The following is a 57671-nucleotide window of genomic DNA, read 5'->3' as shown; positions in this document are numbered from 1 at the left end:
CAGGTCGACCTCGGCGGCGCCCAGCCGCTGTGCCGGGTCGCGCTGCGGTGGGAGGCCGCCTACGCCCGCACGTTCACGCTGCAGGGCTCGCCGGACGGCACGTCGTGGTTCGACCTCGTGCCGGCGGCCACCAGTACCGGCGGGACGCAGACGCTGTCCGTCGCCGCCACGGCGGCCGCCCGGTACGTCCGCCTGACCGGCCTCACCCGCGCCACCCGCTACGGCTACTCGTTGTTCGAGGTCGAGGTGTACCCGGCGGTGGTGCCCCCGGCCGCTTCGGCGGCGTGGCCCACGTGGGGCGGCGGCGCCGGGCACGCGGGCGTCAACGTGGGGGAGCGGACACTCGGCGCCGCCAACGTGGGGACCCTGCACCGGCTGCGGCTGACCGGCGCCGACATCGAGGCGCCGGTCGTCGCCAACGGCATCGCCTACGGTCAGGCGAACACCTTGCAGTTCGCCGCCACCGATGTGGCGTCCGGCGCGGTGCGCTGGACCACGCCGCCGGCCACCGAGCCCGCGCTGCGCTACACCACCGGCGGGACCGTCGGCAACGGCCTCGTCTACGCCGGGACGCAGATCGGCTTCATCCACGCGTTCGACGCCATGACCGGGGTCGAGCGGTGGAACTTCCGCATCGACGGCAACCAGCTCTTCAACGCGCCGATCCTGGTCGGTGGCACCCTCTACGCCAAGGGTGACGCGCCGGGCGACAACACGCTCGTGTACGCCTTCGACGCCGCGACCGGCGCGGTGCGCTGGACCCGTGAGCTCACCGGCTACACGACGGCGACGGTGGCGTACGACAGCGGCCGGCTCTACGTCGCCGGCGGCAACGTCCAGACGCTGACCGCCATCGAGGCGACCACGGGCGCGGTGCTGTGGTCGGTGCCCGCCAGCCAGTCGATGCTGACGCCGGTGGCCGCCTGGGGCCGGGTCTATCTCGGCTTCAACGGGCTGGTCGCCTACGACGGAGCCACCGGACGGATGCTGTGGACCCGCCCGGGCACCTTCGGTTTCCCCGCCGTGCAGGACACGACCCTCTACAGCGTCGACCTGGCCACCCCGCCGGTCCTGCACGCGATCGACCCGGCGACCGGCGCGGACCGCTGGACCTTCACCCAGGCCGGGCCGGCCCAGGTCAACTCGGTCGCCTCGTCGTTCCCCGTCGTGGCCAACGGCGTCCTGTACGTCAACCTCGGCCAGGTCCTGGCGCTGAACCTCGCCAGCAGGGCCGTGCTGTGGACCGGCCCCTCGGGCGCCACCGCGGGGCCGATCGTGGCCGACGGCCGCCTGCTGGTCCACACCAGCGAAGGGCTGAGGGTCTACGGCACCTGACGGGGCTGGGGGTCTACGGCACCTGGCGGTTGGCTCCCGGCACCCACTTCACGTCGCCGTCCGGGTTCGCGATGCGGCCGAGGATGAACAGCAGGTCCGACAGCCGGTTCAGGTACTTCACCGCCAGCTCGTTCGTGTGCTCCGGGTCGAGCTCCACCAGCGCCCACGCGCTGCGCTCGGCCCGGCGCGTCACCGTCCTCGCCACGTTGAGCAGCGCCGCGCCGGGCGTGCCGCCGGGGAGGATGAACGAGTCGAGCTTCGGCAGGCGCTCGTTGAACTCGTCGCACCACGTCTCCAGCCGGGTCAGGTACTCCTCGGTGACCCGCAGCGGCGGATACTCGGGATCCGCCGTGATCGGGTTGCACAGGTCGGCACCCACGTCGAAGAGATCGTTCTGCACGACGGTCAGCACCGCCCGCAGCTCCTCGGTCAGCGCACCCATCGCGACCGCGACCCCGAGAGCGGCGTTGGCCTCGTCGACGTCGGCATACGCGCCGATGCGTGGATGGGTCTTCGGCACCCGGGAGAAGTCGCCCAATCCGGTCGTGCCGGTGTCACCGGTCTTCGTGTAGATGCGGGTGAGATGAATGGCCATGGGCTTCACCGTACGGAATGCCCCTACGATGGCGGTCGTGGACGTGATCCGTGTGAAGGGCGGCGCCAGGCTCGCCGGTGACGTGTCGGTGGTCGGCGCCAAGAACTCCGCCTTGAAGCTCATGGCCGCCGCGCTGCTGGCGACAGGGCGTTCGGTGCTCACCAACGTGCCCCGTATCACCGACATCGCCATCATGGCGGAGGTGCTGCGCCGCCTGGGCTGCGAGGTCGAGCAGGACGAGGACCGCGTCACCATCGACGTGCCCGAGCGGCTCGGCACCGAGGCCGACTACGACCTCGTGCGCCGGCTGCGCGCCTCGATCTGCGTCCTCGGCCCGCTGCTGGCCCGCTGCGGCCACGTCCGCGTCGCGCACCCCGGCGGCGACGCGATCGGCTCGCGCGGCCTCGACATGCACGTCGAGGGCCTGCGCCGGATGGGCGCGGACATCTCCGGCGAGCACGGCTTCGTCATCGCCACCGCCCCCAAGCTGCACGGCGCCACCATCTGGCTCGACTTCCCGAGCGTCGGCGCCACCGAGAACCTGCTCATGGCCGCGGTACTGGCGAACGGCCGCACCGAGATCGACAACGCGGCCCGCGAGCCGGAGATCGTCGACATCTGCCGCATGCTCACCGACATGGGCGCCGACATCTCCGGCGCCGGCTCCTCCCGCCTCGTCATCGAAGGCGTCCCCGAGCTGCGCCCCGTCTCGCACCGCACCGTCGGCGACCGCATCGTCGCTGGCACCTGGGCCTTCGCCGCCGCCATGACCCGCGGCGACGTGACCGTGCACGGCATCGACCCGAGCTTCCTGGAGATCGCGCTGGACAAGGTCGCCACCGCGGGCGGCCAGGTCGACACCACCCCGGACTCCTTCCGCGTCCGCATGGCCGACCGCCCCCGCGCCGTCGACGTGGTCACCCTGCCGTTCCCCGGCTTCGCCACCGACCTGCTGCCCATGGCGGTCGGCCTGTCCTCCGTCAGTGAGGGCTCGTCCCTCATCACGGAGAACATCTTCGACGGCCGCTTCATGTTCATCAACGAGATGTCCCGCCTCGGCGCCGACATCCGCACCGACGGCCACCACGCGGTGGTCCGCGGCGTCGAACGCCTTTCCGGCGCCCCGGTCACCGCCACCGACATCCGCGCCGGCGCGGGCCTGGCCATCGCCGGCCTCTGCGCCGACGGCGTCACCGAGATCCGCCACGTGCACCACATCGACCGCGGCTACCCGAGCTTCGAGTCGGACCTCCGCGGCCTGGGCGTCGAGGTCGAACGCGCCGTCGCACCCCCCGACCAGTTCGACTTCTGAGCTGCTGTAATTCCCCCCACCGCTGCCGCGGCTGCGCCGCTTCCGGATGCCGCGGAAGCCCCATGATCCCGTGCGGTTCCGGTAGCCAGAGCCACCACAACCATTCGGGATCACGGCGGGGCCGCCAGTTTCCGTGATCCGGAAGACTTTGTGCTGCTATGACGACACAAACTCTTCCGGATCATGAGATTTGTGCGTGCCAGGGTGGGTGGGCCGCGGGCGCCTCATGATCCGGTGTGGTTCTGGTAGCCAGAACTACCGCAACCGTTCGGGATCACGGTGGGGCGCTGGGTTCCGTGATCCGGAAGAGTTTGGGCTGCTGTGGCGGCACGGAGTCTTCCGGATCATGAGGAGTGGGTGGGCCTGGGGCGGGAGGGCGGCGGGGGTTACTGGGCCAGGAGTAGGCGGGCGCGGTCGTACTCGTCGGCGAAGACGAGGACGCGGACCATGCCGTCGGGGCCGGTGGCGAGGGTGGCGCGGAGGCCGTTGCGGCGGAGGCGGTCGCGGACGTCGCGGGCGAAGGCCAGGTCGCCGATGAGCGAGACCGAGCGGAGCAGGCCGTAGTCGGGGGCGCTGCCGGGGTCTGGCATGCGGACGCCGGACGGGCCCGGGCGCCGTTCGCCGAGGCGGAGGAGCCGGATGATCAGGATCAGGGTGGCGAGTGCGCCGGCGGAGGCCGCCCATCCTGCGAGGTACATGAGGGGCACACTGACAGTCTGCCACTAGATGATCACCCTTCGGAGCCGGTTAAGGTCAGCAGGGTCAACGACGATGCGAGAGGGAGTCACATGGCGGGTCGACTGGCGGTCATCGGGGCGGGGCTGATGGGGTCTGGCATCGCCCAGGTCGCAGCGCAGGCCGGATGGGAGGTGACGCTGCGGGACCTGACCGATGAGGCGACCCGGCGCGGTGTGGACGGCATCGAGAAGTCTCTGACGAAGTTCGCGAGCAAGGGCGTGATCGCCGAGGGCGACGTGCAGCAGGCGCTCGCCAGGATCACCACCACCACCGACCTGGACGCGGCGGCGGAGGCGGACATCGTGGTGGAGGCGGTGTTCGAGCGGCTGGACGTGAAGCAGGAGCTGTTCGGCACGCTGGACAAGATCTGCCGGGCGGACGCGGTGCTGGCGACGAACACGTCCGCGATCCCGGTGACGCAGATCGCGACCGCGACGCAGCGGCCCGAGCAGGTCGTCGGGACGCACTTCTTCAGCCCGGTGCCGGTCATGAAGCTGTGCGAGCTGGTGCGCGGCTACAAGACCAGCGACGAGACGCTGGCGACGGCGCGGGCGTTCGCCGAGGAGATCGGCAAGACGTGCATCGTGGTCAACCGGGACGTCGCCGGGTTCGTCACCACGCGGCTGATCGCCGCGCTGGTGGTCGAGGCGGTGCAGCTGGTCGAGAGCGGCGTGGTGAGCGCCGAGGACCTCGACCTGGCGTGCAAGCTCGGCTTCGGCCACGCGATGGGGCCGCTGGCGACGACCGACCTGACCGGCGTCGACGTGCTGTACCACGCGGCGAAGAACATCCACACCGACACCGCCGACCCGAAGTTCTTCCCGCCGGAGCTGCTGGCGCGGATGGTCGTCGCCGGGGACCTGGGGCGCAAGACCGGGCAGGGCTTCTACAAGTACGCCTGAGCGAGCTCCGCCGGGGCTTCCAGCGCCACGGGAGCCCCCGGCAGGGTGAAGCTGAAGCGGCTGCCGCCGCCGGGGTTGTCCACCACGGTGATCGAGCCGCCGTGCCGGTCGACCACGCGGCGGCAGATGGCCAGTCCGAGGCCGGTGCCGCCGTACGACTGGCCGGTGTGCGCCCGGTGGAAGGACTCGAAGACGTGGGGCTTGTCGGCGTCGGGCACGCCGATGCCCCGGTCCGCGACCTCGACCCTGACCCAGCCCGGTCCGGCCGGGGCCGCGCTGACGTCGACCTTCGGGATGCGGCCGGGTTGGACGTACTTGAGCGCGTTGCCGATCAGGTTGTCCAGCACCTGCCGCAGCATCGCCGGGTCGGCCTCGACCCACGGCAGCGGGCCGACGTAGATGTCCGGGCGGACGGCGAGGTGGTTGACCCGTTCGGCGACGACCTCGCCGACGAGCCCGCCCAGGTCGAGCGGCCGCGGTTTCAGGGCCGCGTCACGGGCCGTCGTGTAGGCGAGCAGGTCGTCGATCAGCCGCCGCATCCGCACCACCCCGGCGCTGACCCGTTCGACACTCGCGCTGGCGTCGCGAAGACCCGCGACAACCGCGTCCCGCGCGCCGGCGTCACGAAGACCCGCGACAAGCGTGTCGCCGGCGTCGCGAGAACCCGCGACCAGCGCGTCGCCGGCGTCGCGAGAACCCGCGACCAGCGCGTCCCGGGCGCCGTTGCCGAGCAGGGCCGAGGACGAGGACAGCAGCGCGTCGTGCGCCATCTCGGCGTGGGCGGCGATGACCGTCAACGGGTTCTTCAGGTCGTGGGCGACGATGCCCGCGAAGGCGGTCAGGTCGCCCTCGCGCTCCCGTACCTCCGTGATGTCGTGGAAGACGGCGATGGCGCCGCGCCGCCCGTCCACGTCGAGGGGCCGCCCGCTGACGGACAGCAGCGTGCCCTCCGGCCGGCCGGGGTTGCGGATGACCATTTCGATGCCGTCGGTCGACTCGCCGTCCAGGGCCCGCACCAGCGGCAGGTCCGCGGTCGGGAACTCGGTCCGGCCGTCGGGCCGGAAGATGCCGTAGTGCGACTGCCAGGAGTCCATCCCGGCGGCGTCCGCGTCCATGCCGAGGATCGCCTTGGCGGCCGGGTTGTGGACCAGGAAGGTGCCGTGCTCGTCGACCACGCCGACGCCGTCGCTGATCCGGTCGAGGATGCCGTTGAGCAGCGCGACCTGCCGGCGGGCGGTGCGTTCGGCCTCGCGCAGCCCGGCGGTGGCGGACACGACCCGGGCCTCGGCGCGGGCCCGGCCGCCGGCGAGGGCCCACAGCATGACCACGACCAGCAGGGTCAGCATCGTGCCGCCGGCACCGATCGCGAGCGGCGCGGTGTTGGCCGGGCCGGACAGCCCGGCGAGCCGGCCGGAGTCGGCGGCCAGGACGAGCCGCCAGTGCCGGTTCCCGACCGGGATCGCCACCTCGCGGCGCAGGTCGGTGCCGGGGATGCGGTGCAGGAACGCGACCCGGGTGTCCTGGCCGACGCCGTTGGCGGCCCACAGGTCCGCGTCGACCTTGCCCTGCGTGGCGGCGTCCAGCACGCCGCCGACGAAGTCCTGCCCGCGCAGGCCGAACACGACCCAGCCCTTGAACGTCTTCGTGCCGGCGGGCGTCGGGTTGCCGTACACGGGCGCGGCGATCGCGAACGAGCGCTGCTGCTGCGCGACGGGCAGGGAGCGGTCGCGCAGCAGGATGTACGTGTCGGACACGGCGGGCACGCCGGAGCGGCGGGACTCGTTGAGGGCGGCGGTCGGCTCGGCGGACTGCGACAGGTCGGTGCCGGGGATTGTCGCGGGCGCCCCGTCCAGCGGCCGGGAGAAGACGACGAACAGGTGCTCCCGTCCGCTGCCCTTGGCGGTCAGGTCGAGTCTCGTGACGCCGCGCTCCCGCCAGTACGCCTGGACCTCCTCCAACTGGGAGTCCTCGGCGGCCACGACGAAGACCAGCGAGGTGGCGCCGGGCAGCCCGGCGTCGCGCAGTGGGGCGGTGGTGGTGGCGAAGTCGTCGAAGGTCAGCGTCTCGTGCGACCCGACGGCCGCGGCGACGGTGCGCAGCGTGTCGAGGTACCGGTGGACCTCGGTGCGCACGGCCGCCTCGGCGAGCGACGTGTCTCGGTCCATGACGGCGTTGGCCCGGGCCTGCTGGTTGCTTCGCAGGGAGGCGGCCGCGTTCCAGGACGCCGCCAGCCCGAGGGCGAGGACGAGCAGGATCGCCAGGATGCCGACCGTGCCGGCATGCCGGACCGCCGTGCCCAGCCGACCCATCACCCCGCACTGATCGGCGACCGGGTTGCGACCCTGAGTGAAACTATCCCCGGTCGGTCCAACGGAACGTGAAGATGCACAGCGCCAGCCCGATCACGACCCAGGCGCCGAGCGCCACGGCCACGTGCCCGAGTGCCCAGGACCCGCCGACCTCCCGCGCCGCGAACGAGTCCGGCAGGAAGACCGAGCGCATGCCCTGGGTCATCCACTTCAGCGGGAACAGGGACGCGATGGTGCGCATCCAGTCGGGGAGGCTCGTGTACTGGAAGAACACGCCGGAGATGAACTGCAGCACCAACGCGACGGGGGTCACGATCGCCGGCGCGCCGCGTCCGGAGCGGGCGAGCGAGGAGAACGCGATCCCGCACAGCGTGCACGCGCTGATCCCGAGCACCGCGACCCACGCGAACGTCGCCCACTTCGCCGCCGTCGAAGGCAGCGGCAGGTCGTAGAAGGCCGCGGCGGTCACGAGCAGCACCACGGTCTCCGCCGCGCCGATCGCCAGGACCATGACGACCTTGCCGATGAAGTACGCGGTCCGCGGCATCGGCGTGCCCCGCAGCCGCTTGAGGATGCCCTTCTCGCGCTCCATCGGGATCTGGATGGCGAGGGACTGGAACCCGGTGGTCAGCAGCCCGGCGGCGATCATGCCGGCGGCGAAGTACTGCGTGAACGACACGCCCGGGGCGATCTCGGCGTCGAAGACCGAGCCGAAGATGACGAGGAGCAGCAGCGGGAAGAAGAGCGTGAAGATCACCGACTCCCGGCTGCGCAGGAACTGCTTGATCTCCAGCCCGCCGCGGGCCAGTCCGAGCCGCAACGTGGTCATTCGCCGGCGCCGATCATCCGCAGGTACACGTCCTCGAGGCTGGGTCTGGTCACGGTCAGGCCGGGGACCTCGCCGCCGAACCGCTCGGCGAGCCGGGCCACGACCGCGGTCGGGGTGTCGGTCTGCTCCTGGCGGGAGCCGTCCGGCTCGTCCCAGGCGACGGTCGTGGCGGAGTTGCCGCGGTTGCCGAGCCGGGCGGGGGTGTCGACGGCGATGAGCTTGCCGCCGACGAGCACGCCGACCCGGTCGGCGAGGTTCTCGGCCTCGTCCAGGTAGTGGGTGGTGAGCAGGATCGTGGTGCCGGCCGCGGCGAGCGCCCGGATCAGCCCCCAGAACTCGCGCCGCGCCTCGGGGTCGAAGCCGGTGGTCGGCTCGTCGAGGAACAGCAGCTCGGGCCGGCCGATGATGCCGAGCGCCACGTCGAGGCGGCGCTTCTGCCCGCCGGACAGGACCCGCGTCCGGGCGCCGCGTTTGTCGGCGAGCCCGACCCGCTCGATGACGGCGTCCGGGTCGTCGGCGTTGCGGTAGTACAGCGCGAAGTGGTGCACGACCTCGCGGACGGTCAGGTCGTCGAACTCGCCCGTGCTCTGCAGCACGATGCCCACCCGCTGCCGCCACGCCGCGTCGCCGTCGTGCGGGTCGACGCCCAGCACGGTCGCCTCGCCGCTCGTACGCCGGCGGAACCCCTCGAGAATCTCGACCGTCGTCGTCTTGCCCGCGCCGTTGGGCCCCAGCAGCGCGAAGACCTCGCCGCTGTGCACGTCGAGGTCGACGCCGTCGACGGCGACATGTCCCCGGTACCGCTTGTGTAGCCCGCGCACGGTGATCGCTTCCGTCACGGCGTTCACTATAGGCACGAGGGGTCCGGTGAGGATTTTCACCAGCCTCACCAAATTACCGTTCAGTAAGGTGCTCGTATGGCGAAGCTCCCCGAGCGCGACCGCCCGTGGGTCATGCGCACCTATGCCGGCCACTCGTCTGCGGCCGCGTCCAACGCGCTGTTCCGGCGCAACCTCGGCAAGGGTCAGACGGGCCTGTCGGTCGCGTTCGACCTGCCCACCCAGACCGGCTACGACCCCGACGCCGAGCTGGCGCGCGGCGAGGTCGGCCGGGTCGGCGTGCCGGTCGCGCACCTCGGCGACATGCGCACGCTCTTCGACGGCATCGACCTCGGTCTCGCGAACACCTCGATGACCATCAACGCCACCGCGATGTGGCTGCTCAGCCTGTACGTGACGGTGGCGCGCGAGCAGGGGGCGCCGCTCGCCTCGCTCGCGGGCACGACCCAGAACGACATCGTCAAGGAGTACCTGTCCCGCGGCACGCACATCTTCCCGCCGGGACCGTCGCTGCGCCTGACCACCGACACCATCGCGTGGACCGTGGCGAACTGCCCGAAGTGGAACCCGGTCAACATCTGCTCGTACCACCTGCAGGAGGCCGGCGCGACGCCCGTGCAGGAGGTCGCGTTCGCCCTCGCCACCGCGATCGCCGTGCTCGACGCGGTCCGCGACTCGGGCCAGGTGGCCGACTTCGCCGCCGTCGCGGCCCGGATCTCCTTCTTCGTCAACGCCTCCGTCCGCTTCGTCGAGGAGACCGCGAAGATGCGGGCCTTCGGCCTGCTGTGGGACCGGATCCTGACCGACAGGTATGAGATTTCCGACAAGTCGGCGAAGCGGTTCCGGTACGGCGTGCAGGTCAACAGCCTGGGCCTCACCGAGTCGCAGCCCGAGAACAACGTGCAGCGCATCGTGCTGGAGATGCTCGGCGTGACGCTGTCACGCGACGCCCGGGCCCGTGCCGTGCAGCTGCCCGCGTGGAACGAGGCGCTCGGCCTGCCCCGCCCGTGGGACCAGCAGTGGTCGCTGCGCATGCAGCAGGTCCTCGCGTTCGAGTCGGACCTGCTGGAGTACCCAGACCTGTTCGAGGGCTCGCACGTCATGACCGCCCTCGTCGAGGACCTGGTCGCCGGCGCGACCGCGGAGCTCGACCGGGTCCTGGAGATGGGCGGGGTCGTCGCCGCCGTCGAGTCCGGCTATCTCAAGAGCGCCCTCGTCGCGTCGCTCGCCGAGCGGCGGGGCCGGATGGAGCGCGGCGAGGATGTCGTGGTCGGCGTCAACCGCTTCCCCGAGACCGAGCCGTCGCCGCTGGTCGCCGCCGGTGCCGCCGCGATCGAGCAGATCGACCCCGCGGTGGAGAGCGCCGCGGTGGAGTCGCTGCTCGCCTGGCGCGCCGCCCGTACACCCGCCGACGTCGACAACGCGCTCGAGCGGCTGCGGCAGGTCGCGGGCGGCACCGGGAACCTCATGGAGGCCACCCTGGACTGCGTCCGCGCCGGCGTCACCACCGGCGAGTGGGCGTCGGTGCTGCGGGACGTGTTCGGTGAGTACCGCGCCCCCACCGGGCTGACCGGCGCCGTCTCCGCCGCGCCCGGCTCCGCGCTGGTGGCGGTCCGCGAGCGGGTCCGGCGCACCGCCGAGGAGCTCGGCGCGGGCCGGCTGCGGATGCTGGTCGGCAAGCCTGGCCTCGACGGGCACTCCAACGGGGCCGAGCAGATCGCCGTCCGCGCCCGCGACGCCGGCTTCGAGGTGGTCTACCAGGGCATCCGCCTCACGCCGGCGCAGATCGTCGCCGCGGCCGTCGAGGAGGACGTCGACCTCGTCGGCCTCTCGGTCCTGTCAGGTTCACATCTGGCGGCGGTCGCGTCGGTACTGGAGGGCCTGCGCGCCGAAGGTCTGGACGACCTCCCGGTCGTGGTGGGCGGCATCATCCCGCCGTCCGATGCCGCCACGCTGCTCGCCTCCGGGGTGGCCAGGGTCTTCACCCCGAAGGACTTCGCGATCACCGACGTGGTCGACGAGCTGGTCACCGTCGTCCGGGAGGCGCACAAGCTCCCCATCGGGTGATCCAGGCGCAGTGACGCGGCTCGCGGTCAGGTCGGCCGGTACCCCTGGGACTGGGCCCACCTGGCCGCGGCCTTCTCCTCCTTGCGCCGCTTGCGGCGTCGCATCAGCCACCAGAACGCCACGAACAGCAGCACGATGAAGACCAGCACCAGCACCGGCAGGATGATCGCGACGAGTGACATCGCCACGCTCGCGATGTCCTCGATCGTGCTCACCACCGGCGCGCCGAAGCCCGCCGTGCTGGCGTTGATCACCGGTCTGGACGCGGCCTTCATGCCGTGCACGCCGAGCGAGATCGCCCCGCCCACCACGAGCGGCACCCACTGATGGCTGCTGAAGAACGAGCCGGGATCGGTCACCGTCACCGTCTCGGAGCTCGACGCCGCACCGAACGCGAGCCCGCCGGCGGTCGGCCGCACGAACGTCTGCAGCACGTCGTTGACATGGTCCACCACCGGCACCTTGTCGGCGACGAACTCGATCGCCAGCAGCGCCGCGACGATCGCGAGGGTCCAGCCGTTCTCCATCCACGCCCAGTTGTCGGGCAGCGTGATGAGATCGGTGTATCTCGCGAGCACGCCGATGGCGAGCAACGGGATGTAGGCGTTGAGCCCGGCCGACGTGGCCAGGCCGAGCCCCGTCAATGACTCAAGCACGCCACTAGCATGACATCGACCCGCCACTTCGGCGCTGTCGTCCGGGCCGGGCTAGGCTGTCGCGCGTGCGTCTCGTCATCGCCAAGTGCTCGGTCGACTACATCGGCCGGCTCACGGCCCACCTGCCGCCCGCCATCCGCCTCATCATGGTCAAGTCCGACGGCTCGGTCCTGGTGCACTCCGACACCGGTGGCTACAAGCCACTGATGTGGATGACGCCGCCCTGCCGCCTTTCGCAGACCGACGGCCTGTGGAGCGTGGTGAACAAGGGCGGCGAGGAGCTGCAGATCACCGTCGAGGAGATCCTGCACGACACCGATCACACCCTCGGCATCGATCCCGGCCTGGTCAAGGACGGCGTCGAGGCGCACCTGCAGGTGCTGCTCGCGGCCGCCCCGCACACCCTCGGCGAGGGCTACACGCTGGTGCGCCGCGAGTACATGACCGCGATCGGCCCCGTCGACCTGCTGTGCAAGGACGCCGAGGGCGCCTCCGTCGCCGTCGAGATCAAGCGCCGCGGCGAGATCGACGGGGTGGAGCAGCTGACCCGCTACCTGGAGCTTCTCGGCCGCGACCCGTTGCTGGCCCCCGTCCGCGGCATCTTCGCCGCCCAGGAGATCAAGCCCCAGGCCCGGGTCCTCGCCGAGGACCGCGGCATCCGCTGCGTCGTGCTCGACTACAACGCCCTCCGCGGCGTGGTGAAGGACGAGCTGACGCTGTTCTGACCGGCGCGTTCAGGCTTTTGATGATCGAATGACGGATCTGGCTGTGATGACGACCAGATCCGTCATTCGATCACGGTGTGCCGGCTACTTGGTGCGGCCGTGGATGAACTTGACGAGCTTCAGGGCCTGCAGCATCGACTTCTGGGTGCGGTCGAACGTCGTCAGGGGCAGCAGGGTCGGGCCGCGGCGCTTCACGATCGCCTTCGGCCGGGTGAACTCGCGCAGGCCGTCCTCGCCGTGGATGCGGCCGAAGCCCGAGCCGCCCACGCCGCCGAACGGCAGCGACGGCATGCCGGCGAAGGTCAGGGCCGAGTTGACCGACGTCATGCCGGAGCGGATGCCGCGGGCCAGCTCCAGGCCGCGGGACTTGGAGAAGATCGCGCCACCCAGGCCGTAGCCGGTGCCGTTGGCGCGCTCGACGGCCTCCTCGGCGTTCGCGACGCGGGCGATCGTGAGCGTCGGGCCGAAGGTCTCCTCCTGCACGGCGGCCGCGTCCTCCGGCACGTCGACCAGGATCGTCGGGCTGACGAACGGCGGCCGGACCGCCTCGGCGCCGCCCAGGACCGCGCGGCCGCCGCGGGTCAGCGCGTCCTCGATGTGCCGGCGGATGATGTCGATCTGCGAGGGCATCGTGATCGGGCCGATGTCGGCCGTGCCTTCCTCGCCGACCGTGAGCTTCGCCGCGCGGGCCACCACGCGGCCGAGGAACTCGTCGTAGACGCGGTCCGCCACGTACACCCGCTCGATGCCGACGCAGGTCTGACCCGCGTTGGTGAGGCCGCCCCAGACGCAGGCCTCGGCGGCGGCGTCCAGGTCGGCGTCGGCGGCGACGATCATGGCGTCCTTGCCGCCGCACTCCAGCAGCACCGGGGTCAGCGACTCGGCGGCGGCCGCCATGACCTTCTTGCCCGTCGCGGTCGAACCGGTGAACGCGATCTTGTCCACCCCGGAGCGGCACAGCGCGCCGCCGACGTCGCCCATGCCGTGCACGATCTGCAGCACCGGGTGCTCGGGCACCACCTCGGCGAACCGGTCGACCACCCACTGGCCCACGGCAGGCGTGTACTCGCTGGGCTTGAACACCACGGCGTTGCCGGCGGCCAGCGCGTACGCGATGGAGCCCATCGGCGTGAGCACCGGGTAGTTCCAGGGTCCGATGACCCCGATGACGCCGAACGGCAGATACTCCAGGTAGGAGCTGTGCTCCGTGAGCAGGATGGAGGAGCCGACCCGGCGCCGCCCGAGCACCTTGCGGGCGTGGTTCGCGGCCCAGGCGATGTGGTCGACCGCGGCGATCGCCTCGACGAGCGCGTCCGCGGTGGGCTTGCCGCCCTCGCGGTGCATCAGCTCGGCGAGCTCCTCCAGGCGGTTGGCGATCAGGCTGCGGAACGTCAGCAGCCGCTTGCGGCGGCCGGCGAAGCCGAGTCCGGCCCACCAACCCGCCGCGTCCCGGGCCCGCCGGACCGACTCGGTGACATGATCGGGGGAGGCCACGGGGAAGCGGCCGACCTCTTCGCCGCTGGCCGGGCTGGTCGAGATCAGCGAGCCCTCGTCGATGGCGGGGACGCCGGGAGTTCGCGTGGCGGTCATGGCGCCGAGTGTAAACCCGGAAATTACTCACGAGTAGCCCTGAAAACCGTGTCGAGCGCGCCACGCCCGCAACGACCGACGGTCGAAACCACCGAGGAGGAGTCATGAAGGTCGAAACGCTCGATGTGCCCGGGGCGACGTTGCGCTACGAGATCCGTGGCAGCGGGCCCGTCCTGCTGCTGATCTGCGGCGGCGTGTACGACGCGGAAGGCTTCGACGGCCTCGCCGAGGCGCTCGCCGGCGAGCGGACCGTCGTCACCTACGACCGCCGGGGCAACTCGCGCAGCCCGCTGGACGGCCCGCCGGCCGTGCAGTCGATCGAGGAGCACGGCGACGACGCGTACCGGCTGCTCGGCGCGGTCGGCGTGACCGAGGACGACCCGGCGGACGTGTTCGGCAACAGCTCGGGCGCGGAGATCGCGCTGGAGCTCGCCGCCCGGCACCCGGAGCTGGTCCGCACGGTGGTGGCGCACGAGCCGCCCGCGTTCGAGCTGCTCAGCGATGCCACGCACTGGCGCGACCTGATGCGCGAGGTCGAGACGACCTTCCACCGCGACGGCTGGGGCGCGGCGATGCGCGTCTTCGGCGAGGGCCTGAAGATGGCCGACGAGAAGGGCGCCGCGGCGTCCCCGGACTTCATGGCGCGCATGCAGGGCAACCTGCCGTTCTTCATCGGCTACGAGGTGCCCGCCTTCGGCGTCTGGGTGCCGGACCTCGACTCGCTGCGCGCGGGGACCGCCCGGATCGTGCCGGCGGTCGGCGCGGCGAGCGTGGGGGAGGCGCCGCACCGGGTGGGGGTGGAGCTCGCCGACCGTCTGGGCGTCGACGTCGCCGAGTTCCCCGGCGGCCACGGCGGCCACGGCGATCCGGCCGCTTTCGCCCCGCGCCTGCGCGAAGTGCTGCTCTGACGCGGCGGGGGTTCTGCCGGTCGTGATCGAAGTCGCGTGGTGGTCGCCCGGACGGCCACGGTTGTCCTTCGATCATGGCCGATTGCGCGGGTCGCGCTCTTCGCTCGACCGGCAGCCCGGTCAGTGGTTGCTGTGACCTGGCCGGCGCCCCTCATCGGACGCCCTCGACGAGCCGACTGTGCCGCACCACTCCGGATAAGTGCCGCACCACCCCGGATAAGTACGGCGCAAGCGCCGCACTTATCCGACATTTCGTAATTGTCCGGTGGGCGCTCCGAGGCGCCCTTGCCAGATCGCCCGCGCCGCCGGCCTCGCCCGCGCCGCCGGGATCGCGCTCCAGCCCTCTTCGCCGGACAAAGTCGCCAGTCCATGGCGGCGCCGAGCTTCAGCCCTTCCACCGGACTAATCGCCCAGCTTGGTCCCATGGCGGCGGCACCGAGCGCCGTCACGTCCATCGGGCAAAGCGAGCTTCAACCCAGCCCGTCGGAAGTCGACCTTCAACCCGGCCCGTCGGGAATCGAGCTTCAGCCTCTCCCCGTTGGGCAAACCGAGTTTCGAACCCTCGGACGAACTGAGTTCCGACCCTCTCCTTCGGACAAATACGAAATGTCGGATAAGTCCGGCGCTTGCGCCGGACTTATCCGGGGTGGGGGTCGGAGTGGTGGACCGTCCGCCGCGGGGCGGTCAGGGGTACCGAGTTAGGGGGCGTGCTCCTTGATGATGCGCTCGGCGACGGTGAGGGGGTCGGCGAGACGGCCCTCGGCGTGCGCATCGAGCCAGCGCTGCTGGCCGGGGAAGTAGGTGCCGGAGGCGGCCGCGCGGCGGATGGCGTCCTGCATGCCGGTGTCCATCTGGCCGGGGTCGACGCTGGCGACGGTGACCCGCTCGTCGTCGGCGACCTGTGACGCGACCGCCTCGAAGAACGTCTCGCCGCCGGCCTTCGTGGTGCAGTACAGCGACCAGCCGTCGATGATCCGGTGCGCGGCGCCCGAGGAGATGAACAGCACCCGCAGCCGGGCCTCGCGTGGCGCCGCGCGCAGGAAGCTGTTGGTGAGCACCACGGGCGCGGTCAGGTTGACCGCGATCGCGCGCGTGATCGCCTCGGTGCTGAGCTTGCCGACGGCGCCGATCGGGTCGACGACGGCGGCGTTGTGCAGCAGCACGGCCTCGTCCGCGTCGCGCAGGAACGGTCGCAGCGTGTCGTGGTCGGGCAGCCAGTGCGCGTCGGCGACGTCGGTCGAGAAGAGCGTGATGTCGCCGGGCCTGTCGTCGCGACTCTGGTGCTGCTCGGGGGTGAAGTGCCGACCGACCGCGAGGATCCGGTCACCGCGCGCGTTGCACACGTCGAAGAGGGCGGCGCCCAGGCCGCGGGACACTCCGGTGATCACGACGGCACGCATGCGGTCACTCTATTCCTGTCGGACCACGCGCCGACAGGCTCTGTGGTCCCGATGCGGTGACGGCTTTCCGGCTGACCCGCACAGGCCCTCGATGTCGCGTCTGCGGCAGGTGTACGACGGAGGCCACGTACCGGCGAAGAGCAGCGAAACGGGAGTCAGGCGCGGGCCTTCGGCACGGGTGGACCCTTGGGCGCGCCGGGGCAGCTGGAGCCGAGGCGGTCGGCGACGGCACCGAGCGCGTCGGCGAGGGCCGCGGTCTGGGCGTCGTCGAGGTGGTCGAAGATGAGCCGCCGGACGTCGGCGACGTGGGCGGGGGAGACCTGCTCGGCGAAGCGCCGCCCGGCCTCGGTGACCTTGGCGATGCTGACCCGCCCGTCGCACGCGTCGCCGGACACCTCCACGTAGCCGAGGTCGACCAGCTTGCGCATGCGGTGGCTGAGGCGGCTCTGCGACATGTTCATCTGCGCCGCGAGCTCCGACAGGCGCAGCCCTTCGTCCTCGCCGCTGAGGGCCGCGAGGAGCCCGTACTCCACGTGCACCAGACCGTACGGGCGGAACGTGCGCTCCAGCTCCGGGAAGCCGACGAGCACGACGGCCAGCAGCGACAGCCAAGCGCGCTGCTCGGTGTCGTCCAGCCATCGTGTCTCGTCGTTCATGTCATCCATGGTGCCTCGTCCGGTGCCGCTTGCGGTGTCCACCTGCCGTCCCCCGCGGCCGGTGCGACGTCCGATTCGCGTCAGAACCGGCCGATCGCGATCACCAGCGCGAGCGCGCCGAGCACCAGGTTGACCGGGATGACGGAGTACTCCTTGGCGCGGACGTGGTCGACGATCGCGAGCAGCATGATGACGAGCAGGCCCACGGCGGCGAGCGGGGTCAGCACGGGCGCGATGTCGGTCGCCCACGGCAGGATCAGGCCGAGGCCGCCGAGCACCTCCGTCACGCCGATGAACTTGATGGTCCCGGCGCTGCGCCGCTGGGTCCACGTCATGGCGGCGGGCAGCTTCTCCTTCGGCTGGGTCGCCTTCATCAGGCCGGCACCGATGAAGGTGGCGCCGAGCAGGCCCTGCAGGACCCAGAGAACGACGTTCATGGCGATGTCTCCCTAAGTGGTTCAAGCTTCAAGTAGATGGTGCGGCACGTGTACTTGAAGCGTCAAGTTCTCGCCGTCGTGCATCCGGCGCGGGTGAGCCTGGTTCACCTCTGGGCGGCCCACGGTGGGCCGCATGAGTACGACATCGACAACGGACCGCCAATCCGGCTGGGTCACCGGCTTCGCCGTCTTCGGCGGCAGCATGATGGTCGTCATCGGCATCTTCCAGATCGTGGTCGGCCTGACGGCGATCTTCGAAGACACCTTCTACGTGCTCACCGACAACTATCTGTTCGGCTTCGACGTGGAGACCTGGGGCTGGATCCACCTGGCTCTCGGCGTGGTGGTCGCCGCGGGAGGCGTGGGGGTGCTCGCCGGCCAGGTCTGGGCGCGGGTGCTCGGCATCATCCTGGCCGCGATCAGCGCGATCGCCAACTTCCTGTTCCTGCCGTACTACCCGCTGTGGTCGATGCTCATCATCGCGGCCGACGTCGCAGTCATCTGGGCCCTCACGAAAAACGACCGGAACATGTGGGCCGGCACCATGTGAGGTGGTCGGCCGGGGTGTCACGATGCGGTGATGCACGTCACCACTCGCGGTCCGGTCGACGGCCCTCCGGTCCTGCTCATCCACGGCAACTGCTCGTCATCCGGATACTGGGAGCCCCTGCTGCGCCACCTGCCGCAGGACTGGCGCATCGTCGCGCCAGACCTGCGCGGGTACGGCGCCAGCCCCGCCCTCCCCGTCGACGCCACGCGGGGGGTGCGCGACTTCGCCGACGATCTCGCCCCGCTGCTGCTGGGGTTCGACCGGCCGCCGGTGGTCGTCGGGCACTCGCTCGGCGGTGGTGTCGCGCTGCAGCTGCTGCTCGACCACCCTGACGCCGTCGCGGCGCTGGTACTGGAGGCGCCCGTCTCGCCGTACGGGTTCGGCGGCACCCGGGACCTGTCCGGCACCCCGACCACGCCCGACTTCGCCGGCACCGGCGGTGGATCGGCCAACCCCGACTTCGTGCGGCTCCTCGGTGCCGCCGACCGTGGCACCGAGGAGCAGGCCTCCCCGCGCAACGTCATGCGCGCCTTCTACGTCGCCTCGCCGGACTCGTTCGGCGACGACGAGGAGCTGCTGCTGGACACCATGCTCAGCACGTTCGTCGGCGACGACAACTACCCCGGCACCGGATCGGCCAGCGACAACTGGCCCGGCGTCGGCCCCGGCGACCGCGGGGTGCTCAACACGCTGTCGCCGCGCTGGCTCAACCTCTCGGGCATCGTCGACCTGCCGGTCAAGCCCCCGATCACGTGGATCCGCGGCGACCAGGACGCGATCGTGTCCGACGCGTCGTTCTTCGACCTCGCGCAGCTCGGCAAGCTCGGCCTCGTCCCCGGCTGGCCCGGCGAGGAGGCGTGCCCGCCCCAGCCGATGATCGGGCAGACCCGGGCGGTGCTGACCGCGTACGGCCCGTACACCGAGATCGTCTACGAAGGGTGCGGCCACTCCCCGCACGTGGAGCGCGCCGCGGACTTCGCCGCCGCACTGGCGGGTGTCGTCGGCTCCGCTTAGCCTGATCGGCGTGGATGTGACCGACAGCTCCGGCCTCGTGGCCTTCATCTCGGGTGCCGCGGTGCTGATCGGGACCATCGGCGTCGTCATTCCCATGCTCCCCGGCCTGGTCCTGTGCTGGGCCGGGGTCATGGTGTGGGCGGTCTTCGGCGGTCACGGCGCCGTCGGCTGGACCGTCGCGGTCGCGGCCACGATCGTGCTCGGCCTCGGCCTCGCCGCCAAGTACCTCGTCCCCGGCCGTAACCTCAAGCGCGCCGGCGTGCCCAACCTGACCCTCTTCCTCGGCGGCCTGCTGGGCATCGTCGGCTTCTTCCTCATCCCGGTCGTCGGCCTCGTCATCGGCTTCGTCCTGGGCGTCTTCATCGTCGAGCGCATCCGCCAGAAGGACACCAGCCTCGCCTGGCAGTCCACCAAGCACGCCCTCAAGGCCGCCGGCGTGTCGATGCTCATCGAGCTCGCCACCGCCCTGATCATCGCCGGCATCTGGGTGGGCGGCCTGCTGGCCGCCTGAGCCTCGGTGTGACGTTTCGCCGGCGGTTTTTTGTCGGGGGGTCGGCTTAGCATGACGGCATGGAAATCGGGCAGCACATCGATGCGTTGGAGCGCGCCGGGCTCGACTTCGTCGACGCCGCCGAGAAGGCGGGCCTCGACGCCCCCGTGCCGACCTGCCCCGACTGGACGGTCCGCGACCTCGTCCAGCACGTGGGTTATGTGCACCGCTGGGCGACGGCCTATGTCCGCGACGCCCGCGCCGCCGTCCTCACCGACGACGAGGAGGAGCAGGCGGTCGGGCCGATGCCGGCCGACGCCGACCTCGTCCCGTGGTTCCAGGCCGGCCACCTCGCCCTCGTCGACCGGCTCCGTGCCGCCCCCAGCGACCTGACCTGCTGGCACTTCCTCCCCGCCGACTCACCCCTCGCCTTCTGGGCGCGCCGCCAGGCCCACGAGACGATCATCCATCGCGCCGACCTCCACGCCGCCTCCGGCCAGTCCGACGGCGTGGCCCGCGACCTCGGCGTGGACGGCATCGACGAGCTGCTCATGACCTTCTATGCCGCCCGCGGCAGCCGCCTGCGCTGCGACGCCCCGGCCACCCTCGCCGTCGAGGCCTCCGACGCCCCCAACTCCTGGACCGTCCGCATGGGCCCCACGGGCGCCGACATCACCCGCGGCACCGACACCGCCGCCGACTGCACCCTCCGCGGTCCCGCCAGCGATCTGTACTTAGCCCTGTGGAACCGTCGGACCACCGCCGACCTCCACGTCAACGGTGACCCCGCCGTCCTGTCGCTCTGGCGCTCCAGCGCCACCATCCGCTGGACCTGACCGGCTGGTGCTGTGGCGATCCGCGCCCGGGGGGAGTGACCAATTCCGCAATTCGATCGGGTGGCGGTGCGGTCGGCTTCGGGGGAAGCTGCCGCGCATCGGCGCTGGCCGTGCCGCTGCCGGCGGTGGGGCGGGAGTGCGGCGCAGCAAGATATCCCACAGGGCGCGGGAGCCGGGTGGCGTGGGAGACTCGCCAGTAACCTGATCGGTCGTTAGGGAGGTCGTGCGATGGCGCGCGAGTTTGGTTCCGTGGGCGTGGTCGGGCTGGGCACCATGGGCGCCGGCATCGTGGAGGTGTTCGCGCGGAGCGGGCTCTCGGTGACCGCGGTCGAGATCAGCGACGCGGCGCTGCACCGCGGCGAGTCGACGATGCGCGGGTCGCTGGACCGGGCGGTCGCCAAGGGCAAGCTGTCCGCGGAGGCCCGCGACGCGCTGCTGGAGCGGGTCACGTTCGCGGTCGGGCTGGACGCTCTGGGGGACGTGGACCTGGTCATCGAGGCCGTGCCCGAGCACCTGGACCTCAAGCAGCGGATCTTCGCCGAGCTCGACAAGGTGTGCAAGCCCGAGGCCATCCTCGCCACCAACACGTCCAGCCTGTCGGTCACCGAGATCTCGGTGGCGACCGGCCGGCCGAACCAGGTCATCGGCATGCACTTCTTCAACCCCGCGCCGATCATGAAGCTGGTCGAGGTGGTGCGGACGGTGGTCACGTCGCAGGACGTGGTCACGGACATCGAGACACTGTGCGAGCGGCTCGGCAAGGTCGACGTGACGATCACGGACCGGGCCGGCTTCATCGCCAACGCGCTGCTGTTCGGGTATCTCAACCAGGCCGTGTCCATGGTCGAGGCGAAGTATGCGACCCGCGAGGACATCGACGCGGCGATGAAGCTCGGGTGCGGGCTGCCGATGGGGCCGCTGGCACTGATGGACCTGATCGGGCTCGACACCGCGTACGAGATCCTCGACACGATGTACCGCCGGGGCGGTCGCGACCGGCGGCACGCGCCGGTGCCGCTGATCAAGCAGATGGTGACGGCCGGGCTGCTCGGGCGGAAGTCCGGGCGGGGGTTCTACACGTACGAGAAGCCCGGGTCGCCGGTCGTCGTCGCCGACGAGCTGACGCCGTCCAGCACTGCCGAGCACGGCAGGCCGACGAACATCGCGAAGGTGGGCGTCGTCGGGTCGGGGACGATGGCGACGGGCATCATCGAGGTGTTCGCGAAGGCCGGGTTCGAGGTCGTGTCGGTGACGCGCGGCGCCGAGAAGTCGGCCAAGGTCTGCGAGCGGCTGAAGACGTCGCTCAACAAGGGGGTCGTGCGCGGCAAGCTGACCGAGCAGGACCGCGACGCCGCGATCGGGCGGGTCACGTGGTCGGCGAGCCTCGACCACCTGTCCGACGTCGACCTGGTGGTCGAGGCGGTGGTCGAGGAGCTGTCGGTGAAGAAGGCGCTGTTCGCGTCGCTCGACGAGATCTGCAAGCCGGGGGTCGTGCTCGCCACGACGACGTCGAGCCTGCCGGTCATCGAGTGCGCGGTGGCGACCGAGCGCCCCGCCGACGTGGTCGGCCTGCACTTCTTCAACCCGGCGCCGGTCATGGGGCTGGTCGAGGTGGTCAGGACGATCCGCACCTCCGACGCGACGGTCCAGACCGCCGCCGCCGTGTGCCGGGCGCTGGCCAAGCACGCGGTGGTGTGCGCCGACCGGTCCGGCTTCGTGGTCAACGCGCTGCTGTTCCCGTACCTCAACGACGCGGTCAAGATGGTCGAGGCCTCCTACTCGACGGCCGACGACATCGACTACGCGATGAAGCTCGGCTGCGGCTACCCGATGGGCCCGTTCGAGCTGCTCGACGTCGTCGGCCTGGACGTGTCCCTGGCGATCCAGCGGGAGCTGTACCTGGAGCTGCGCGAGCCCGGCTTCGCCCCCGCCCCGCTGCTGGAGCACCTGGTGACCGCCGGCTACCTGGGCCGCAAGGTCGGCCGCGGTTTCCGCGACTACTCGAAGCGTTGACCACCCAACCACCAACCCACCACCACTGACCACAACACAACACCGCCGCCCGCCGCCACAACACCGCCACCCCGCCACGGCAGTGCCCGCCGCACGGCAGCCCTTCGCGGCGTGGCGGTGCTCGCGGCGTGGCGGTGGTCGCAGGGTGACAGTGATTGTGCGGCGCGGCGGTGCTCGCGGCGCGGCGGTGGTCGCAGGGTGGCAGCGATTGTGCGGCGTGGCGGTGCTCGCGGCGTGGCGGTGCTCGCGGCGTGGCGGTGGTCGCAGGGTGACAGTGATTGTGCGGCGCGGCGGTGCTCGCGGCGTGGCGGTGGTCGCAGGGTGACAGCGATTGTGCGGCGTGGCGGTGCTCGCGGCGTGGCGGTGCTTGCGGCGTGGCGGTGGTCGCTGGGTGGCAATGATTCGGCACGGGCGGCGATCCCTGCCGGGCGGTGAATGCGGCGCGGTAGGGATCGTGTGGTGGGGCGGGGTAGCGGTCGCAGCACGCGCGACGGTCACTACAAGGCGGTGATTGCGGCCGGACGGCGATCGCGGCGCGGCGATCCGCACTGCAAGAAGATGGTGCTGTCAGGCGCTGATCACGGTGGTGTCGCGGTGCGCCGGACTGGACGATCGCCGCGCGACGGTGATCGCGGCAGCGGTGTAGCGATGGTTCACGGCGGGCGGTTGCGGCGCAACTGCGATCACGGCAGGGCGACGGTTGCGGCGAGCGGCAGTCGCGGCACGATCGTGGCTACGGCAGGACGACAGTCACGGCAAGGCGATGGTCACGGTAGGGCGATGGCACGGCAGGGCGGCGGTCGTGGTCAGTGACGGCGTGGCGGGGTGGGGGTGCGGCGCGACCGTGATTGTGGGGCGGTGGTGATTGTGGGTGGGGCGCCTGCACGAGGTTCCAGGCGGTTGGGGAGAGTGGCACTCGGTCCCGGGTCGTCCTTGCCCGTGGTGCGGCAGGGGTTGGGGTGGTGGGGCCGTGATCATTGGTGGGTGGTGGGCGTCGGTACGCTGGAATGGTGAGTCCCCGTCGCAACCATGCCCGGCGCGACGCTGTGCCTGAGCCGATCGATCTGGAGCGGGTCAAGCGTGGCGTTGAAGGGGTGCAGGCGTGGAGTGATGGGGAGTGGCAGGTGCGCAACATTCCGTCGAGTGCGGCGGTGAAGGCGTACCGGTGCCCGGGGTGTGACCAGGAGATCGCGCCGGGGGTGCCGCATCTCGTGGCGTGGCCGGCGGACGGGCGCGGGGATCTGGCGGACCGGCGGCACTGGCACACGGGGTGCTGGCGGGCCCGTGAGCGGCGCACGCCCAACACCCAGCGGTCCCGGAGCGCGCCCCGCTACGGGTGAGGGCGCGCCGCGGCGGGGTCCGGGGACGGCACGGCCGAGATCGGGGCGGGCAGCGGCTGGGTGGGGACGGGCGCGGGGGTGGTCGGAGCGGGCCAGCCGGACAGCCACGTCGCTCGCTGGCGCCAGACGTCGCGCCAGCCTGCGCCGGCGGCGGAGCGCACCATTACACCGGCGGACATGAGGAGACGGGCAAGCTTGGCGCGGCCGGGGGACCAGCGCAGGCGGACGAACGTGGTCTTGCCGCGCAGGACCATGATCCGCTTGTTGACGGTGCTCGAGGCGGCGCCGCCGACGTGCAGGAGCTGGGCCTCCGGGACGAGGACGGGGCGGGCGCCCAGGTCGCGGGCGCGGGCGGAGAGGTCGATGTCCTCGCTGTACATGAAGTAGTCGGGGGTGAAGCCGCCGAGCTGTTCCCACAGCGGCCGGTCGATCAGCAGCAGGCAGCCGGACACGGCCGGGACCTCGCCGCCGATGACGCGGTCGAGGCCGGGCAGCTCGTCGGGGTTGAACAGCTGCGAGCGCCGGCGCAGCGACGACAGGCCGGTCGCGAAGCAGACGTATCCCCAGAGGCTCGGCAGCGCGTGCACCGAGTGGCCGTCGTCGGTGTGGTCGGCGCGGAGCGTGCGACCGGTGTAGATGCGGTACTCGGGGTGGCTGCCCGCGTACTCGACGAGGGTGCGGATCACGTCGCCGACCGGCTCGGTGTCGGGGTTGATGAGCAGGATCCAACGGCCCTTGGCGTGCGCGGCGCCGAGGTTGACGGCGTTGCCGAAGCCGAGGTTCACGGGCTGGTGCAGCACGCGGACCTCGGGGTAGGCGTGACCGATCGCGGCCGCCGAGTTGTCGGTCGAGGCGTTGTCGACCACGATGATCTCGATCGGCACGGCGGTGCCCGCCTGCAGGCCCGCGAGGTTCTTGAGCGTCAGCTCACGGGTGTTGTACGAGACGAGGACGACGCTGACGAGTGGATCAAGGCTCACTGCTGCGCTCCGACTGCTCCGCGGGTGGACGTGTCGTGGCCCCATCCGACGTCGCGACGGCGGGCGGCGCGCGACGCGGCGACGGTCAGCGCAACGTAGCCCACCGCCGCCGGCAGAAGCCAGGGCCGGGGGAGCACGACGTCGCGCAACCACGAGGAGCGCGCCGCTGGACGAGCGGCACCCGCTGCGCGCAGAGCGGCGTTACCCGCTCGCACCCTGGCCAAACGCTTCACGAGGTCCGAAGTGCGGCGGGGGGTCTCGACGACGGCGACGACCGCGGGCGTCTCGGCCTTCTCGCCGGGTCCGAAGAGGCCGTCGAGGAACAGGTCGTCGGCGACGACCTCGGGGAACGTGTCGAACCGGGCGCGGCCCTCGGCCGACAGCACGATGACGCCGCGGCCGTAGAGGGCGTCGCGGTACGCGGGGAGCCGGCCGTTGATCGCGCTGTGCGCCTTGACCAGCAGCGGCCGGCGGCGGGTGTCGAGGGTCCGGTGCGCGGTCGCGGCGAGCAGGCCCGGCGTCGCCGCCAGGAACGCCGCCAGGGACCGCACGTCCGCGGCGGTCAGCGGGATGTCGGCGTCGAGGTAGACGCGGGGGAAGCCGACCGCCACGGCGTCGCCGGCGTTCAGCGCGCCCGACTTGCCCGGCTCCGGGCGGTCGATGACCCGTACCCCCGGACGGCTCGCGGCGACCGCGGCGGTGTCGTCACTGCAGCCGTTGGCGACCACCGTGATGTCGATGTCGGGGGCGATGAGGCCGTCGAGGCAGCGACCGATGACCGCCGCCTCGTTGTGGGCGGCGATGACGACAGAGATCACCGGAACTCCAGGAATTCAGCGTTGGAGGGCGCCGACGGCGGCGCTGCGGGTGGTGCGGGCCGGGTGCGTGAAGCGCCACATCGCGCCGGCGGCACCGAGCTGCAGGGCGAGCACGACCACGAAGGTGCTGAACGAGAACGAGTCGAACGTCAGGCCGGTGAGCGCCGCGATGAGCGGCACCGCCGAGATCGCCGCGCACAGGTGGCGGTCGACCTCGTTCTCCGCCCGGCGGAACGCGATGATCGCGAGGAACACGCCGGAGAAGTGCAGCACCACCATCCCGGCGATGCCGAGGTAGCCGTTGTTCATGAGCGTCATCAGCCACTGGTTGTCCAGGTAGCGGTAGAGCTCGGGGATGAACGTGCCGGTGCCCCGGCCCAGCCAGGGGCGCTCGGAGGCGTACTGGAAGACGATGGCGTAGTCGTCGGTGCGGCCCTTGATGCTGGGGTCGTCCTCGGCGTTGCTGAACAGCGAGCGCAGCGTGCCGAGCAGGCCGGGCCGGACGACGGAGAGCAGGCCGAGCAGGCCGACGCTGATGACCAGGACGTTGAAGCGGAAGCGCCAGTTCCACGCGGGCCACATGCACAGCAGCGCGATGCCGACGGCGAGGATGCCGGTGCGCGACAGCGCCAGCGGGATGGAGCCCGCGATCACCAGCGTCGCGACGAGGAAGATCCGGCGCTCGAGCTTGGTCTTCGCGTAGCGGGCGTAGTGGATGCCGAGCGGCACCGCGAACGCCATGACCACGCTGAACTCGATGAAGTGCCCGGTGGTGCCGGCGACCCGGATGAGCCCGCCGCCGCCGCGGTCGGCGAGGCCGACCAGCTCGCCCTGCAGGGTCAGGCCGGGGATGACGATGCTCTGGGTCAGGTCCTTCTTGGTGATGAACTGCATGATGCCGAGCAGCGCGTTGATGGCGGTGCAGTACACCAGGACGCGTTGCACGTCGTCGAGGCGGTCACGGGTCGGCACGCCGTCGGCGGTCATGAACACGATGCCCATGAACGCGAGCGCGCCGAGCAGGGCACGGTCGGCGGAGTTGGCCTCCAGCACGGGCATGCCGCGGAACTGGCCGGCGGCATAGGACAGCAGGAGGGTCAGCGCGTAGACCACGAACGCCCAGCGCATCGGCTGCGGACCCGTCATCGCCAGGCGCGGGTGCAGCTTCGACAGCAGCCACCAGAGGGCGAGCAGGAGGCCGATCAGCAGGCCGGGCCGGCCGACCGAGGTGAGGTCCGGGACGACGAGGCGCGACGGGAGCAGCTGGATCAGCACCACGACCAGCACGAGCAGCGACGCGGCGTCGATGTGGCTGCGCCGGCGGCGGGACGCGTAGGTCCGCTCGTCGACGAGGACCGGCAGCAGGTCGGGCGACGGCCGGTAGCCCTGGGGCCGCTTCCGCTTCGGTTTCCCCTTGAAGATCCGCAGGTCGTCGGGCGCCACCGCATCGGGTGGCGCCTGACGTGTGCGGCTCTCGCCGGCGACGGTGCTGGAGGTCAACGGCCGCGCGCCTCAGCGTCCTTGTCGCGCCCCTCCCGGCCGGCCCACGGCGTGTTGCCCAGGGGCAGGATGATCGTCGCGTCGTCGGTCTCGACCCCGCGGCGGTCGTCGTCGGGGGCGTTCTCGGCCTGCCGGTACGCCACGGTGAGGCCCGGACCGGCGGCGTTGCCGCTGTTGCCGTTGTTGCCGCCACCGTTGTTGCCGGACGCGACGGTGCTCTTGATCCTGCCGAGGTTGATCACGGCCGTCTCGTCCTGCTTCGCGACGGCATCCCCGCCGCCGGCGCCGTTGGCCCGGCCGGACGGCTGTTGCCGGTCGCCGTCGGAGATGACGTCGGAGTCGTTGCCGGGCTCGAGGTCGTCACCCTGCTGGCGGCGGCGCTGGTTGCGGGCGCGGCGGCGCAGGATGTTGTCGCCGACGATGGTCACCGCGGCGGTGAGCAGCAGACCGACACCGACGATGACGACCGCGGCGCGCTTGACCTTCGAGGAGACGACCTCGATGGTGTCGCCGGCGTCGAGGACCTGGGTGCTGATCGCGCGGCCCGCCTTGGGCTTGTAGCGCGCCTGCATCTCCTCGACCTCGCGGGTGATCTGCTTCTCCAGCCGCTGCACGGTCGCCTGCGCCGCCTCGGGCGTCGTGGCGGTCGCGGTCACGGTGAGGATGCTGGAGCGGTCCTCGGCGGCCACCTCGAACGCGTCCGAGAAGCCCTCGCCGGCGATCTCCTTGTGGGTCGCCGTGGTGTTCAGCGAGATCGACAGGGCCTTCGCCATGATGTCCTCACCGACCTCGACCCAGGTGTTGGTCGACTGGAGCTCGGCCGGCGTGAGCGGCGTGCGGTCGGCCGGCGGGATCAGCATGATCTGGCCGGTCGATGTGTAGTCGGGCTTGATCGTCAGCAGCGCCCAGCTGGTGGCTGCGAGGGTCAAGATGATCATCGGCGCCATCAGGTACCAGCGGCGACCCATCAGCTTGGCGAGATCCCAGAGGTCCACGTCATCCCCTCACACAAGCGCGCTCGCCGGGCGGGCGGTATGTAATTACGCTCATCACTGTCGTTGTTCTGCCTGACTGACGTCCGCTGGTGCGGCTTGCCGAACGATCGCCGATCCCGCTTTGTACCTCTCCCGGCGGGTGGACAGCAACTCATCCCATAGCCGGACATACGCCGCCGCCTGGTGTTCCCAGGCCAAGGTATTACGGAACCGTGCGAGCGCGACATTGCGCATCGACGCACGTGCCACCGGGTCGTCGAGCAGGCGGTGCAGGGCGACGGCGAACTCCTCTGGGGTGCCGTTCGGGACGTAGACACCGGCGTCGCCGGCGCTGCGCCGGGTCTCCCGCATGTCCACGCCGACGACGGGCAGGCCCCGGGCGAGGTATTCGACAGTCTTGGCCATTGTCGACACCTCGGCGTGCGCACTGCGAGGATCTGGCTGCAATCCGACGGAAGCGGTGCGCAGCAGCCGGTCGATCTCCTCGACGCCGAGCCAGCCGGTGAACTCCACGACGTCCTCGAGCTTGCGCTCGACCGTCAGCGCCTTGAGGCTCTCCAGGCACTCGCCGTCGCCGGCGACGACGAGGCGCCAGCCGAGCCGGCCGCGCAGGTCGACCAGGCGTTCGGCGGCGAGGATCGCGTTGTCGACGCCGTCCTGCGCGCCGAGCACGCCGAGGTAGACGATCGTGTGGTCGTCGACGTCGAGCGGTGCCGCCGCGACCGGCTTGACCTCGGCGCCCGACGGGCCGTTGCGGACCACGACGACCCGCGACGGGTCGCAGCCACCGCGGCTGATCGCGAGCTCCCGGTAGGACTCGTTGGTGGACACGACCGCCGAGGCGGCGCGCTGCGACCACTTCTCGAAGCGCAGCAGGATGCGGTCCAGCAGCGAGCCGGGCCGGCCGCCGCGGGCCTGGTACACCTCGGGGGAGAGGTCGTGGTGGTCGAACACCCACGGGCGGCCCAGCATCCGCATGAGCAGCGCGAGAGGGAAGAACACGTCCGGCGGGTTGCACACCTGCGCGGCGGCGGCCCGGTCGCGGATCACGGCGGCCATCAGGTGCCAGCCGATGCACACGAAGGACCAGGCGAACTCGATCGCGAAGGACACCGCGCCGCCGGACGACTCGTACATCTTGTACGAGCGGACCTTGGCGTCGACGGTACCGGGGACGCGGCTGATCTTGGAGACGCCGCGGGGGCAGATCACCGTCACCCGGTATCCGGCCGCTTCGAGGGCCTTCACCTCGCGGATGACCCGCCGGTCGCGCTCGACCGGCAGATTCGCCACCGCAATCACGACGTGGAGTCGCGGATCCTTCACCGAGCCACCCTGCCCTTGCGGCGAGCGAATCCCCCGCTACGCTCCGGAATACTCACCGTGCCACCGATCGGTTGAAGACCACTCCGACGGTCCGCCAGAGGATCGTGATGTCGTACCAGACCGACTTCTTCTCGACGTAGACGACGTCGAGCTCGAGGGCGGCCTTGAAGTCCAGGGTGCTGCGGCCGGACACCTGCCACAGGCCGGTCATGCCGGGCCGGGCCGCGAAGCGCCGCTCCGCCTCCGGCGGGAACAGGTCCGCCTCCCACGCCAGGACGGGGCGCGGGCCGACGAGCGACATCTCGCCGCGCACGACGTTCCACAGCTGGGGCAGCTCGTCGATGCTGGTGCGCCGCAGGAAGCCGCCGATGGGCGTGATCCGCGGGTCGTTGACCAGCTTGTAGACGCCCTGCTCGCCACCGTCGACGTCGTCTTCGGAGGTGAGCATCTTCTTGACGAACTCGCGGTGCTGCGCGTCGCTGTTCTTGTTGCTCATCGTGCGAAACTTGATGATCTTGAACGTGCTGCGGTGCAGGCCGAGCCGCTCCTGCCGGAACAGCATCGGGCCCTCGCTGGTCCACTTCACCGCGAGCGCGACGACGAGCAGCAGCGGCGACAGGGCGGCCAGGATGGCGAGCGCGACGAGGCCTTCGACGAGCTGCCGCAGGGAGCGCTTCGGGATGAGCGAGCGCCCCTCCCGGTGCCCCTGGATCAGGCCCCAGCCGCTGCCGACCTTGCGCAGCACCCGCTGCGGCATCGGGATCTCGACGGTCGCGTCGTCGGAGACGGACGGCTCGGCGAGAGCACCGGGCTGCGGCAGGGACGAGATCACGACGGTGGCGTCGTCGGTCTCGTCTTCTTGGGCGGAGACGGGCGGCGTGGTGTTCAGTGCGGCGTCGACGGCCTGTGGCGCGGTCAACGGCGACACCTCCTCACTGTGCGTTGGTGCGACAACGAACGAGCGAGCTGACGGAAATCAGAGCGCGGCGATCGCCTTGGCGAGGTGGTCCGCGACATAGGCGACCTCTTCGTCCCGCAGGTGGGGGAAGAAGGGAAGGGAGACGATCTCGGTGGCGGCCTGTTCGGCCGCCGGGAGGCTGACGGTCTGGTCGGTAGCGTAGGCGTGCTGGCGGTGACACGGAACCGGGTAATGCACCCCGGTGCCGATCCCGGCCTCGTCGAGCAGGCGGCGCACCTGCTCCCGGCCCGGGACCCGGGCGACGAGCAGGTGCCACGCGCTGTCCACGCCGGGCAGCGGTGCCACCATCGGGATTCCGTGGGCGGCGAGTGCCTCCCCGTAGACCGACGCGACGCGCCGGCGCTGAGCGGTGGCCGCGTCCAGATCGGCTAGCTTGCGGCGCAGGACTGTCGCCTGCAACGCGTCGAGCCGGCTGTTGCGCCCGATGTAGCGGTGTTCGTAGTGATCGGTGCCCTCGGACCGGCCGTGGTTGGCCAGCGACCGGATCCGCGAGGCGAGCTGTGCGTCGTCGGTCACGACCGCGCCGCCGTCTCCCCAGGCACCGAGGTTCTTGCCTGGGTAAAAACTAAAGGTTCCGGCGACACCGTAGGACCCGGCCCGCACCTTCTCACCCAGGCCGTCATGCTGCGCCGGAGCGTTCGCGCCGTGCGCCTGCGCGGAGTCCTCGAGCACCGCCAGGCCGTGCTTCGCCGCGAACGGCAGCACGTCCGCCGGCGGCACCATGTGCCCGTACAGGTGCACCGGGATCACCGCGGCGGTCCGCTCGGTCTTGCCGGCCTCCAGGGTGGCCGGCGTGACGAGCAGGCTCACCGGGTCGACGTCGACGAAGACGGGGGTGGCGCCGGTCGCCGCGACGGCCGAGGCGGTCGCGATGAACGTGTTGGCCGGCACCAGGACCTCGTCGCCGCCACCGATGCCGAGCGCCCGCAGGGTCAGCTCGATCGCGTCGGTGCCGTTGGCGACGCCCACGGCGTGCGTGGTGCGGCAGTAGGCCGCGAAGTCCTGCTCGAAGGCCTCGACGGCCGGCCCGCCGATGAAGCGGGAGTTGCCGGCCAGCGCCCGCACCTCCGCGACGACGTCCTCAACGATCGACGCGTGCGGCGTCGCGAGGTCATTGAACGGGATGCGCACGGGACGTGGTGTTCCTCTCGAGTCAGACGGTTGCGGGCTGGGAGATGTTGACGGTGCGGCCGGTGGCCATCGACTCGGCGGCGGCCTCCAGGACCTCCACCACGGCGAGCCCGCGCCGGCCGTCGACGGCGGGAGTCCGCCCGGTGATCGCCGACTGCACGAAGTCCTTGTCGACCTCGCCGAGCGGCTCGGTCATCGGGATGTGCGGCGAGGAGATGCCGCCGTAGCGGTACGACATCGGCACGGTGCCGTCCAGCGGGGCGCCCTGGACGCCCTTGTCGTAGATGCGCAGCCGGCCCTCGTCGAGCATGTCGTCGTAGACCGCCATGCGCTGGCTGCCGACGACCGTCACGCGTCGCACCTTCGACGGGTCGAGCCAGCTGACGTGGATGTTGGCGGTCGCGCCGATCGCGCCGTACTCCAGGCGCAGGTAGGCGACGTCCTCGAAGGGCGTGCCGGCGTGGCTGGTGCCCCACGCGCTGACCGCGGTCGGCGTGCTGCCCAGCACCATGTTGATGATCGAGATGTCGTGCGGCGCGAGGTCCCAGACGACGTTGACGTCGGGCTGGTAGAGCCCGAGGTTCAGCCGCGCGGTGTCGATGTAGTAGATCTTGCCGAGCTCCTCGGCGGCGACCATGTCGCGCAGGTGCTTGACCACCGCGTTGTGCTCGAACGTGTGCCCGGTGGCGAGGGTGAGGCCGGCCTCGTCGGCCATCGCGACGAGCTCGCGGGCCTCCGCGGTCGAGGCGGTCATCGGCTTCTCGACCATGACGTGCTTGCCGGCGGCGAGCAGCCGCTTCGCCAGGGGCGCGTGCGAACGCGGCGGCGTGGCGATGATCGCGGCGTCGATGAGGTCGATCACCTCGTCCAGGCTGGTGACGCAGAGCGCGCTCGGGTACATCCGGCGCAGCGGATCGATCCGCTCCGTCTGTGCGTCGATCGCGACGACCAGTGACACCTCGGGGAGTGACGACAGCACGCGCACGTGCTTCGCTCCCCAGTAACCACAGCCGATGACGCCAACCTTCATGACCGACCCTGCTCCCCAAGAAAATAGGTCGCGGCGCCCCCCACGGGCAGTCGCCTAGCGACACTGGCGGATAACGCGTCAGCGGGGCAAGTGGGCACTGGCAAACTCGCCGTGTCGCATTCTTTACATGCCGCTTTTAACGAAACATGAAATGCCGCTTAACTCGTTAAAATTAACAAAAAACATAATTTGCACATTCTGTACGAATGCGGCTAAACGGACAAGATTGATCTTCTGTTTCGCAGCTCAGCGTACATGTGGGCCGCAGAAGGTGAATCTCGTTCCGGGGTGTAGAGGGCTCCGTCGTTCCGCCAGGCAACCCTGCCCGAACGGTCGAGGAAATTCATGCTTTAACTCTGGAGTGGATCATAGTTCGCCTGATAATTGCTTGTCCGGCGATGGTCGCAATGCCAGAGGGTTATTTTCTGTCGACATAGTCACACGGCAGTGCAACATGCCACCCAGGTGCCGCGAGCGGAGTCACCTCAATACTCACCGTGGCCGACGGATCGGCGGCGCAGGCCGTCTCGGCGCCCCGCAGCCCCGTGTGCCAGGCCGGCCCGTCCGCCCGGGCGTTGTCCACCCGGAAGTTGACCGCGCAGACCACCAGCACCAGCGCCGCGAGAATCCGGACCCCGGTCACGTCGTTGAGCAGAGCGACGAGCGTGACAAGCACCAGCAGGGCCGGCGCCACGTTGTACCGCGGGGTGGCGATGCCGCTGAGCGCGACCGGCGCGAGGTAGACCAGCGCGCTGTGCACGCCCGCCGCGATCACCAGCGTCCACCGTGGACGGACGATCTTGCGCAGCCCCAGGACCAGCACGGCGCCGAGGATCAGCCACGCGAGCGCGGCGAAGATCAGGCTGCGGGTGCCGACCGTCTGGCCGACCCACCGCTCGCCGAACAGCGCCGTCGGCACCGCGCGGAGCACGAAGCCGGTCACCGCCCGCACCGGGTCCGGCGCCAGGCCCTCCCGCTCGCTCGCCCCGGTGAGCAGGCCGAGCACCTGCACGGCGAAGGGCACCACGAACGCCACGGCCTTCGCCACCGCGTACCGGTCCCGGTGGAACCACAGCACGAACGCGACGAGCGGCAGGTAGACGCCGGTCAGGATGTCGCTGCCGACGACGAGCACGATGCCCGCGCACGCCAGGACCTTCCCCGCGACCGAGGCGGGCCGGCACAGCAGGAACCAGAACAGGACGTAGAGACCGGTCCAGTGCAGGTTCGCCGGGGAGTTCAGCACGTCGCCCTGCGCCATCGGCAGCACCGCGACCGGCACCGACACCACCAGCCGGGCCACGGTCGAGGACAGGTACTCCCCGCTCAGGGCATACGCGGCGATCGCGAAGACCGTCGTGATCAGCGCCGCGCCGATCGCGAGCGCCGCGGCGGCCTGGGACGCCGGCAGCAGCGCCGCGACACCGGCGACGAGCCGGGCGACGAGGTGGTAGTAGCCGGCGTAGGACGTGGTGAACGCCCCGGCGCCGTCACGCGCCGCCTGGGTCAGGAAGATCTCGCCGTCCTCGGCCCAGATCGTGTCCAGCGCGCCCGGCCCGGGCTGCCGCAGTATCGAGGCCACCGTCCCGGCCACGAGGGCGCCGACGACCAGGGCGGCCTTCACCGGTGTACGGGTGCCGCGCCGGACCTGTTCCCGCTCGAGGACTGCGACCACGGTGGCTCCCCTAGACGTAAGGGCGGAAGACGGGCTTCACGGCACGACCGACCAGGTAGGCGTCGACGCCGTCGCTCAGGGCCTTCGCGTAGACCGCGAGGGCGCCGTCGACCGCCTCGATCGTGCGGTCGATGTCCGCGTCGGTGTGGGAGTAGCTGACGACGAACGACGGGGCGATCACGCCGCGGCGGACCAGCTCCTGCAGGAACAGCGTCCGGAACGCCTGCGAGCGCTCGCCGTCGCCGTCCTTGGTCACGTAGATGAGGTTGCTGTCGCGGCCGGCCACGCCCACGAAGTCCTGGACGCCGTGCGCCGCCGCGGCGGCCGTCACGCCCTCCGCCAGCCGCCGCCCCTGGCGGTGCAGGTGCTCGATGACCGGTTCGCGCTCGTACACGTCGAGGACGGCCATCGTCGCGGCGAGCGTGTGCGTGTCGGCACCGTAGGTGGTGGACAGCAGGAACACCCGCTCCCGGTCGGTGCGCAGCCCGCCGAGCTCCATGATGTCGGGCCGGCCGACGAGCGCGGCCACCGCGAAGCCGTTGCCGAGCGCCTTGCCGTAGCTGGTCAGGTCGGCCAGCACGCCGTGCACGTGGGAGGCGCCGCGCACGTGCCAGCGGAACCCGGTGATGATCTCGTCGAAGATCAGCACGATGCCGTGCCGGTCACACAGCGCCCGCAGGCCCTCGAGGAAGCCCGGCGCGGGCGGCTCGGTCGTCTCGACCTCCTGCACCAGGCAGGCGATCTTCCCGGGGTGCTCGGCGATCAGCGCCTCGACGCTTGCCAGGTCGTTGTAGCGGTACCGGACGGTCAGGTCACGGATCGCGCCGGGGATGCCGCCCGGCATGCCGGTCGTGCCGATGAACCAGTCGTCGGTGGAGAAGAACGGGTGGTCGGCGCAGATCGCGACGAGGTCCCGGCCGGTGAACGCGCGGGCGAGCTTCACCGCGGCGCTCGTCACGTCGGAGCCGTTCTTCGCGAACTTCACCATCCGGTCGGGCACACCGAGCGCGCCGCGCAGCCGCTCCGCGGCGGTCAGCTCGATCGTCGCCGGGCGGCTGAAGTTGAGCCCCTCCGCCATCTGCCGGGCCGCGGCCTCGACCACCGGCGCGTAGCCGTGGCCGAGCGTGACCGAGCGCAGGCCCATGCCGTACTCGACGAACTCGTTGCCGTCGGCGTCCCAGACGTGACAGCCGCCGCCCCGGACGATGAAGCCCGGCGCCTCCTCGGGGAACTGGTCGTCCCCCTTCGCATACGTGTGCGCGCCACCGGGGATCACCGCGTGGGCCAGGGGCCGCAGGCGGTTGGACTCGTCGAACAGCAAAACCCGCTCCTACTTCTTTCCGAGCTTCTTTCCGATCAATGGTTGAACCTTGCGCATGACCATCCCGCGGGTACGGGTGTCCAGCGCGAGCAGCAGACCGCCGGCGATGCCGGTGGCGAGCACGCCGTAGACCACGAGCTTCAGCACCCACGGCCCGCTGACCAGGCCGAACCGGTCGACGAGGAAGGGAATGAGGAAGCCCGCCGCGCCCGCGACGAACGCCGGCACCGTCGGGCCGAGGATCTGCCAGGTGCTGACCTTCAGCACCCGCACGAAGGTGATGTACATCATCAGGATCGTGATCGACAGCTCGACCGCCGACATGCCCAGCGCGATCGCGGCGACCTGCGCCCGGTCGTCGGTGGAGCCGTTGAGCCACTGCCCGATGAGGTAGAAGGTGCCGACCCCGACCGCCAGCTGGAACCAGGACAGCGCCGTGTTGATGCCGGGCCGCCCGACGGCCTGCAGGGCTGGGCCGAGCAGCACCCCGTACACGTTGACGATGCCGACGATGCACAGCAGCTGCATGCCGGTGCCGGCCGGCGACCACTCGGGGCCGAGCAGGGCGACCAGGGGCTTCGCGACGGCCGCGAGGATGCCCAGCGCGGGCAGCCCGGCGACGGCGGACACGTGCAGCATCTTGGCGAGCCGGTCACCGAGCTCGGCCGGCTTGCGCTGCAGGCGGGCCAGCTCCGGCAGCGACACCTGCTGCAGCGACCGGCTGGTCACCTCGGTCAGCATGTCGGGCAGGCGCTGCGCGATGCGGTACAGACCGACCGCGACCGGGCCGAAGAACTTGGCCAGGACCAGCAGGTCGATGCGGATGGCCAGGAAGACGCCGATGCCACCGAGCGCGGACTGGGCGGAGAACCCCCACAGGTCCTTGATCGCCTGCCGGGGCAGCCGCCAGCGGGGGCGCCAGTCGGTGACGGTCCACAGCACGACGGCGCCGACGCCGCCCACGACCAGCTGCTGCCCCACCAGCGCCCAGGCCTGGTAGCCGGCGAGCGCCATGGCGATGCCGACCACGCCGCCGATGAGGTTCGCGATCAGCGTCCGGATGGCCAGCGGCCGGAACGTCATCTTCCGCCGCATGATCGCCTCGGGGACCACGGTCAGCCCCTGCAGCAGGATCATGGGGGTCAGCGCCACGCAGATCATGGTGACCTCGGGCTGGTTGTTGAACGCCGCCCACAGCGGTGCCGCGCCGGCGGCCACCGCGGTCAGCACCACGCTGCCGATGATGACGAGCCAGAACCCGGCGTCCAGGTGGTCGCCCTCGAGCTTCTCGCGCTGGATGATCGTGGTGAGCAGCGTCTGCTGGAGCAGCATCTGCGTGATCATCACGAACAGCAGCGCGGTGCCCACGACGCCGAACGCGTGCGGTCCCAGCATGCCCGCCAGCACGAACGTGACGACGGTCGTGGTGCCCAGGCGGCCCGCGGTCAGCGCGTACGACCAGAAGATCGCGGACTTGAGGCGCTTGCGCGGCGCCTCCTCCTCCGGTGCGTCCAGCGTCGTCGTTGTCGCCGGTGGTGTCAGAGCGCTGATCTCGGCGGTACGGTCAAGATCGACGGTGCGGTCGAGCGGGTCGACGCTGCTGTCGACGCTCTGACTCATGCGGACTCCTAGGCCTGCGACTGCTGGTCAGACGACTGCTGCTGGGGCTGCTCCCAGACCGGCGGCGCGATCGGCGTGCGGGTGATCGAGCGGCGGATCCGGCCCAGCTTGGCCCGGCCGCGGCGGGTGCCCCACGAGGTCAGGAACGCCCCGGTGGCGGCCGCCCGCTCCGTCACCGGCAGCTCGTTGCTCATGAGCGCCTTCGTGATCTCCCAGGTCATCCTGGTGTGGTGGCTCTGGTCCGAGGCGGGCTTGCGCTTGCGGTTCTTGCCCTTCGCCGCGCCCGGCTCCAGCCACTCGAGCACCTCGTCGGTGTCGCGCTGCGCGCCGAACGTGTTGGTCGCGTGCATCCGGCGGTAGAACAGCCGCTGCGGCACCTGGATGAACTCGCCGCGCAGCGCCAGCTCGTGCAGCATCCGCACGTCGCTGGACAGGAACGGCCCGAGCAGCCGCGTCCTGCGCAGCACGTCGGTGCGGACCACGCCGAAGACCTCGTTGCAGAGGTTCCACTTCCGCGCGTACCAGCTGACCCGGCCCCGCGAGCGCAGGGTCTGGGTGTCCATGGCGTCGTCCCACGGGCCGATCTCGTTGCCGTCGCTGTCGATCAGCATCGTCTGCGGGAAGGCCAGGATCGCCTCGGGGTGCGCGTCGAGCGCCTCCACGCACCGGCTGATCAGCGTCGGCGCGGCGAGGTCGTCGTGCGCGGCGAGCCGGAACAGCTCGCCGCGGGCCAGCTGCACGACCCGCCGGAAGTTGCCGGCCTCGCCGAGGTTCTCCGGGTTGCGGTACACCCGGATCCGCTCGTCCTTGGCGGCGTAGCGCTCCAGGATCTCCCAGGTGCTGTCGGTGGACAGGTTGTCGCACACGACGATCTCGAAGTCCGGGTAGTCCTGCGCCAGCATCGACTCGATCGCCAGCGGCAGGTACTTCTCGACGTTGTACGTCGTCATCCCGATCGAAACTCTGGGCATCTAGGCCACCAGGATCTCTGCGGTGACGCCGAGGTCGGCGAGGGACTTGGCGATCTCGTCCTTGTACGCCGGGTTGGTGATCACGACGGCCTTCGGCTGCAGGGTCGTGAGGGTCGACGGCGGGTCGACCCGGTGCCCGGTGACCGGCAGGAAGCGGCCCCACTTGCGCGGGTTGAGGTCCACGACGCCGTGCAGGCCCAGCTCGCGGTCGGCGAGGGTCAGGAACTGCACGCCGCGGGAGCCCGCGCCCCACAGCACCGGCCGCGCGCCGTCGGCGTTGAGCTTCTCGATCGTGCTCCGCCAGCGCTCCCGCTCGGCGTGGTGCCGCTCGGCGAAGCCGGCGATCGCCGCGAGCTGCTTGTCGCGGGCCCGCATCGACGGCAGCTCGCCGGTGTGCGCGACGTGACCGCCGGCGCGGGGGCGGTTGGCCGACACCTCGATGTAGCGGAACATGCCCGAGAACAGCGTGCCCGTCGACTCGACCGTCCAGCCGGCCCGGCCGAAGATGCTCGCCAGGGAGTAGGCGTCGAAGTACGACACGTGCGGGTAGATGACCTCCCAGCCGGCGGTGGCGAGGTCGTACACCGCGTCGGGGACCTCGACGTAGCCGAAGACCTCGCGCCCCTTCGCCTGCTCCCGCAGGTCGACCAGGAACTCGAACGGGTCGTCGAGGTGCTCGAACCAGTGCCGCGAGGTGAAGAAGTCGTACTTCGGCAGGCCGGACCCGCGCGGGGCGAGCCCGCTGTGGAACGTGGTCAGGCCGTTGGTGCCGACCTCGCCCGCGTACATCGCGTCGTAGCCCACGCCGCTGGCGCCGCTGACGTGGGTGAGCTCCTTGAGGAACTCGCCCTGGCCGCAGCCGATGTCGAGCACGAGCTTGCCGCTGAGGTCGTACCGCTCGCTGAGGCTCTGCACCAGGTCCGCGGAGAACCGCTGGAACGCGGGGGAGAAGTGCAGGTTGGTGTCCATCGTCGTGTCGTAGACGAGCTTGTCCTGCTCGAACGCGACGTTGCGCACGTAGGCGCAGCGCGGGCAGTGCGCCAGCTCCATCCGGCCGACGGGGGACGCGACCGCGTCGCCGTGCGCCTCCCAGTGCACCCCGCACAGGACGGGGATGTCACCGAGGTCGGCGAACGGGACCAGCCGCTCCTCGCCGCAGGCGTCACAGATCCGGTCGCTGGTCATGCCGTCCACCGCAGGTCGTTGTCGAGCTTGCCGGCCTCCATCAGCGCCTTGATCCGCTTGATGCGCTGGTGGGTCTGGCTGCCGAACTGCTCGATCGTCAGGCCGTGCCGCTGGTACTGCTCGATCAGCTGCTCGACGCCCAGCTTGACCGTCCACCTCGGCTGGAACTCCGGGACCTCGGCGGCGATCAGGTCGCAGGTGACCCGGTAGTTGCGCAGGTCGGTGCCGGCGCCCTCGGCGAACGTCACCTCGCTGCCCGGCACCACCTCGGCGACGAGGTTGGCCACGTCGCGGATCAGGTAGTTCTCGCTGCTCTTGCCGATGTTGTACGCCTTGGCGTGGACGCGCTCGCGGTCGACCTCCAGCAGCGCCAGGAACGCGGCGGAGATGTCCTCGATGTGGACCAGCGGCCGCCACGCCTTGCCGTCCGACAGCAGCCGGACCTGCCCGGTGAGCAGCGCGTGCGCGGCGAGGTCGTTGACGACCAGGTCGCCGCGCAGGCGGGGGGAGAAGCCGTAGGCCGTGGAGTTGCGCAGGAACACCGGCGAGAAGTCGTCGTCGGCGAGCTCCAGCAGGCCCTGCTCCGAGAGGATCTTCGACTCGCCGTAGGGCGTCACGGGCTGGAAGCCGGCCGTCTCGTCCAGCGGGGTGTCGTCGGCGCCCTTGCCGTACAGCGAGCAGGACGACGAGAAGAGGAACCGCTGGACCCCGGCGGCCTTGGCGGCCTTCGCCAGGCGGATCGTCGAGCGGTGGTTGACGTCATACGTCAGGTCGGGGTTGAGGTTGCCCAGCGGGTCGTTGCACAGCGCGGCCAGGTGCATGACCGCGTCGAACCCGGTGACGTGCGACGGCTCGACGTCGCGGAGGTCGACGCGCAGCGTCTTGACCTCCTCCGGCGCCGGCCCGAGGACGCAGTCCGCGAACAGCCCGGTGTCGAGACCGACGACCTCGTGCCCGGCCTGCCGGAGTATCGGCACCAGCACACTGCCGATGTATCCGTCGTGACCGGTGACGAGTACGCGCATGGCAAAGCTCCCGAACGCTCGGCGGGTGGAAGGCGAGTCTAAGAGGGACCGAAAGTGCCCTCGGTGGTGTGTCGGACTTCTTACTCTGACGTTGAACAGCAGTGTTCCGTGACCGCTAGCTTCTTGGCTTGGATTCTGCCTTAGGCTGACGCGTCCACATCATGCTCCAGCCGTATAGGTGGGAGCCTAGCGCCAACGATTATTTTGGGGGGACGCATGCCCGTTGTCTCGTGCCGGCTCTGTGGTGCCGAGCTCACCGAGACCTTCGTCGACCTCGGTATGTCGCCACTGTGTGAGAGCTACGTGCCCGCAGAGAAGGTCGACGCACCGGAGACGTTCTACCCGCTGCACGTGCGCACCTGCTCTGAGTGTCTGTTGGTGCAGCTCCCGGCCTACGTGGCGGGTGAGGAGATCTTCTCCGACTACCTCTACTTCTCCTCCTATTCATCATCCTGGGTGGAGCATGCGCGGCAGTACTCCGTCGCTATGATCGAGAAGCTCAACCTAACGGCCGACAGCCTGGTCGCCGAAGTGGCCAGCAATGACGGGTACCTTCTGCAGCACTTTGTGGCCGCGGGTATTCCCGTGATCGGCGTTGAGCCAGCCGGAAATGTCGCCGCGGTCGCCCGCGAAAAGGGGATCCGGACAGAGGTGTGCTTTCTCGGGCCGGAAACCGGCGAATCGGTCGCGGCGCAGTACGGTCGTGCGGATCTAGTTGCCGCAAATAACGTCTATGCACATATTCCGGACATTATTGGTTTCAGTCAGGGACTCGCCAATTTGGTCAAACCGGACGGATTGGTCACGCTGGAGTTCCCGCACCTGCTGCGCCTGATCGAGCGCCGGCAGTTCGACACGATCTACCACGAGCACTACCAGTACCTGTCGCTGCTCACCGCGTCGCGGGCGCTCGCCAAGGGCGGCCTCACCGTCGTCGACGTGGAGGAGCTGTCGACCCACGGCGGGTCACTGCGCGTGCACGCACAGCGAAGTGAAACAGCGGGTGAACCTTCGGTGGCCGTCAAGGCCGTCCTCGACGCCGAGGCCGCGGCCGGTCTGCACACCTTCGAGGGGCACAAGGGCTTCGCCGGCGAGGTCTTCACCATCAAGCGCGACCTGCTCGACTTCCTCATGAAGGCGCGCGCCGAGGGCAAGCGGGTCGTCGGCTACGGCGCCCCGGGTAAGGGCAACACGCTGCTCAACCACTGTGGCATCCGCGAGGACCTGCTCGAGTACACGGTCGACCGGTCGCCGCACAAGCAGGGCATGTTCCTGCCGGGCACGCACATCCCGATCCACGCGCCGGAGCGCATCGCCGCGGACCGGCCCGACTACGTCCTGGTCCTGCCGTGGAACCTGCGCACCGAGATCAGCGCGCAGCTGTCGTACGTGCGCGACTGGGGCGGCAAGCTGGTCTACCCGATCCCGGCTCTCGACGTCGAGGAGTAGTTTGTCGTGAAGGTCGTCCTGTTCTGCGGTGGTCTCGGCATGCGGATGCGCGAGGGCACGAGCAACGTCCCGAAGCCGATGGCGATGATCGGCGACCGGCCGCTGCTGTGGCACGTCATGCGCTACTACGCCCACTTCGGGCACACCGACTTCGTGCTCGCCCTCGGCTACGGCGCCGCCGTGGTCAAGGACTACTTCCTGCACTACGACGAGACGCTGTCCAACGACTTCACCCTCGTCGGCGGCAACGGCGACGTGCAGCTCTTCTCGACCGACATCACCGACTGGAACATCACGTTCATCGACACGGGCCTCAAGGCCACGATCGGCGAGCGGCTCATGCGCGTGCGCAAGTACGTCGAGGACGAGCCGATGTTCCTGGCCAACTACGCCGACACGCTGACCGACGCGCCGCTGCCGGAGATGGTGGAGCGTTTCCGGGCGTCCACGGCGGCGGTCAGCATGCTCGCCGTGCCGCCGGTCTCCACGCACCACATCCTGGAGATGTCCGACGACGGGTCGGTGTCGCGGGTCCGGGACTTCCGCGACCTGATGACCTGGGAGAACGGCGGCTACTTCATCATGCGGCCGGAGATCTTCGACGTCCTGCGCGACGGCGAGGACATGGTGCCGCACGCCTTCGACCGGCTCATCCCGGACCGGAAGCTGCTCGCTCAGCAGTACGACGGGTTCTGGCGCGCGGTCGACACGTTCAAGGACCGGGCGGAGATGGAAGAGGCCTACAACCACGGCAACTGCCCGTGGATGCTGTGGGACGCGTCCCGCCGCCCGTCCGCATGATCGGCTTCTCCCTCGCCGGCGTGCGGTCCGTCGTCGCCCTGGGTGCACACCCGGACGACATCGAGATCGCCGCCGGCGGGCTGCTGCTCTCCCTGCCCGCCGGGGTTTCGGTCCACTACGTCCTCGCGACGGGTGTGCCCGCCCGGCAGGCGGAGGCCCGGGCGGCCGCGACGGCGTTCCTGTCCCAGGGCACGGTGCGGTTCTCGCTGGGTGACCTGCCCGACGGCCGGCTGCCGGCGCACTGGGACGCGACGAAGGAGATCGTCGAGGCCGCGGCCCGGCTCGGCACCCCGGACCTGGTCCTGGCGCCGTCGACCGACGACGCGCACCAGGACCACCGGCTGCTCGGCTCGCTCGCCTCGACCGCCTTCCGGAACTCGCTCGTCATGCACTACGAGATCCCGAAGTGGGACGGCGACCTGTCCCGGCGCAACGTGTACGTGCCGCTCACCGTCGAGCAGGGCCGGCGCAAGGTCGCGCTGCTGCACGAGCACTTCCCGTCGCAGAAGGCCCGCGACTGGTGGGACGACGAGGTGTTCCTCGGCCTCGCCCGCATCCGCGGGATGGAGTGCCGGTCGCACTACGCCGAGGCGTACACCGTCACGAAGTCGGTCGTGACCTTCTAGGGTCCGTGCGTGCCGGTCTTGCTCTACGGCCCGTGCGTGACGGGCTTGCCTCCGTCGAGGTAGACGTTGGTGGCCTCCCAGGTGACGCCTGGGAGGTCCTCGTTGGAGGCGGCGCCGTAGCGGCTGTTCTGCACGAACACGTTGTTGCGGAACACGACCTTCTCGGTCTTCGTGTCCGGCCGCAGGTTCACCGTGTAGTTCCCGCCGCTGAACAGGTTGTTCTCCACCAGCAGGTCGCTCAGCTTCGGGGCGGTCTCCGAGCCGAGCTGGAAGCCCGCGTTGAACGGGTCGTTGGTGGCCGGGTTGAACGCCTCGAGCGTGTTGTGCCGCACGATCATGCCGATGCCGCCGGTCGTCTGCAGGATGTCCTGGTGGTCCTTCTCGTCGGTGAAGACCAGGCCGTGGATCCAGCTGTCCTCGATCACCGCGCCGTCGGAGACCCGGGGGCCTTCGTTGAGGTTGTGCATGTTGACGCGGCGCAGCGTGTAGTGGCCGAAGCCGACCCCGAGGCCCTCGCCGTCACCGGTGATCTCGGTGTCCTCGACGAGCAGGCTCGCGTCGGGCACGAGCTCGTCGAACACCCGGATGATCATGCCGCCCTTGTTCTTGCAGTTGATCTTCGACCGCTTGATCGTGACGTTCTTCGCCTTGATCTCGACGCAGTCGGTGAGGATCTTCCCGTCGATGACAGTGTTGTCCTGCGTGATCGCGTACGGGCCGGTGTACGGGGTGAGCGTCGTCCCCGCCGGCACGCCCGTGTTGTCAGGGCCGGGCCAGGGCTTCGCGGCCGCGACCGGCCCGGCGACGAGTCCCGTGCCGGTGGTCGGGTGCTTCTTGCCCTGCTCCGTGAAGGCGTAGCTGGCCTTGTACGGCTTGTCGTCGACCGTCGAGTCGGTGACCGTGGCCGGGGCGCCGGCGTAGTGCTGGAAGCCGACCGCGCAGCCGTGCACCTTGACCTTCGTGGCCGTGTAGCCGCCGTTGCCGACGCCGACCATGTCCTTGCCGTCGCAGAACACCTCGGTGTTCTCCACGACGGTGCCGTGCACGCCCGGGAAGATCCGGATCGCCGCCGTGCCGCGGTGCCGCACGGTCGTGTTGACCACTTTGACGTTGTTGGCCTTGATGTGCAGCGCCGTGGTGAGCTGCTTGCCGTCGACGACGGCGCCGTCGGTGCTGATGACGGTGGCCTTCTCGTCGGAGCTGCTCGGCTGGCTCTCGGATCCGCCGCTGGTGTACGCCGCGGCCGCGATCCCGCCCGCGGCGACCACCACGACGATGGCGACGCCGATCGCCACGGTGCGCGCGGACACGCGTGGCTTCTGGGGTGGAGCGGAGTGGCGTCCGGGGCGCTCGACCTGCTCCGTACTGCTCACGCTCTTCCCCCTGAGTGACTAGGCGCGCAGACCCGCGGACGATACGTGATTCGCCATCACGTCCTCAACTTGAGTGTCGGCTTTCCGCACCTGATGCACGGGGTGTTTCGCCAGTTCGGCCCTTACTCCGCCGCGACCTTCACCTTGCCGTTACCGTTCGTTGCCGCTGGGGTCGCCGGGGTCGCCCCTTCGAGGCGGGCGGCCTCGCGGATCGCCTCGGCGGCCTGCTCGGCCTCGGCGAGGGTCTGGGCGGCGCGCTCGGCGGCCTCGGTGCCGGCGGCGGTGGCGAGCTGGTCGATCTCCTCGGCCCGCCGCTGCGCGGCCTCGACCCGCTCCTCGGCGAGCTTCGCCTGCTCCTCGGCCTGCTTGGCCTTCTCGCCGGCCTGCTTCGCCTGCTGCTGGGCCTGTTTCGCCTTCTCGGCGGCCGCCTTCGCCTGCTCCTCGGACTGCTTGGCCTTGTCGTCGGCCTGCTTCGCCTTGTCGGTCGCCTGCTGCGCCTGCTCGCTCAGCTTCTCGGCGTCGGCGGTCTGCTGCCGCAGCTCGGCCAGGCGGGCCTCGGCGGCCGCGACCTGGGTGGTCAGCTCGGTCTCCTGCGCCCGCAGGCCGGCCAGCTCGCCGCTGAGCGCCGTCTCGGCCTGGGCGACCTTGCTGGTGAGCGCCGTCTCCTGCTCGCGCAGGTCGGCGAGGCGGGCCTCGGCGCCGGCGATCTCGTCGAGCCGCTCGCGGGCGCCGGCCTCCTGCGCCCGGGCCTCGGCCAGCCGGCCCTCCGCCGCGGTGAGCTCCGCGGTGACGGCCTCGAGCTCGGCCTTCGCGGTGGCCGCCTGCTTCGCGGTGGCCTCCGCCTCGGCCTTCGCCGTGGCCTGGGCCTTGGCGGTGGCCTCGGCGCCGGCCTTCGTGGCGGCGTCGGCCTTGGCGATCGCCTCCGCCTCGGCCTTCGTGGCGGCCTCGGCCTTGGTCGCGGCCTCGGCCTGGGCGGCGGTCACGACGGCCGCGGCCTCGGTCTGCGCATTGGTCCGCAGCGTCTCGGCCTCGGTGCTGGCGGTGGTGCGGAGCTGGTCCGCCTCCGCCGACGCGGCGGTGGTGAGGGTCTCGGCCTCGGTCCTCGCGGCGGCCCGCAGCTCGTCCACCTCGGTCCGCACCGTGGTCCGCAGCGTCTCGGCCTCCGCCTCGGCGGTGGCGCGGAGCTGGTCGGTCTCGGCCCTGGCCGCGGCGCGGGCCTCGGCGAGCTCGCGGTCCGCCGTCGTGCGCAGCTCGGCGACCTCGGCGTCGTGGGTGGCGCGCAGGTCGCGCAGCTCCTGATCGAGCGTGGCGCGGGCCGCCTCGGCCCGCTGCACGGCCTCGGCGTCGGCCTTCCGGGTCGCCTCGTCGGTGCTCCTGCGGTGGGCCTCGGTCGCGACGGCGTGCGCCTCGGCGGCCGCGGCCTCGGCCTTCGCCACGGCGCTGTCGGCGATGGCCTTCGCCTGCGCGGCGGCCTGCTCGGTGACGGCATTCGCGGCCTGCTCGGCCTGCGTGGCGACGGCGGCGGCCGTCTCCTGCGCCTGGGCGGTGACGGCCGCGGCGTGCTCCTCGGCCTGCGCGGCCACGACGGCCGCGGCCTCCTGCGCCTTCGCCGCGACGGTGGCGGCGCTCTCCTGGGCCTGGGCGGTCAGCGCGGTCGCCTGCGCCTGTGCCTCGGCCGTGACCGCGGACGCCTGCTGCTGTGCCTCGGTGGTGACCGCGGCGGCCTGCTGCTGCGCCTGGGCGACGATCGTGGCGGCCTGCTGCTCGGCCTCGCTCGTCATGGTCGCCGCGTGCTGCTGCGCGGCGGCGGCGTGCTGGTCGGCCTGGGCGCGGACCTGCGCCGAGTGCTGCTCGGCCGACGCGCGCAGCGCCTGCAGCTCCCGCTCCGCCTGGAAGCGGGCCTGCTCGAGCTGGGCGGTGACCTCGGCGGTGATGCGCTGTGCCTCGGCGTGCGCGTGCGCGACGATCCGGTCGGCCTCGGCCCGCGAAGCGGCGGCCCGCTCCTCGATCGCCCGTGCCTCGGCATCGAGCGCGGCGCGACGCTCCGTAACCGCCCGCTCCTCCTCCGCACGGCGGGCGGCGAGGGCGAGCTCGAAGTCCTCGTTGGCCTTGGCGGCCCGGCCGCGGGCGTCGGCGAGGAGCCGCTCGGCCTCGCCGCGCAGGCCCGCGATGTCCTGCACCGCGTTGGCGCGGATCGACTCCGCCTGGTCCTCGGCGAGCCCCAGGATCTGCTCGACGCGGGCACCCAGATGACGGAACGAGACCTCGCCCACAGGACCGCGCCGGCGCAGGTCAGCGAGCTCCATCTGCAGCTCCTGGACCTGGGAGGCGAGCGCCTGGACCTGGCTCCAGACCTCTTCGTTCTCCAGCTTCAGGGCATGGATCTCGTTCTCCGACTGAGTCCAGTACTTGTCGACCTGGCTGCGGTTGTACCCACGCAGTGCGGTCTCGAAGTCGGGCTCTGAAGAGACGCCGCCCGGGCCCGTGTCGAAGAGGTCGCGGTCTGACATAACACCCATCCTCACACGCAACGTCCCGCCACGCGCAATTACACACCGCGCATGACGGGACGTGCGATCGAACTCCCCGTGAATGATCGAGAAGCGGCCGGATCACCGCGACCCGCGAGCGTCAGGCGGAGACCTTCTCGCCGTCTCCGGACTTGCCCTTCTTGGCGTCGGCCGGGCCGCCCTGCTGCGGCGGCTGGACCGTCGGCATGATCCCGGCGAGGCCGGAGAGCATCTGACCCAGCTGCGACGTGACCGCGTCCTTCTGGCGGGTGAGGTCCTCGACCTCGCGCCGGGCCCGCTGCGTGGTCTCCTCGGCCTCGGCACGCGCCTCGCTGAGCTGGCGGTGCGCCTCGGCGCGGGCCTCGTTGACCGTCTTGTCGGCCAGGTTCTTGGCCTTCTCGACCGTCTCGGCGGCGCTGCGCTCCGACTCGACCCGGCGCGCCTCGGCCCGCTGCTCGATCTCCTTCGCGCGGTCCTCGGCGGCCCGGGCGCGGCTCTCGGCCTCGTTGACGAGCTTCTGGGTCGCGGCGACCGCGGACTGGTGACGGGCCGACTCGTCGCGCTCCGCCTTCTCCTGCCGCTCGGCGATCTCCAGCGCGAGGGACTGCAGGTCCTTGTCGCGCTTGTCCCGCGCGTCGGTCAGCAGCTTCGTCGCCTCGGCGCGCTTCTCCTCCGCCTCGCGGGCGGCCTTGGCGCGCAGCTGGGTGATCTCCCGCTCGGCGGTGGCCCGCAGCGTCGCCACCTCGCGCTCGACCGTCGCCTTCAGCTCGGCGACCTCGTGTGCCGTGGCCGTGCGCAGCTGCTTGGTCTCGCGCTCCGCGTCGGCGCGCAGCGTGTCGGCCTCGCGCCGGGCCTGCACCCGGACCTCGGCGGCCTCCCGCTCGGCGGCGGTGCGCAGGTTGCCCGCCTCGCGCTCAGCGGTCGCCTTCATGGCGGCGGACTCGGCCCGCGCCTTGTCGGTGATCTCGCGAGCCTCTAGACGCGCGGCGGAGATGATGCCCTCGGACTCCCGCTTGGCCTCGCCCCGGTGGTCGTTGGCCTGCTCCTCGGCGAGCCGCAGGATCTGCTCGACCCGCGTGCCCAGCCCCGACAGCGTCGGCCGGTTGTTCTCCTCCAGCTGCTTGTTGGTGTCGCTCAGCTTCTGCTCCATCGTGCCGAGCCGCTGCTCGGTCTGACGGATGCGCCGCTGGGACTCGGCGAGCCGGCTCTCGGCCTCTTCGCGAGCCTGGTTGGCCTGCTGGAGCTGCGCGTTGATCCGCTGCAGCTTGGCGTCGACCTGGGCACGGTCGTAACCGCGCAGGACCACACTCAGCTCTTCGTGATCCGAGCCGTTCTGAAAGAAGTCAACCGAGGACTGCTGCTGGGGCATTGGCACATACTTGCAGACCACCGGGGGGCTTTCGCAAGGGTGCAACGGCACTCTTCCGAGATGGTCGCAAGGTCAACTTCACCGGGCCAGGACACGCCACGTTTTTGTCACGTTTTGTCGGCGTGTCGAGTGGCCGTACGGCCAGGTCACAATCACCGAAAAGTGCACCCACGGAGACAACGGCCATACCGCCCCTCACCTCGGATGACACACCCTCACCGCCACCTGCCCCGCCACCCTGCCACCCCGGCGGGTCTTCTTGCTCACTGATCCCCACCACGCCCGCCCCCGCCCATTGACGACACTGATCAATGCCCCGGTTCGCGGCTTTCGTTCCATAGACCCCGCGCGATCCACCCACAGGATGATCTCGGATTCGGGGTCACATCGCACAACCTCTTTCCGCCGCCATCCGGAATCGGACGTCTCGGGGCATTGACCAACGTCTGTGCCGGCCGCCGCGCCCCGCCACCGCCGGCAAGCAGTGCGGCCGCGGGTGCGGACAGCCGCGAGGGGCCGCGGCCACCTGTGTGGGTGGCAGTCGCTGCGGGGTGGCCGCTATGTGCGGGGAGTGGCCCGCGTGGGTGGCGTTCCGCGTGCGGGGGTGCCCACGTGCGGGGTGGCCCACGTTGGGGGACGACTTGCGTGGGGGCGGCCCGCGTGTGGGGGTGGCAGCTGCTGCGGGGCGGCGGCTGTGCGGGGGAGCGGCCCGTGTGGAGGGCGGCCCGTGTGGAGGGCGGCCCGTGTGGAGGCGGCCCGTGTGGAGGCGGCCCGTGTGGAGGGCGGCCTGCGTGGGGGCAGCCCGTGTGGAGGGCGGCGTGCGTGGGGGCGGCCCACATTCGGGATGGCCCGCGTGTGGGACGACCGGCGTGGGGGCGACCCGCGTGCGGAGTGGCCCGCGTGGGGTCGACCCGCATGGGGCGGTCCGGGTGGAGAGCGGCCCGTGCGCGGGGGTGGCCTGCGTGCGGGGGCGACCACGTGTGTGGGAGTGGCTGTATTGCGTGGGTGGCGGTTGCGTGCGGGGGCGGTGGCCGTCTGGAGGCGGCAGCCGTCTGCGGGGGTGGTGGCCGCGTGCGGGGGTAGCGCTCGCGCGGGGTGGCCAGCCCGTTGTGCGTGGGGTGGCGGTATGTGCGTGGGTGGCGTCCCGCGTGCGGGGGTGGCGATCTGTGGGGGGATGGCGGCCGTGCGTGGGGGAGGTGGCCGTCTGGAGGTGGTGGCCGTCTACGGGGTGGTGGCCGCGTGTGGGGAGTGGTCGGCTATGGGGTGGCGGTCGCGTGCTCGGACCTGCTCGCCTGCGGTCTGGGCATGGGTGGTGGCACGGGTGCGGGGAGGCGGGCCGTGTGGGGAGGCGGTGTGGTTTGTCGGCTCTCGGTGGGGGCGCGCTTCGGTGCGGCGGTGATGGGGGCCGGCCGGGGGTTGCTGTCGCCGCTCGATGACGTTGATCAATGCCCGGGTTTGTGGCGTTTGTTCCAGGGGGTATTGATCAACGTCTGTTGTGGGGCGGTGGTGCCGGTCCGGCGGGCGGCGTGAGCCGGGGCTGGGGTGAGGGCCGCGGCGGGAGCCACCACGCTGTGGCGTCCCGTCGCGGGGTCTGGTGCGTACCCGGCGTGAGGGGTGGTAACCGCCGCGGCGGCGGCGGGTGTCGGCCGGCTACTGGTTGCGGAAACGGTTGATCGCGGTCTCGTGCTTGGCGCGCAGCTCGGGGTCGCGGACGCCGAGGCCCTCGGTCGGGGCCAGGCAGAGCACGCCCACCTTGCCCTGGTGGGCGTTGCGGTGCACGTCGTGGGCGGCCTGGCCGGTCTGGTCCAGGGAGTAGGTGCGCGACAGCGTCGGGTGGATCTTGCCGAGGGCGATGAGCCGGTTGGCCTCCCACGCCTCGCGGTAGTTGGCGAAGTGGCTGCCGATGATGCGTTTGAGGTTCATCCAGAGGTACCGGTTGTCGTACTGGTGCATGAAGCCGGACGTCGAGGCGCAGGTGACGATGGTGCCGCCGCGCTTGGCGACGTAGACGCTGACGCCGAAGGTCTCGCGGCCCGGGTGCTCGAACACGATGTCCGGGTCGTCGCCGCCGGTCAGGGCGCGGATCTCCGCCCCGAAGCGGCGCCACTCGGCGGTGTCCTGCGTGTGCTCGTCCTTCCAGAAGGTGAACGACGAGCGGTCGATCACCAGCTCCGCGCCCATGGCCCGGCACAGGTCGGCCTTCTGCGGGCTGGACACGACGCAGACGGGGGTCGCCCCGCCGTTGAGGGCGAACTGCGTCGCGTAGGAGCCGAGGCCGCCGGACGCGCCCCAGATGAGGACGGTGTCGCCCTGCTTCATCTGCGCGCCGTGGTGGGAGACGAGCTGCCGGTAGGCGGTGGAGTTGACCAGCCCGGGGCAGGCCGCCTCCTCCCACGACAGGTGGGTGGGCTTCGGCATGAGCTGGTTGGCCTTGACCAGGGCCAGCTCGGCGAGGCCGCCGAAGTTGGTCTCGAAGCCCCAGATCCGCTGCTGCGGGTCGAGCATCGTGTCGTCGTGCCCGGTGGCGTCCTCCAGTTCGACGCTGAGGCAGTGCGCGACCACCTCGTCCCCGGGCTTCCACTTGCTCACCCCCGGGCCGACCTTCAGGACCACGCCCGCCGCGTCCGAGCCGACCACGTGATAGGGCAGGTCGTGGCGCTTCGAGAGGTCGTTGAGGCGGCCGTACCGCTGCAGGAAGCCGAACGTCGAGACCGGTTCGAAGATCGACGTCCAGACGGTGTTGTAGTTGACGGCGCTGCCCATCACGGCGATCAGGGCCTCGCCCGGACCGACCTCGGGCGTGGGGACCTCCTGCACGTGCAGGGACTTGCGGGGGTCCTTGTCGCGGGTGGCGAGGCCGTCGAACATGTCGGTCTCGTCGGCACGGACGACCACGCCACGGTACGACGAGGGCACCGGCAGGCCGGCCACGGCGCGGAGCTCGGCCGCGGGGTCCGCCGCCCGCTCCGCCTGCATGATCGCGTCGAGGATCTGCTGCACCGCTGGCTCCTAACGTCCGGGATGAAGGCATAAAGCGTGGGACCCCGGAAAGCGGGGTGCCTATGGGGATCGGCAACACATCTCGATGCCCTGAAGCGGACGTTACTGAACGGTAGCTAAATCGGGAACCGGCCTGTGAAGAAGTCCACTGACCACCTCAGGAGTGGTTGCTCGAAGCTGCTCGGAACGGCTCCACCAGCTCCACAAGTACGCCTCCGGCGTCTTTCGGATGCACGAAGTTGATGCGTGAATCGGAGGTGCCGCGGCGGGGCGTCTCGTACAGCAGCCGGACGCCACGGGACCGCAGCTCGGCGCAGGTCGCATCGATGTCGCTCACCGTGTAGGCGAGCTGCTGCATGCCCGGACCGCTGCGGTCCAGGAACTTCGCGATCGTCGAGGCCGGGCTCAGCGGCGCGAGCAGCTGCAGGCAACCCCCTTCGGGGGTGGGGCCGACCGACAGCATCGCCTCGCGCACCCCCTGCTCCTCGTTCGTCTCCTCGTGCACGCAACGCATGCCGAACACGCGCCCGTAGAACGCGATCGCCTCGTCGAGATCCGCGACGGCGATACCGACGTGATCGATGCGGAGAATGCCGACGGGTGAGATATCCAACTTCGGGTCCGAGGTTGTCATGGCGATAGTCTGAACCCTAGTAATCGTTCAGTCGCGACGGTGCGATGTGAACCATCTCTCGAAAGGCCTCACGATGACTCAAGCGGTGATCGTCAGCGGCGCCCGCACGCCGATGGGGCGACTGCTCGGCGCCCTCAAAGACTTTCCCGCCACCAGGCTCGGGAGTGTCGCCATCAAGGCGGCGCTCGAGCGTTCGGGCGTGGCGCCCGAGCAGGTGCAGTACGTGATCATGGGCCAGGTGCTGACCGCCGGCGCCGGCCAGATGCCCGCCCGGCAGGCCGCGGTCGAGGCCGGCATCCCGATGTCGGTGCCCGCCCTGACCATCAACAAGGTCTGCCTCTCCGGCCTCGACGCGATCGCCCTGGCCGACCAGCTCATCCGGGCCGGCGAGTTCGAGATCGTGGTCGCCGGCGGCATGGAGTCGATGACCAACGCCCCGCACCTGCTCGCCGGGCAGCGTCAGGGCTACAAGTACGGCGACGTCGTCATCCGCGACCACATGGCCCTCGACGGCCTCACCGACGCCTGGGACCAGGTGTCGATGGGCGAGTCGACCGAGCGGCACGTGTCCCGGCTCGGCATCACCCGCGAGGCGCAGGACGCGTTCGGCGCGGCGAGCCACCAGCGGGCCGCCGCCGCGCAGAAGGAGGGGCGCCTCGCCGAGGAGATCGTGCCGGTGGAGATCCCGCAGCGGAAGGGTGACCCGCTGCTGGTCACCGACGACGAGCAGATCCGGCCCGAGACCACGGTCGAGACCCTGGCGAAGCTGCGGCCCGCGTTCAGCAAGGACGGCACCATCACCGCCGCGACGTCCTCGCCGATCTCCGACGGGGCCTGCGCGGTCGTCGTCATGAGCAAGGCGAAGGCGGAGGAGCTCGGGCTGACCTGGCTCGCCGAGATCGGCGCGCACGGCAACGTCGCGGGCCCCGACAACTCGCTGACCAGCCAGCCGTCCAACGCGATCAAGCACGCGCTCGGCAAGGCCGGCCTGACCGCCGCCGACCTCGACCTCGTGGAGATCAACGAGGCGTTCGCGGCCGTCGGCGTGCAGTCGACCGCCGACCTGGGCATCGACCCGGCGATCGTCAACGTCAACGGGGGCGCGATCGCGCTCGGCCACCCGATCGGCATGTCCGGCGCCAGGCTCGCCCTGACCCTCGCGCTGGAGCTGCGCCGCCGCGGCGGCGGGCTCGGCGCCGCGGCCCTGTGCGGCGGCGGCGGCCAGGGCGACGCACTCCTGCTCCGCGTCCCCAAGCAGTGACCCGGACGCCCGAAGCGCCGATCACCGGCCAGCGCCGGGCGCCCGAAGCGCCGATCACCGGCCAGCGCCGGGCGCCCGAAACGGCGATCACCGGACAGCGCCGGGCGCACGAAACGGCGATCACCTGTGGGCGCGGAGCGCTCAGAGCGGCGATCATGCCGTACATGAGCGAAAACGGCGGCAAGGAGTCGCAGCGGTGAGCGTCCGGCGATCGCGGGACGTGCCGGACCTGGTGGCGAAGGCGCGGGAGGGTGACCCCCGCGCCGTCGCCCGCCTGGTGTCGCTGGTGGAGGACGGTGACGAGCTGCTACCGCAGGTGGCCGCCGCCCTCGCGCCGCACGCCGGCGACGCACACGTCGTGGGGCTGACCGGCTCGCCCGGCGTCGGCAAGTCCACCACCACCAACGAGCTGGTCCGCGCGTTCCGCAAGCAGGACAGGCGGGTGGGCGTGCTCGCCGTCGACCCGTCCAGCCCGTTCACCGGCGGGGCGATCCTGGGCGACCGCGTCCGGATGCAGGACCACGCCACCGACCCCGGCGTCTACATCCGCTCGATGTCCAGCCGCGGGCACCTCGGCGGGCTGTCGGCGGCGACCCCGCAGGCGGTGCGGGTGCTCGACGGCGCCGGCTGCGACCCCGTCGTCGTGGAGACCGTCGGCGTCGGCCAGGCCGAGGTCGAGATCGCGGGGCTCGCCGACACGACGCTGGTCCTGCTCGCCCCTGGCATGGGCGACTCGATCCAGGCGGCGAAGGCGGGCGTGCTGGAGATCGCCGACATCTTCGTGGTCAACAAGGCGGACCGGGACGGCGCCGACGCCACGTACCGCGACATCCAGGGCATGATCGGGCTCGGCGAGCGCGCGCCCGGCCAGTGGCGGCCCAAGGTGCTGCGGGCAGTCGCGGCGCGGGGCGAGGGCATCGACGAGATCGTGGCGACGATCGCCGAGCACCGCGAGCACCTGCACGACACCGGCGAGCTGCGCCGGCGTCGCGAGCGGCGGGCGGCGGCCGAGATCGAGGCGATCGCGCTGGGCACGCTGCGTGGCCGGATGGAAGCCCTGCGGGACGGCGCCGTGCTCGCCGGCCTGGCGAGGCGGGTGGCGGACGGTGACCTGGATCCACACACCGCCGCGAGCGAGCTGGTGACCATGACCGAGCGGTCGAACGACCGCTAAGGTCTGCGGGTCAACCTTCAGCTCGACCAGCACAGGGGGCACATCTTGACGGCCTGGACCGTCATGCTGCGTGGCATCAGGTACCGGGCCGGCCGGTCGTTCGTGGTCTTCCTCCTCGCCGTGACGGCGACCACGGCGGCCGTGCTCGCACCCGCGTATAGCCGTGCCGCGCAGCAGTCCGTGCTCACCGACGGCCTGTCCGCCGCGTCCACCGACGCGACCGGGCTGACCGCCGGGGCAAAGGGCACCGCAGACAGCGCCGCGTTCAAGGACCTCGCCGAGATCCGGCTGGCCATGAACACCGCGCTCGCCAAGGACCAACTGCTCGCCGACCGGCTCGACCTGCCGGTGGCGGCCATCGACACCGAGGTCTCGTTCGGGGACACCAACGCCAAGCTCGCGTACCGCGACAACGCCTGCTACCACCTGACGATCGACGGCGCCTGCCCGGACGACCCGGGCCAGATCGTGGTCAGCAAGCGCACCGCCGCCGCCCGGGACCTGAAGACCGGTGACCACCTCACCGTCCGCCTCGGGCCGGCGACCGGCGGGCACGACAAGACGTTCACGATCAGCGGCCTCTACACCCCGACCGACGCCGACGCCGCGTACTGGGGCCGCACCTCCTACTTCAGCGCCAGCGACAGCACGGCCGACGCCCTGTTCTCGATGACCGAGGACGACCTGCGGCTGGAGCGCACCGCGACGCTCGCGACCCGCCTGGAGTACCCGCTGCGCGCCGACCGGGTCAGGCTCGACGACGTCGCCGGGCTCCGCGACGGCATCCAGACCCTGGGTGACCGGCTGCGCGGCGAGGAGCTGGAGCTGACCACCACCCTCCCGGCGGTCCTGCGCGACATCGACGCCGACCAGGCCAGCATCGGACGGACGGCGCCGGTCATCGCGGTGCCCCTGCTGCTGCTGTGCTGGTTCGTGCTGTTCCTGCTCGTCGCCTCGCTGACCGAGGAGCGCGCGCCGGAGATCGCCCTGGCGAAGCTGCGCGGCTACCCGTCCGGACGGGCCACCAGGTTCGGCCTCGGCGAGGTGCTGCTGCTGATCGTCGCCGCGGTCCCCGCCGGGATCGCCGCCGGGCTGCTGCTCGTGCAGGTCGCCGCCGGGGCGCTGCTGGCCGAGGGGGTCGGGGTCGAGGTGCGCTGGCCGGTGTTCGCCGGCGCCGGTCTCGCCCTGGCCGCCGGGATCGCCGCCGCGGTGCTCGCCGGCCGGCAGACCCTCGCCCGGCCGATCCTCGGCCTGCTACGGCGCGTGCCGGAGCGGGGCGGCTGGCGGGCCGGCATTGCGGACGGCGTTGTCGTCGCGCTCGCCGCGGCCAGCCTCGCCGCCGCCGCCAACGACCGCGGCTCGCCCCTGGCGCTGCTGGCGCCGCCGCTGCTCGCGGTCGTCGTCGGCGTCGCCGCGGCCCGGCTGCTCGGCCTGTGGTCGCAGACGCGGCTGCGGATCGCCCGCCGCCGCGGCCGGATCGTGCCGCTGCTGTCGGCCGCGCAGCTGTCCCGCCGCCCCGGCGGCCGGCGGCTCGTGGTCGTGGTGACGGTCGCGGTGGCGCTGCTGACCTTCGCCGCGACCGCGTGGGACGCGGCCGGGCGGGCCCGCCGCGACACCGCCGACGACACCGTCGGCGCGCAGCGGGTCTTCACCGTCGCCGCCGACCACCCGTCGGCGCTGGAGGCCGCGGTCGACAAGGCCGACCCGGGCGGGCACTCGATGGCCGTCGTGCGGGCCAGCCAGCGCTTCGACAACGCCCCCGTCGAGCTGCTCGGGGTGCAGTCCGGCCGGCTGGCGGAGGTCGCGGTGTGGCGCGGGCACTCCCGCGCCGACGTCAGCGACATCGCCGCGCGGCTGCACCCGGACGTCGCCGCGCCGCTGCGGCTCGGCAAGGACGTCGCCGCGGAGATCTCCGTCGACACGCTGCCGGCGAGGCCGGCGCTGCGGGTCGCCGCGGTCGTCGCCGCACCCGGCCAGCCGCCCCGCACCATCGGGCTCGGCGGGCTGGCGAAGGGGACCCGTTCGTATCATGCGAGCCTCCCCGGCTGCGGCAGCGGCTGCCGGCTCGTCGGCCTCGCGATCGGCCGCGCGGCCGGTGGCAGCGAGCCCTTCGCCGTCAGCGTGGCCGTCCGCGAGCTGAGCAGCGACGGCGCTCCCCTCGCGCCCGGCTTCGACCTCCCCGGCCGCTGGCGGCCCCGACCGGGCGCCGCGCAGGTCGGCGTCCGGACGGGCGTGGCGCTCGGCGTCGACGTCTCCGGCAGCGACCCCTCCGACGCCGTCGTCGAGCACTTCGACACCCCGGAGGCGCTGCCCGCCGTCCTCGCCGGTGGCGCGCCCACCGACGACGCGGCCGCGGCGACGTTCAAGCTGCCCGGCTTCTCCGACCAGCCGCAGCCGTTCACGGTCGCGGCGCACGCCGGCAGCCTGCCCAGGGCCGGCCGGCGCGGGGTGCTGTTCGACCTCGACTACGCGACGCGGATGGCCGAGCGCGGCGCGAGCCTCGCCGACAACGCGACCCTGCGCTACGAGGTGTGGGCCTCCTCGGCCGCGCCCGCGGACCTCGACCGGCGGCTCGCGTCCGCCGGGGTGCAGGTGCTGCGGACGGAGACGATCGACGGGCAGCTGGAGCAGCTCGCCCGCCGCGCGCCGGCGCTCGGGCTGTGGCTCTACCTGCTGGCCGGCGGGGTCGCGATCCTCCTCGCGATCGGGGTGGTGCTCCTGACCGCCTACGTCGGGGTCCGCGCCCGCCTCTACGAGCTCGCCGCGCTGCGGGTCGCCGGGGTGCGGTCGGGGCAGCTGCGCAGGGCGGTGTTCCGGGAGTACCGGGCGCTGCTCGGCGTCCCGCTCGTCGTCGGTCTCGGCGCCGGACTGCTCGGCGCGATGGTGATGCTGCCGGGGATCCCGCTCGTGACCGTCGGGGTCGCGTCGCCGATCACGTGGGAGCTCGGCATGGGCGCCCTGCCCGTTGCCGTCGCCGCCATCGTGTTGGCGTTGGCGGCCGCGGTACTGATGGCGCTGCGGCTGATGGGTCGCGCCACGCCCGAACGACTGCGGGACGGTGCGGCATGAGCGGGCTCTCTGTGACCTGCCGTGGGCTGGTCTACATCTACCGGCTCGAGGGCTACGACGTCGTGGCGTTGTCGGGGGTCGACCTCGACATCTCCGCCGGGGAGTCGGTCGCGCTGCTCGGGCCGTCCGGGTCGGGCAAGTCGACCCTGCTGTCGCTGCTCGCCGGGCTCCTGCCGCCGTCGGCGGGCCGGGTCAGCGTCGGCGAGCACGACCTCGCCCGCGCCACGCCCGCCGAGCTGCAGCAGCTGCGGGCCACCGACGTCGGCGTCGTGCTGCAGGGCGCGTCGCGCAACCTGCTGCCGTACCTG

49 protein-coding genes (2 of these 49 running past the window's edge) are annotated in these 57671 nt (G+C 71.3%); 20 read left to right on the top strand and 29 right to left on the bottom strand.

Translation table 11 applies throughout. The features are described 5' to 3' along the window. Positions 1-1335: the 3' portion of a PQQ-binding-like beta-propeller repeat protein gene (locus AB0J72_RS04520; RefSeq protein WP_363394361.1), read on the top strand. Its footprint begins 219 nt before the window's first position; 1335 of the gene's 1554 nt are visible here — the last part of the coding sequence; the start codon falls outside the window, past its left edge; its stop codon occupies positions 1333-1335. Between the two features lie 13 nt (positions 1336-1348). On the opposite strand, the gene AB0J72_RS04515 is transcribed toward AB0J72_RS04520, so the two are convergent. Beyond that, positions 1349-1930: a cob(I)yrinic acid a,c-diamide adenosyltransferase gene (locus tag AB0J72_RS04515; protein ID WP_363394359.1), complete on the bottom strand. Its 582-nt coding sequence runs from the start codon at positions 1928-1930 to the stop codon at positions 1349-1351. Here AB0J72_RS04515 and murA point away from each other — a divergent pair. Next, positions 1929-3242, top strand: coding sequence for a UDP-N-acetylglucosamine 1-carboxyvinyltransferase (murA, locus tag AB0J72_RS04510; protein WP_363394357.1), 1314 nt, complete (start codon positions 1929-1931; stop codon positions 3240-3242). The two genes, AB0J72_RS04515 and murA, sit on opposite strands and share 2 nt — an antisense overlap. A gap of 386 nt (positions 3243-3628) precedes the next feature. On the opposite strand, the gene AB0J72_RS04505 is transcribed toward murA, so the two are convergent. Then, on the bottom strand, positions 3629-3940 hold the full coding sequence (locus AB0J72_RS04505; protein ID WP_363394355.1) for a hypothetical protein: 312 nt from the start codon (positions 3938-3940) through the stop codon (positions 3629-3631). Positions 3941-4030: 90 nt separating this feature from the next. On the opposite strand from AB0J72_RS04505, the gene AB0J72_RS04500 reads away from it, so the two are divergent. Continuing rightward, positions 4031-4882, top strand: a complete 852-nt coding sequence (locus AB0J72_RS04500) for a 3-hydroxyacyl-CoA dehydrogenase family protein (RefSeq protein WP_363394354.1) — start codon at positions 4031-4033, stop codon at positions 4880-4882. On the opposite strand, the gene AB0J72_RS04495 is transcribed toward AB0J72_RS04500, so the two are convergent. The 3 genes from AB0J72_RS04495 to AB0J72_RS04485 are packed head-to-tail and all read right to left on the bottom strand — an operon-like array spanning position 4867 to position 8859. Continuing rightward, a complete protein-coding gene (locus AB0J72_RS04495; protein WP_363394644.1) occupies positions 4867-7191 on the bottom strand; it encodes an ATP-binding protein in 2325 nt (774 codons plus the stop codon). The two genes, AB0J72_RS04500 and AB0J72_RS04495, sit on opposite strands and share 16 nt — an antisense overlap. A gap of 43 nt (positions 7192-7234) precedes the next feature. After that, positions 7235-8020 carry an ABC transporter permease gene (locus AB0J72_RS04490; protein ID WP_363394352.1) on the bottom strand — a complete coding sequence of 262 codons (786 nt, stop codon included), beginning with the start codon at positions 8018-8020 and terminating at the stop codon, positions 7235-7237. After that, on the bottom strand, positions 8017-8859 hold the full coding sequence (locus AB0J72_RS04485) for an ABC transporter ATP-binding protein (RefSeq protein ID WP_363394350.1): 843 nt from the start codon (positions 8857-8859) through the stop codon (positions 8017-8019). Before AB0J72_RS04485 ends, AB0J72_RS04490 begins: the two co-directional genes overlap by 4 nt. Before the next feature lie 78 nt (positions 8860-8937). Here AB0J72_RS04485 and AB0J72_RS04480 point away from each other — a divergent pair, with 78 nt between their 5' ends. Beyond that, the gene (locus AB0J72_RS04480; protein WP_363394348.1) at positions 8938-10926 is read left to right on the top strand and encodes a protein meaA; all 1989 of its coding nucleotides are present in this window, start codon (positions 8938-8940) and stop codon (positions 10924-10926) included. Positions 10927-10952: 26 nt separating this feature from the next. Here AB0J72_RS04480 and AB0J72_RS04475 read toward each other — a convergent pair whose 3' ends face one another. Further along, on the bottom strand, positions 10953-11582 hold the full coding sequence (locus AB0J72_RS04475; protein WP_363394346.1) for a DUF4126 domain-containing protein: 630 nt from the start codon (positions 11580-11582) through the stop codon (positions 10953-10955). 65 nt (positions 11583-11647) lie between these two features. Here AB0J72_RS04475 and nucS point away from each other — a divergent pair, with 65 nt between their 5' ends. Further along, positions 11648-12307: an endonuclease NucS gene (gene nucS, locus AB0J72_RS04470; RefSeq protein ID WP_344510284.1), complete on the top strand. Its 660-nt coding sequence runs from the start codon at positions 11648-11650 to the stop codon at positions 12305-12307. Positions 12308-12391: 84 nt separating this feature from the next. Here the strand turns inward: nucS and AB0J72_RS04465 are convergent, their stop codons facing one another. Then, complete coding sequence (locus AB0J72_RS04465; protein ID WP_363394344.1) at positions 12392-13897, bottom strand: aldehyde dehydrogenase family protein; 1506 nt, start codon at positions 13895-13897, stop codon at positions 12392-12394. A gap of 104 nt (positions 13898-14001) precedes the next feature. Between AB0J72_RS04465 and AB0J72_RS04460 the strand changes: the two genes are divergently transcribed. Continuing rightward, the gene (locus tag AB0J72_RS04460) at positions 14002-14805 is read left to right on the top strand and encodes an alpha/beta fold hydrolase (RefSeq protein WP_363394342.1); all 804 of its coding nucleotides are present in this window, start codon (positions 14002-14004) and stop codon (positions 14803-14805) included. 698 nt (positions 14806-15503) lie between these two features. On the opposite strand, the gene AB0J72_RS04455 is transcribed toward AB0J72_RS04460, so the two are convergent. The 3 genes from AB0J72_RS04455 to AB0J72_RS04445 all read right to left on the bottom strand — a co-directional run bounded on the left by AB0J72_RS04455 (position 15504) and on the right by AB0J72_RS04445 (position 17298). Then, complete coding sequence (locus AB0J72_RS04455; protein WP_363394340.1) at positions 15504-16205, bottom strand: SDR family NAD(P)-dependent oxidoreductase; 702 nt, start codon at positions 16203-16205, stop codon at positions 15504-15506. A gap of 155 nt (positions 16206-16360) precedes the next feature. Further along, the gene (locus tag AB0J72_RS04450) at positions 16361-16861 is read right to left on the bottom strand and encodes a MarR family transcriptional regulator (RefSeq protein ID WP_363394338.1); all 501 of its coding nucleotides are present in this window, start codon (positions 16859-16861) and stop codon (positions 16361-16363) included. A gap of 80 nt (positions 16862-16941) precedes the next feature. Next, the gene (locus AB0J72_RS04445; RefSeq protein ID WP_363394336.1) at positions 16942-17298 is read right to left on the bottom strand and encodes a DoxX family protein; all 357 of its coding nucleotides are present in this window, start codon (positions 17296-17298) and stop codon (positions 16942-16944) included. A gap of 133 nt (positions 17299-17431) precedes the next feature. On the opposite strand from AB0J72_RS04445, the gene AB0J72_RS04440 reads away from it, so the two are divergent. From AB0J72_RS04440 to AB0J72_RS04415, 6 genes are all read left to right on the top strand, one after another. Beyond that, positions 17432-17848, top strand: a complete 417-nt coding sequence (locus AB0J72_RS04440; RefSeq protein ID WP_354900268.1) for a hypothetical protein — start codon at positions 17432-17434, stop codon at positions 17846-17848. Between the two features lie 30 nt (positions 17849-17878). Further along, a complete protein-coding gene (locus AB0J72_RS04435; RefSeq protein ID WP_363394334.1) occupies positions 17879-18862 on the top strand; it encodes an alpha/beta hydrolase in 984 nt (327 codons plus the stop codon). Positions 18863-18872: 10 nt separating this feature from the next. After that, on the top strand, positions 18873-19373 hold the full coding sequence (locus AB0J72_RS04430) for a DUF456 domain-containing protein (RefSeq protein ID WP_363394332.1): 501 nt from the start codon (positions 18873-18875) through the stop codon (positions 19371-19373). 59 nt (positions 19374-19432) lie between these two features. Beyond that, complete coding sequence (locus AB0J72_RS04425) at positions 19433-20188, top strand: maleylpyruvate isomerase family mycothiol-dependent enzyme (RefSeq protein ID WP_363394330.1); 756 nt, start codon at positions 19433-19435, stop codon at positions 20186-20188. A gap of 228 nt (positions 20189-20416) precedes the next feature. Then, positions 20417-22201: a 3-hydroxybutyryl-CoA dehydrogenase gene (locus AB0J72_RS04420; RefSeq protein WP_363394328.1), complete on the top strand. Its 1785-nt coding sequence runs from the start codon at positions 20417-20419 to the stop codon at positions 22199-22201. 1007 nt (positions 22202-23208) lie between these two features. Beyond that, positions 23209-23541, top strand: a complete 333-nt coding sequence (locus tag AB0J72_RS04415; protein WP_363394326.1) for a hypothetical protein — start codon at positions 23209-23211, stop codon at positions 23539-23541. Here the strand turns inward: AB0J72_RS04415 and AB0J72_RS04410 are convergent. From AB0J72_RS04410 to AB0J72_RS04345, 14 genes are all read right to left on the bottom strand, one after another. Further along, positions 23532-24521 carry a glycosyltransferase family 2 protein gene (locus AB0J72_RS04410; RefSeq protein ID WP_363394324.1) on the bottom strand — a complete coding sequence of 330 codons (990 nt, stop codon included), beginning with the start codon at positions 24519-24521 and terminating at the stop codon, positions 23532-23534. The genes AB0J72_RS04415 and AB0J72_RS04410 overlap by 10 nt on opposite strands. Next, complete coding sequence (locus AB0J72_RS04405) at positions 24518-25339, bottom strand: glycosyltransferase (RefSeq protein WP_360560398.1); 822 nt, start codon at positions 25337-25339, stop codon at positions 24518-24520. Before AB0J72_RS04405 ends, AB0J72_RS04410 begins: the two co-directional genes overlap by 4 nt. Before the next feature lie 15 nt (positions 25340-25354). Then, positions 25355-26839, bottom strand: a complete 1485-nt coding sequence (locus tag AB0J72_RS04400) for an O-antigen ligase family protein (RefSeq protein WP_363394322.1) — start codon at positions 26837-26839, stop codon at positions 25355-25357. Beyond that, a complete protein-coding gene (locus AB0J72_RS04395; protein WP_363394320.1) occupies positions 26836-27834 on the bottom strand; it encodes a hypothetical protein in 999 nt (332 codons plus the stop codon). The genes AB0J72_RS04400 and AB0J72_RS04395 overlap by 4 nt, the downstream gene beginning before the upstream one ends. A gap of 54 nt (positions 27835-27888) precedes the next feature. After that, complete coding sequence (locus AB0J72_RS04390) at positions 27889-29160, bottom strand: glycosyltransferase family 4 protein (protein ID WP_363394318.1); 1272 nt, start codon at positions 29158-29160, stop codon at positions 27889-27891. A 52-nt stretch (positions 29161-29212) separates the two neighbouring features. Next, positions 29213-30079, bottom strand: a complete 867-nt coding sequence (locus AB0J72_RS04385; protein ID WP_363394316.1) for a sugar transferase — start codon at positions 30077-30079, stop codon at positions 29213-29215. Between the two features lie 57 nt (positions 30080-30136). Then, positions 30137-31270 (bottom strand): DegT/DnrJ/EryC1/StrS family aminotransferase, encoded by a 1134-nt coding sequence (locus tag AB0J72_RS04380; RefSeq protein ID WP_363394314.1) that lies wholly within the window; start codon positions 31268-31270, stop codon positions 30137-30139. Between the two features lie 22 nt (positions 31271-31292). Further along, positions 31293-32300 carry a Gfo/Idh/MocA family oxidoreductase gene (locus AB0J72_RS04375; protein WP_363394312.1) on the bottom strand — a complete coding sequence of 336 codons (1008 nt, stop codon included), beginning with the start codon at positions 32298-32300 and terminating at the stop codon, positions 31293-31295. A 418-nt stretch (positions 32301-32718) separates the two neighbouring features. After that, positions 32719-33975: a hypothetical protein gene (locus AB0J72_RS04370; protein ID WP_363394310.1), complete on the bottom strand. Its 1257-nt coding sequence runs from the start codon at positions 33973-33975 to the stop codon at positions 32719-32721. A gap of 10 nt (positions 33976-33985) precedes the next feature. Further along, a complete protein-coding gene (locus AB0J72_RS04365) occupies positions 33986-35296 on the bottom strand; it encodes a glutamate-1-semialdehyde 2,1-aminomutase (protein WP_363394308.1) in 1311 nt (436 codons plus the stop codon). A gap of 9 nt (positions 35297-35305) precedes the next feature. Next, positions 35306-36916: a lipopolysaccharide biosynthesis protein gene (locus AB0J72_RS04360; RefSeq protein WP_363394306.1), complete on the bottom strand. Its 1611-nt coding sequence runs from the start codon at positions 36914-36916 to the stop codon at positions 35306-35308. A gap of 8 nt (positions 36917-36924) precedes the next feature. Next, entirely contained in the window at positions 36925-37887 is a 963-nt protein-coding gene (locus AB0J72_RS04355) for a glycosyltransferase (RefSeq protein ID WP_363394304.1), read from the bottom strand. Continuing rightward, on the bottom strand, positions 37888-39072 hold the full coding sequence (locus tag AB0J72_RS04350; protein ID WP_363394302.1) for a methyltransferase domain-containing protein: 1185 nt from the start codon (positions 39070-39072) through the stop codon (positions 37888-37890). Further along, a complete protein-coding gene (locus tag AB0J72_RS04345; protein ID WP_363394300.1) occupies positions 39069-40097 on the bottom strand; it encodes an SDR family oxidoreductase in 1029 nt (342 codons plus the stop codon). Before AB0J72_RS04345 ends, AB0J72_RS04350 begins: the two co-directional genes overlap by 4 nt. Before the next feature lie 216 nt (positions 40098-40313). On the opposite strand from AB0J72_RS04345, the gene AB0J72_RS04340 reads away from it, so the two are divergent. From AB0J72_RS04340 to AB0J72_RS04330, 3 genes are read left to right on the top strand one after another with little or no spacing between them, the layout of a single operon-like run. Then, entirely contained in the window at positions 40314-41546 is a 1233-nt protein-coding gene (locus AB0J72_RS04340; protein WP_363394298.1) for a class I SAM-dependent methyltransferase, read from the top strand. Between the two features lie 6 nt (positions 41547-41552). Beyond that, positions 41553-42347, top strand: a complete 795-nt coding sequence (locus AB0J72_RS04335) for a glucose-1-phosphate cytidylyltransferase (protein WP_344510227.1) — start codon at positions 41553-41555, stop codon at positions 42345-42347. Then, positions 42317-42973 carry a PIG-L family deacetylase gene (locus tag AB0J72_RS04330; RefSeq protein WP_360560419.1) on the top strand — a complete coding sequence of 219 codons (657 nt, stop codon included), beginning with the start codon at positions 42317-42319 and terminating at the stop codon, positions 42971-42973. Before AB0J72_RS04335 ends, AB0J72_RS04330 begins: the two co-directional genes overlap by 31 nt. A 23-nt stretch (positions 42974-42996) precedes the next feature. Here the strand turns inward: AB0J72_RS04330 and AB0J72_RS04325 are convergent, their stop codons facing one another. The 5 genes from AB0J72_RS04325 to mce form a co-directional block, all read right to left on the bottom strand. Then, positions 42997-44283 (bottom strand): hypothetical protein, encoded by a 1287-nt coding sequence (locus tag AB0J72_RS04325; RefSeq protein ID WP_363394296.1) that lies wholly within the window; start codon positions 44281-44283, stop codon positions 42997-42999. 185 nt (positions 44284-44468) lie between these two features. After that, positions 44469-46856, bottom strand: a complete 2388-nt coding sequence (locus AB0J72_RS04320; RefSeq protein WP_363394294.1) for a hypothetical protein — start codon at positions 46854-46856, stop codon at positions 44469-44471. A 121-nt stretch (positions 46857-46977) separates the two neighbouring features. Further along, complete coding sequence (locus tag AB0J72_RS04315; protein ID WP_363394292.1) at positions 46978-48225, bottom strand: cell division protein DivIVA; 1248 nt, start codon at positions 48223-48225, stop codon at positions 46978-46980. A gap of 1650 nt (positions 48226-49875) precedes the next feature. Beyond that, positions 49876-51225, bottom strand: a complete 1350-nt coding sequence (gene ccrA / locus AB0J72_RS04310; protein ID WP_344510217.1) for a crotonyl-CoA carboxylase/reductase — start codon at positions 51223-51225, stop codon at positions 49876-49878. Between the two features lie 157 nt (positions 51226-51382). Beyond that, positions 51383-51859 (bottom strand): methylmalonyl-CoA epimerase, encoded by a 477-nt coding sequence (gene mce, locus AB0J72_RS04305; RefSeq protein WP_344510215.1) that lies wholly within the window; start codon positions 51857-51859, stop codon positions 51383-51385. 73 nt (positions 51860-51932) lie between these two features. Here mce and AB0J72_RS04300 point away from each other — a divergent pair, with 73 nt between their 5' ends. The 5 genes in view from AB0J72_RS04300 to AB0J72_RS04280 are tightly spaced (at most 45 nt apart) and all read left to right on the top strand, a layout consistent with a single transcriptional unit that may run on beyond the window. After that, entirely contained in the window at positions 51933-53120 is a 1188-nt protein-coding gene (locus AB0J72_RS04300) for an acetyl-CoA C-acetyltransferase (protein ID WP_363394289.1), read from the top strand. Then, positions 53117-53320, top strand: coding sequence for a hypothetical protein (locus AB0J72_RS04295; protein WP_363394287.1), 204 nt, complete (start codon positions 53117-53119; stop codon positions 53318-53320). The genes AB0J72_RS04300 and AB0J72_RS04295 overlap by 4 nt, the downstream gene beginning before the upstream one ends. Next, complete coding sequence (gene meaB, locus AB0J72_RS04290; RefSeq protein ID WP_363394285.1) at positions 53317-54294, top strand: methylmalonyl Co-A mutase-associated GTPase MeaB; 978 nt, start codon at positions 53317-53319, stop codon at positions 54292-54294. The genes AB0J72_RS04295 and meaB overlap by 4 nt, the downstream gene beginning before the upstream one ends. Before the next feature lie 45 nt (positions 54295-54339). Continuing rightward, positions 54340-57363 (top strand): FtsX-like permease family protein, encoded by a 3024-nt coding sequence (locus AB0J72_RS04285; RefSeq protein ID WP_363394283.1) that lies wholly within the window; start codon positions 54340-54342, stop codon positions 57361-57363. Beyond that, positions 57360-57671 carry the 5' end (the start) of an ATP-binding cassette domain-containing protein gene (locus AB0J72_RS04280; RefSeq protein ID WP_363394281.1) on the top strand. 549 nt of this gene lie beyond the right edge of the window, so only the first 312 of its 861 coding nucleotides appear in the window; it begins with the start codon at positions 57360-57362; its stop codon lies beyond the right edge, outside the window. The genes AB0J72_RS04285 and AB0J72_RS04280 overlap by 4 nt, the downstream gene beginning before the upstream one ends.

It is taken from the genome of Dactylosporangium sp. NPDC049742 (genome assembly GCF_040674675.1).
Lineage (GTDB): Bacteria > Actinomycetota > Actinomycetes > Mycobacteriales > Micromonosporaceae > Dactylosporangium > Dactylosporangium maewongense.
The sequence above is the reverse complement of the archived record's forward strand: the minus strand, read 5'-3'. Positions and strand labels throughout refer to the sequence as shown.

What these genes read in the sequence shown, in the direction of transcription:
- AB0J72_RS04340 (WP_363394298.1), top strand. Translation starts at nt 40,314, where the DNA reads ATGCCCGTTGTCTCGTGCCGGCTCTGTGGTGCCGAGCTCACCGAGACC.
- AB0J72_RS04345 (WP_363394300.1), bottom strand. Translation starts at nt 40,097, where the DNA reads ATGCGCGTACTCGTCACCGGTCACGACGGATACATCGGCAGTGTGCTG.
- murA (WP_363394357.1), top strand. Translation starts at nt 1,929, where the DNA reads ATGGGCTTCACCGTACGGAATGCCCCTACGATGGCGGTCGTGGACGTG.
- AB0J72_RS04490 (WP_363394352.1), bottom strand. Translation starts at nt 8,020, where the DNA reads ATGACCACGTTGCGGCTCGGACTGGCCCGCGGCGGGCTGGAGATCAAG.
- AB0J72_RS04300 (WP_363394289.1), top strand. Translation starts at nt 51,933, where the DNA reads ATGACTCAAGCGGTGATCGTCAGCGGCGCCCGCACGCCGATGGGGCGA.
- AB0J72_RS04500 (WP_363394354.1), top strand. Translation starts at nt 4,031, where the DNA reads ATGGCGGGTCGACTGGCGGTCATCGGGGCGGGGCTGATGGGGTCTGGC.
- AB0J72_RS04415 (WP_363394326.1), top strand. Translation starts at nt 23,209, where the DNA reads ATGGTGAGTCCCCGTCGCAACCATGCCCGGCGCGACGCTGTGCCTGAG.
- AB0J72_RS04450 (WP_363394338.1), bottom strand. Translation starts at nt 16,861, where the DNA reads ATGAACGACGAGACACGATGGCTGGACGACACCGAGCAGCGCGCTTGG.
- AB0J72_RS04495 (WP_363394644.1), bottom strand. Translation starts at nt 7,191, where the DNA reads ATGGGTCGGCTGGGCACGGCGGTCCGGCATGCCGGCACGGTCGGCATC.
- AB0J72_RS04320 (WP_363394294.1), bottom strand. Translation starts at nt 46,856, where the DNA reads ATGTCAGACCGCGACCTCTTCGACACGGGCCCGGGCGGCGTCTCTTCA.
- AB0J72_RS04315 (WP_363394292.1), bottom strand. Translation starts at nt 48,225, where the DNA reads ATGCCCCAGCAGCAGTCCTCGGTTGACTTCTTTCAGAACGGCTCGGAT.
- AB0J72_RS04425 (WP_363394330.1), top strand. Translation starts at nt 19,433, where the DNA reads ATGGAAATCGGGCAGCACATCGATGCGTTGGAGCGCGCCGGGCTCGAC.
- AB0J72_RS04420 (WP_363394328.1), top strand. Translation starts at nt 20,417, where the DNA reads ATGGCGCGCGAGTTTGGTTCCGTGGGCGTGGTCGGGCTGGGCACCATG.
- AB0J72_RS04505 (WP_363394355.1), bottom strand. Translation starts at nt 3,940, where the DNA reads ATGTACCTCGCAGGATGGGCGGCCTCCGCCGGCGCACTCGCCACCCTG.
- AB0J72_RS04355 (WP_363394304.1), bottom strand. Translation starts at nt 37,887, where the DNA reads ATGCCCAGAGTTTCGATCGGGATGACGACGTACAACGTCGAGAAGTAC.
- AB0J72_RS04515 (WP_363394359.1), bottom strand. Translation starts at nt 1,930, where the DNA reads ATGGCCATTCATCTCACCCGCATCTACACGAAGACCGGTGACACCGGC.
- AB0J72_RS04440 (WP_354900268.1), top strand. Translation starts at nt 17,432, where the DNA reads ATGAGTACGACATCGACAACGGACCGCCAATCCGGCTGGGTCACCGGC.
- AB0J72_RS04375 (WP_363394312.1), bottom strand. Translation starts at nt 32,300, where the DNA reads ATGAAGGTTGGCGTCATCGGCTGTGGTTACTGGGGAGCGAAGCACGTG.
- AB0J72_RS04435 (WP_363394334.1), top strand. Translation starts at nt 17,879, where the DNA reads ATGCACGTCACCACTCGCGGTCCGGTCGACGGCCCTCCGGTCCTGCTC.
- AB0J72_RS04480 (WP_363394348.1), top strand. Translation starts at nt 8,938, where the DNA reads ATGGCGAAGCTCCCCGAGCGCGACCGCCCGTGGGTCATGCGCACCTAT.
- AB0J72_RS04360 (WP_363394306.1), bottom strand. Translation starts at nt 36,916, where the DNA reads ATGAGTCAGAGCGTCGACAGCAGCGTCGACCCGCTCGACCGCACCGTC.
- AB0J72_RS04460 (WP_363394342.1), top strand. Translation starts at nt 14,002, where the DNA reads ATGAAGGTCGAAACGCTCGATGTGCCCGGGGCGACGTTGCGCTACGAG.
- AB0J72_RS04455 (WP_363394340.1), bottom strand. Translation starts at nt 16,205, where the DNA reads ATGCGTGCCGTCGTGATCACCGGAGTGTCCCGCGGCCTGGGCGCCGCC.
- AB0J72_RS04445 (WP_363394336.1), bottom strand. Translation starts at nt 17,298, where the DNA reads ATGAACGTCGTTCTCTGGGTCCTGCAGGGCCTGCTCGGCGCCACCTTC.
- AB0J72_RS04350 (WP_363394302.1), bottom strand. Translation starts at nt 39,072, where the DNA reads ATGACCAGCGACCGGATCTGTGACGCCTGCGGCGAGGAGCGGCTGGTC.
- mce (WP_344510215.1), bottom strand. Translation starts at nt 51,859, where the DNA reads ATGACAACCTCGGACCCGAAGTTGGATATCTCACCCGTCGGCATTCTC.
- AB0J72_RS04465 (WP_363394344.1), bottom strand. Translation starts at nt 13,897, where the DNA reads ATGACCGCCACGCGAACTCCCGGCGTCCCCGCCATCGACGAGGGCTCG.